General features: G+C 58.9%; 42 protein-coding genes. 21 read left to right on the top strand and 21 right to left on the bottom strand.

Translation table 11 applies throughout. The annotated features are described in order from the left end of the window. Positions 1-179: 179 nt before the first annotated feature. Positions 180-1,379 carry a tyrosine--tRNA ligase gene (gene tyrS, locus H8S56_RS22925; RefSeq protein WP_024687677.1) on the bottom strand — a complete coding sequence of 400 codons (1,200 nt, stop codon included), beginning with the start codon at positions 1,377-1,379 and terminating at the stop codon, positions 180-182. Positions 1,380-1,582: 203 nt separating this feature from the next. Between tyrS and H8S56_RS22920 the strand changes: the two genes are divergently transcribed. Both H8S56_RS22920 and H8S56_RS22915 read left to right on the top strand, forming a co-directional pair. Further along, positions 1,583-3,010 (top strand): peptidoglycan DD-metalloendopeptidase family protein, encoded by a 1,428-nt coding sequence (locus tag H8S56_RS22920; RefSeq protein ID WP_024687678.1) that lies wholly within the window; start codon positions 1,583-1,585, stop codon positions 3,008-3,010. Between the two features lie 3 nt (positions 3,011-3,013). After that, positions 3,014-4,108 carry an anhydro-N-acetylmuramic acid kinase gene (locus H8S56_RS22915; RefSeq protein ID WP_024687679.1) on the top strand — a complete coding sequence of 365 codons (1,095 nt, stop codon included), beginning with the start codon at positions 3,014-3,016 and terminating at the stop codon, positions 4,106-4,108. A 63-nt stretch (positions 4,109-4,171) separates the two neighbouring features. On the opposite strand, the gene erpA is transcribed toward H8S56_RS22915, so the two are convergent. Beyond that, positions 4,172-4,522 carry an iron-sulfur cluster insertion protein ErpA gene (gene erpA, locus H8S56_RS22910; protein WP_004885454.1) on the bottom strand — a complete coding sequence of 117 codons (351 nt, stop codon included), beginning with the start codon at positions 4,520-4,522 and terminating at the stop codon, positions 4,172-4,174. Positions 4,523-4,657: 135 nt separating this feature from the next. Further along, positions 4,658-5,692, bottom strand: a complete 1,035-nt coding sequence (gene argC, locus H8S56_RS22905; RefSeq protein ID WP_187519872.1) for an N-acetyl-gamma-glutamyl-phosphate reductase — start codon at positions 5,690-5,692, stop codon at positions 4,658-4,660. A 133-nt stretch (positions 5,693-5,825) separates the two neighbouring features. Here argC and hemJ point away from each other — a divergent pair, with 133 nt between their 5' ends. From hemJ to coq7, 5 genes are all read left to right on the top strand, one after another. After that, a complete protein-coding gene (gene hemJ / locus H8S56_RS22900; RefSeq protein WP_024687681.1) occupies positions 5,826-6,254 on the top strand; it encodes a protoporphyrinogen oxidase HemJ in 429 nt (142 codons plus the stop codon). Positions 6,255-6,335: 81 nt separating this feature from the next. Continuing rightward, positions 6,336-7,232 carry a DUF805 domain-containing protein gene (locus H8S56_RS22895; RefSeq protein ID WP_187519871.1) on the top strand — a complete coding sequence of 299 codons (897 nt, stop codon included), beginning with the start codon at positions 6,336-6,338 and terminating at the stop codon, positions 7,230-7,232. Between the two features lie 53 nt (positions 7,233-7,285). After that, positions 7,286-8,062: an SDR family NAD(P)-dependent oxidoreductase gene (locus tag H8S56_RS22890; RefSeq protein ID WP_024687683.1), complete on the top strand. Its 777-nt coding sequence runs from the start codon at positions 7,286-7,288 to the stop codon at positions 8,060-8,062. Positions 8,063-8,156: 94 nt separating this feature from the next. Further along, the gene (locus tag H8S56_RS22885; protein ID WP_187519870.1) at positions 8,157-8,495 is read left to right on the top strand and encodes a histidine triad nucleotide-binding protein; all 339 of its coding nucleotides are present in this window, start codon (positions 8,157-8,159) and stop codon (positions 8,493-8,495) included. A 125-nt stretch (positions 8,496-8,620) separates the two neighbouring features. Further along, entirely contained in the window at positions 8,621-9,268 is a 648-nt protein-coding gene (gene coq7 / locus H8S56_RS22880; RefSeq protein ID WP_024687685.1) for a 2-polyprenyl-3-methyl-6-methoxy-1,4-benzoquinone monooxygenase, read from the top strand. 81 nt (positions 9,269-9,349) lie between these two features. Here the strand turns inward: coq7 and speD are convergent, their stop codons facing one another. Together speD and H8S56_RS22870 are read right to left on the bottom strand one after the other, a co-directional pair. Then, entirely contained in the window at positions 9,350-10,144 is a 795-nt protein-coding gene (speD, locus tag H8S56_RS22875) for an adenosylmethionine decarboxylase (protein WP_004885441.1), read from the bottom strand. Between the two features lie 243 nt (positions 10,145-10,387). Next, the gene (locus tag H8S56_RS22870) at positions 10,388-10,810 is read right to left on the bottom strand and encodes an OsmC family protein (protein ID WP_024687686.1); all 423 of its coding nucleotides are present in this window, start codon (positions 10,808-10,810) and stop codon (positions 10,388-10,390) included. A gap of 210 nt (positions 10,811-11,020) precedes the next feature. Here H8S56_RS22870 and crp point away from each other — a divergent pair, with 210 nt between their 5' ends. After that, positions 11,021-11,665: a cAMP-activated global transcriptional regulator CRP gene (gene crp, locus H8S56_RS22865; RefSeq protein WP_187519869.1), complete on the top strand. Its 645-nt coding sequence runs from the start codon at positions 11,021-11,023 to the stop codon at positions 11,663-11,665. Positions 11,666-11,675: 10 nt separating this feature from the next. Here the strand turns inward: crp and H8S56_RS22860 are convergent, their stop codons facing one another. The 4 genes from H8S56_RS22860 to H8S56_RS22845 are packed head-to-tail and all read right to left on the bottom strand — an operon-like array spanning position 11,676 to position 14,910. Then, a complete protein-coding gene (locus tag H8S56_RS22860) occupies positions 11,676-12,371 on the bottom strand; it encodes a lipoate--protein ligase family protein (RefSeq protein WP_024696202.1) in 696 nt (231 codons plus the stop codon). A 35-nt stretch (positions 12,372-12,406) separates the two neighbouring features. After that, complete coding sequence (gene trpC, locus H8S56_RS22855; RefSeq protein WP_187519868.1) at positions 12,407-13,243, bottom strand: indole-3-glycerol phosphate synthase TrpC; 837 nt, start codon at positions 13,241-13,243, stop codon at positions 12,407-12,409. Next, positions 13,240-14,289, bottom strand: a complete 1,050-nt coding sequence (gene trpD, locus H8S56_RS22850; RefSeq protein ID WP_024687690.1) for an anthranilate phosphoribosyltransferase — start codon at positions 14,287-14,289, stop codon at positions 13,240-13,242. The genes trpC and trpD overlap by 4 nt, the downstream gene beginning before the upstream one ends. A gap of 21 nt (positions 14,290-14,310) precedes the next feature. Continuing rightward, positions 14,311-14,910, bottom strand: coding sequence for an aminodeoxychorismate/anthranilate synthase component II (locus H8S56_RS22845; RefSeq protein ID WP_024687691.1), 600 nt, complete (start codon positions 14,908-14,910; stop codon positions 14,311-14,313). Positions 14,911-15,411: 501 nt separating this feature from the next. Here H8S56_RS22845 and estP point away from each other — a divergent pair. Beyond that, positions 15,412-17,343, top strand: coding sequence for an esterase EstP (gene estP / locus H8S56_RS22840; protein ID WP_187519867.1), 1,932 nt, complete (start codon positions 15,412-15,414; stop codon positions 17,341-17,343). 84 nt (positions 17,344-17,427) lie between these two features. Here estP and trpE read toward each other — a convergent pair whose 3' ends face one another. From trpE to H8S56_RS22795, 9 genes are all read right to left on the bottom strand, one after another. Then, positions 17,428-18,909 (bottom strand): anthranilate synthase component I, encoded by a 1,482-nt coding sequence (gene trpE, locus H8S56_RS22835; protein WP_187519866.1) that lies wholly within the window; start codon positions 18,907-18,909, stop codon positions 17,428-17,430. 70 nt (positions 18,910-18,979) lie between these two features. After that, entirely contained in the window at positions 18,980-19,798 is an 819-nt protein-coding gene (locus tag H8S56_RS22830) for a phosphoglycolate phosphatase (protein ID WP_187519865.1), read from the bottom strand. Continuing rightward, positions 19,795-20,469 (bottom strand): ribulose-phosphate 3-epimerase, encoded by a 675-nt coding sequence (gene rpe, locus H8S56_RS22825; protein WP_122696433.1) that lies wholly within the window; start codon positions 20,467-20,469, stop codon positions 19,795-19,797. Before rpe ends, H8S56_RS22830 begins: the two co-directional genes overlap by 4 nt. 406 nt (positions 20,470-20,875) lie before the next feature. Beyond that, positions 20,876-21,700: an ABC transporter permease gene (locus H8S56_RS22820; protein ID WP_187519864.1), complete on the bottom strand. Its 825-nt coding sequence runs from the start codon at positions 21,698-21,700 to the stop codon at positions 20,876-20,878. An 11-nt stretch (positions 21,701-21,711) separates the two neighbouring features. Next, entirely contained in the window at positions 21,712-22,959 is a 1,248-nt protein-coding gene (locus H8S56_RS22815) for an ABC transporter permease (protein WP_024696347.1), read from the bottom strand. Positions 22,960-23,037: 78 nt separating this feature from the next. Then, positions 23,038-24,072 (bottom strand): polyamine ABC transporter substrate-binding protein, encoded by a 1,035-nt coding sequence (locus H8S56_RS22810; RefSeq protein WP_024687698.1) that lies wholly within the window; start codon positions 24,070-24,072, stop codon positions 23,038-23,040. Between the two features lie 82 nt (positions 24,073-24,154). After that, a complete protein-coding gene (locus H8S56_RS22805) occupies positions 24,155-25,279 on the bottom strand; it encodes an ABC transporter ATP-binding protein (RefSeq protein ID WP_024687699.1) in 1,125 nt (374 codons plus the stop codon). Positions 25,280-25,573: 294 nt separating this feature from the next. Next, positions 25,574-26,203 (bottom strand): response regulator, encoded by a 630-nt coding sequence (locus tag H8S56_RS22800; RefSeq protein WP_004885362.1) that lies wholly within the window; start codon positions 26,201-26,203, stop codon positions 25,574-25,576. After that, positions 26,200-28,161 (bottom strand): sensor histidine kinase, encoded by a 1,962-nt coding sequence (locus tag H8S56_RS22795; RefSeq protein ID WP_235986852.1) that lies wholly within the window; start codon positions 28,159-28,161, stop codon positions 26,200-26,202. The genes H8S56_RS22800 and H8S56_RS22795 overlap by 4 nt, the downstream gene beginning before the upstream one ends. A 154-nt stretch (positions 28,162-28,315) precedes the next feature. On the opposite strand from H8S56_RS22795, the gene H8S56_RS22790 reads away from it, so the two are divergent. Then, positions 28,316-29,281, top strand: coding sequence for an alpha/beta hydrolase family protein (locus tag H8S56_RS22790; RefSeq protein WP_187519862.1), 966 nt, complete (start codon positions 28,316-28,318; stop codon positions 29,279-29,281). A gap of 127 nt (positions 29,282-29,408) precedes the next feature. Here H8S56_RS22790 and H8S56_RS22785 read toward each other — a convergent pair whose 3' ends face one another. Genes H8S56_RS22785 through H8S56_RS22775 form a run of 3 tightly spaced genes read right to left on the bottom strand, consistent with a single transcriptional unit; the run spans position 29,409 to position 31,914 of the window. Beyond that, positions 29,409-30,176: a TerB family tellurite resistance protein gene (locus H8S56_RS22785; protein WP_024687702.1), complete on the bottom strand. Its 768-nt coding sequence runs from the start codon at positions 30,174-30,176 to the stop codon at positions 29,409-29,411. Then, on the bottom strand, positions 30,173-30,847 hold the full coding sequence (murU, locus tag H8S56_RS22780; protein ID WP_187519861.1) for an N-acetylmuramate alpha-1-phosphate uridylyltransferase MurU: 675 nt from the start codon (positions 30,845-30,847) through the stop codon (positions 30,173-30,175). The genes H8S56_RS22785 and murU overlap by 4 nt, the downstream gene beginning before the upstream one ends. A 41-nt stretch (positions 30,848-30,888) precedes the next feature. Beyond that, entirely contained in the window at positions 30,889-31,914 is a 1,026-nt protein-coding gene (locus H8S56_RS22775) for an aminoglycoside phosphotransferase family protein (RefSeq protein WP_024687704.1), read from the bottom strand. A gap of 129 nt (positions 31,915-32,043) precedes the next feature. On the opposite strand from H8S56_RS22775, the gene H8S56_RS22770 reads away from it, so the two are divergent. The 11 genes from H8S56_RS22770 to H8S56_RS22720 all read left to right on the top strand — a co-directional run bounded on the left by H8S56_RS22770 (position 32,044) and on the right by H8S56_RS22720 (position 46,135). After that, complete coding sequence (locus H8S56_RS22770; RefSeq protein ID WP_024687705.1) at positions 32,044-34,824, top strand: LPS-assembly protein LptD; 2,781 nt, start codon at positions 32,044-32,046, stop codon at positions 34,822-34,824. Further along, on the top strand, positions 34,805-36,127 hold the full coding sequence (locus tag H8S56_RS22765; protein ID WP_024687706.1) for a peptidylprolyl isomerase: 1,323 nt from the start codon (positions 34,805-34,807) through the stop codon (positions 36,125-36,127). Before H8S56_RS22770 ends, H8S56_RS22765 begins: the two co-directional genes overlap by 20 nt. Continuing rightward, a complete protein-coding gene (pdxA, locus tag H8S56_RS22760) occupies positions 36,124-37,113 on the top strand; it encodes a 4-hydroxythreonine-4-phosphate dehydrogenase PdxA (protein ID WP_187519860.1) in 990 nt (329 codons plus the stop codon). The genes H8S56_RS22765 and pdxA overlap by 4 nt, the downstream gene beginning before the upstream one ends. Continuing rightward, the gene (gene rsmA / locus H8S56_RS22755) at positions 37,110-37,916 is read left to right on the top strand and encodes a 16S rRNA (adenine(1518)-N(6)/adenine(1519)-N(6))-dimethyltransferase RsmA (protein WP_024687708.1); all 807 of its coding nucleotides are present in this window, start codon (positions 37,110-37,112) and stop codon (positions 37,914-37,916) included. Before pdxA ends, rsmA begins: the two co-directional genes overlap by 4 nt. A 117-nt stretch (positions 37,917-38,033) precedes the next feature. Next, complete coding sequence (gene apaG, locus H8S56_RS22750) at positions 38,034-38,414, top strand: Co2+/Mg2+ efflux protein ApaG (protein ID WP_187519859.1); 381 nt, start codon at positions 38,034-38,036, stop codon at positions 38,412-38,414. Beyond that, positions 38,414-39,316 carry a symmetrical bis(5'-nucleosyl)-tetraphosphatase gene (locus tag H8S56_RS22745; RefSeq protein ID WP_024687710.1) on the top strand — a complete coding sequence of 301 codons (903 nt, stop codon included), beginning with the start codon at positions 38,414-38,416 and terminating at the stop codon, positions 39,314-39,316. The genes apaG and H8S56_RS22745 overlap by 1 nt, the downstream gene beginning before the upstream one ends. Beyond that, positions 39,313-39,636, top strand: coding sequence for a thiosulfate sulfurtransferase GlpE (gene glpE / locus H8S56_RS22740; protein WP_024687711.1), 324 nt, complete (start codon positions 39,313-39,315; stop codon positions 39,634-39,636). Before H8S56_RS22745 ends, glpE begins: the two co-directional genes overlap by 4 nt. 284 nt (positions 39,637-39,920) lie before the next feature. After that, on the top strand, positions 39,921-41,843 hold the full coding sequence (locus tag H8S56_RS22735) for a PrkA family serine protein kinase (RefSeq protein ID WP_024685977.1): 1,923 nt from the start codon (positions 39,921-39,923) through the stop codon (positions 41,841-41,843). Positions 41,844-41,979: 136 nt separating this feature from the next. Next, positions 41,980-43,251 carry a YeaH/YhbH family protein gene (locus tag H8S56_RS22730; RefSeq protein ID WP_073166906.1) on the top strand — a complete coding sequence of 424 codons (1,272 nt, stop codon included), beginning with the start codon at positions 41,980-41,982 and terminating at the stop codon, positions 43,249-43,251. Then, a complete protein-coding gene (locus H8S56_RS22725) occupies positions 43,248-44,810 on the top strand; it encodes a SpoVR family protein (protein ID WP_187519858.1) in 1,563 nt (520 codons plus the stop codon). Before H8S56_RS22730 ends, H8S56_RS22725 begins: the two co-directional genes overlap by 4 nt. 95 nt (positions 44,811-44,905) lie before the next feature. Further along, complete coding sequence (locus H8S56_RS22720) at positions 44,906-46,135, top strand: multifunctional CCA addition/repair protein (protein ID WP_187519857.1); 1,230 nt, start codon at positions 44,906-44,908, stop codon at positions 46,133-46,135. Positions 46,136-46,321 lie beyond the last annotated feature (186 nt).

Genomic DNA, 46,321 nt, shown 5'->3' with positions numbered 1-46,321 from the left:
TGTCAAACTCTTTTTTCTCACCGCTGTCGATTCAAACAAACTCGACCTACTTCCTCGCTGACCTCATCCGATAAACCTTTGCAACTCATTGAATCGCAAGGCTTTTTCGTTTCCGTCTGCGCCGGAAGTGGGGCGAATTATAGACACATCACAGAGCGCGTCAACCGTTATTTTGAACTTTATTCAGAAACGAGGGTTACGCGCCCAAAAGCCTTCTTCCCGGCCTGGCAGACATGCGTAGCACCCAACTTGAAGATAAAGCTGCGATCAACGACTTCACCATCTATACGCACACCACCGGAAGCCAACAGATCACGAGCAACCGCAGAGTTCTTTACCAGGCCTGCCTTGTTAAGGACGGCCGAGATTGGCATGTCTTCAGCAGCACCCAAGGAAATCTCCGGCAGATCGTCAGGCAGCTCACCTTCCTTCATACGGTTGCCCGCAGAGCGGTGCGCATTGGCAGCAGCTTCCTCACCATGGAAACGGGCAACCAGCTCTTCTGCCAGTTTGATCTTGATGTCACGCGGATTCGCGCCCGCTTCACAATCAGCCTTGAAGCCTTCGATCTCTTCCATGGAACGGAAGCTCAGCAGCTCGAAGTAGCGCCACATCAGCGAGTCAGGCATCGAGACCAGTTTGTTGTACATGATGCCCGGCGCTTCCTGGATACCGACGTAGTTACCCAGGGACTTGGACATCTTCTTGACGCCGTCCAGACCCTCGAGCAGCGGCATGGTCAGAATGCACTGCGGCTCCTGACCATACGCACGCTGAAGCTCACGCCCCATCAGCAGGTTGAACTTCTGATCCGTGCCACCCAACTCGACGTCGGCGCGCAACGCGACCGAATCGTAGCCCTGCACCAGCGGGTAGAGGAATTCGTGGATAGCGATCGGCTGGCTGCCTTTATAGCGCTTGTCGAAGTCATCACGCTCCAGCATGCGCGCGACGGTGTACTGCGAAGACAGTCGGATGAAGTCTGCAGGGCTGAGCTTGTCCATCCAGGTGGAGTTGAAGGCAACTTCAGTCTTGGCAGGATCAAGGATCTTGAACACCTGAGCCTTGTAGGTTTCTGCGTACTCCAGAACCTGCTCACGAGTCAGTGGCGGGCGAGTGGCACTCTTGCCGCTCGGATCACCGATCATGCCGGTGAAGTCGCCTATCAGGAAGATGACCTGATGGCCCAGCTCCTGGAACTGACGCAGCTTATTAATAAGGACGGTATGACCCAGGTGCAGATCGGGCGCCGTCGGGTCGAATCCGGCCTTGATGCGTAGCGGCTGGCCGCGCTTGATTTTGGCGACCAGTTCGGCCTCGACCAGGAGTTCATCCGCGCCGCGCTTGATCAGCGCCAGCTGCTCTTCAACCGACTTCATATCAGCCCCCAATTTAAAGGGAACCAACCATACAAGATCAGAGCCCAATTACAAGTTTTTGCCCAGCACTCGCCCACGAATAAGGAAGGGATTCGTGGGAAGGGTTGCTTCGGGCAGGTTTTGGTTATATTTTATACAGTTATTTCATCTTCATCATGTCATTCATCTTTTCCTTTTCACCTTTTTCAAAGTCAAAATTACCTATGATAGACACACCGCCTAAAGCGCCCCCGCTTTATCCGAAGAGTCATCTGCTCGCTGCAAGCGGCATCGCCGCCCTGCTGAGCCTGGCTCTTCTGGTTTTCCCTTCCAGCGAAGTCGAAGCCAAACGTACCAATCTGGTTCTTGATCTGGAGATGCCGTCAGATCCGAACGCACAGGATCAAGACGCTCCAGAAGCCGCACAAGCCACACCTGAAAGCGTTGAATCGCCATTTGCCCAGATCGATGATGCTGAAGAGCAGACGTCAGAGACGGCGAGCACTCAACCCGAAGCGAAGAAACCGCTCCCGGACGCGGCTAAAAACCCTAATCATCGGGAAGTCGTCGTCGCCAAGGGCGACACGCTGTCTACTCTCTTTGAAAAGGTAGGCCTTCCAGCCACCACGGTTCATGAAGTCCTCGCCAGCGACAAGCAATCCCGGCAGTTCAGCAAGCTGCAAAACGGTCAGGTCCTCCAGTTCGAGCTCACGCCTGATGGACAGTTGAAACAGCTGCATACCAAACTCAGCGAACTCGAAACCATCAGCCTGTCCAAAACGGCGGCAGGCTTCACTTTCAACCGCGAAGTCAGCAAACCCAACGTCCGTAATGCCTATGTTCATGGCGTGATCAACAGCTCGCTTTCGCAGTCGGCGCAGCGCGCAGGCCTGACCCACAGCATGACTATGGATATGGCCAACATCTTTGGTTACGACATCGACTTCGCACAGGACATCCGCAAGGGCGATGAATTCGACGTCGTCTACGAGCAGAAAGTGGTCAACGGCAAGAGCGTCGGCACCGGCAACATTCTGTCGGCGCGCTTCACCAACCGCGGCAAGACCTATACAGCGGTTCGCTACACCAACAAGCAGGGCAACACCAATTACTACACCGCCGATGGCAACAGCATGCGCAAGGCGTTCATCCGTACTCCGGTGGACTTCGCCCGCATCAGCTCGATGTTCTCCATGGGCCGCAAACACCCGATTCTCAACAAGATCCGCGCCCACAAAGGTGTCGATTACGCAGCGCCACGTGGCACGCCAATCAAGGCAACCGGCGATGGCAAGGTGATTCTTGCTGGTCGTCGCGGCGGCTACGGCAACACCGTGATCATTCAACACGGCGATACCTACCGTACGCTCTATGGCCATATGCAAGGCTTCGCCAAAGGCGTACAAACCGGTGGATCGGTCAAACAAGGTCAAGTGATCGGCTATATTGGAACAACCGGCTTGTCGACAGGCCCGCACCTGCATTATGAATTCCAGGTCAACGGCGTACACGTCGACCCGTTGGGTCAGAAACTTCCGATGGCGGATCCGATCGCCAAGTCCGAAAAACAGCGGTTCATGCAGCAAAGCCAACCGTTGATGGCGCGTATGGACCAGGAAAAGGCCACCACGCTGGCCTCGAATAAAAGGTAATCCATGGCCTTCTTCTATATAGGTGTGATGTCCGGCAGCAGCCTCGATGGGATTGATATCGCCCTATTGGAGCAGGATGACCGACCAAGACTTCTGGCGACCCACTACATTCCCATGCCGGAAGACCTGCATGCGGAACTGCTCGGCCTCTGCTCAAGTGGCACAGATGAACTCACGCGAGCCGCACTTGCCGAGCAGAAGTGGTGTCGTCTGGTCGCCCAGGGTGTGTTGACCCTGCTTGAGGAGCAGAACATGGTGGCCGGTCAGATCCGTGCCATCGGCAGTCATGGCCAGACCATCCGCCACGAGCCTGCACGCGGTTTCAGTATCCAGATCGGCAACCCTGCGCTGCTCGCCGAGCTGACCGAGATCACTGTGGTCAGCGACTTCCGCCGTCGCGACATCGCGGCAGGTGGTCAGGGCGCACCGTTGGTGCCCGCTTTCCACGAAGCCCTGTTCGATGACAACAAGGAGCATCGCGCGGTGCTCAATATCGGGGGGTTCAGCAACCTGAGTCTGATCGAGTCCGATCGCCCGGTTTCGGGTTTCGATTGTGGCCCTGGCAACGTATTGCTTGATGCCTGGATCCAGTCGCAGCACAATCGGCCCTATGACGAGGATGGCGCATGGGCTGCCAGCGGGAAGGTTGACGCAGCGCTGCTGAAAACGCTGCTGAGCGACCCATTCTTCCTGACCAAGGGGCCGAAAAGCACCGGCCGTGAGGTGTTCAACCTTGGCTGGCTGCATCATCATCTGTTCCAGCTGCCAACCCTGGCGCCTGAGAACGTGCAGGCCACGCTGCTCGAGCTGACTGCGCTTACCATTACCGAATCCTTACAGTCCGCCCAGTCCAGCACCATGGAACTACTGGTCTGCGGTGGTGGCGCTCACAACATTGCGCTGATGAACCGACTGGCCGAACTGCTGCCCAACACCCGCGTCAGCAGCACAGCCAAGTTCGGGGTGGATCCTGACTGGGTTGAAGCCATGGCGTTTGCCTGGCTGGCGCACTGCTGCCTGGAGAGCGTACCGGCCAATCGGCCGACGGTCACCGGTGCCAAGGGCCTTCGCGTGCTGGGGGCTATCTACCCCGCCTGACGCCAGACGCCAGAATGAAAAACGCCGCTCAATGAGCGGCGTTTTCATGACTGCGATGCGTTGTCAGATCGAGAACGACGACCCACAACCGCAGGTCGTGGAAGCATTCGGGTTCTTGATCACGAAACGCGAACCTTCCAGCCCTTCCTGATAATCCACCTCGGCACCTGCCAAGTACTGGAAGCTCATTGGATCGACCACCAGGCTAACGCCTTCGCGCTCGACAATGGTGTCATCGTCTGCAACGTCTTCATCGAACGTGAAGCCGTACTGGAAGCCGGAGCAACCGCCACCGGTCACGAAGACACGCAGTTTAAGGCGATCATTGCCCTCTTCATCGACCAGAGACTTCACCTTGTGCGCTGCACCTGGGGTGAATTCCAAAGCCGTCGGAGTGAAGGATTCGACACTCATGTCAGATATCTCCCGGCGTTAAGCCGTCGTAATGCGTAATAACGGGCATTATCCGCTTGTCCCAGAAAATCGGTCAACTATTTGCAGAGCAGCGGCAAACGAAGGTTATGGTCCGCTTGCCGCCCGATTCAGAACTTACGGCATCATCCCGGCGTGTGACAGGCCCAGACGCTCGTCCAGACCGAACATGATGTTCATGTTCTGAACCGCCTGACCTGAAGCGCCCTTGACCAGATTGTCGATAACCGACAGCACGACGACCAGATCGCCACCCTGCGGGCGATGCACCGCGATGCGACAGACGTTGGCGCCGCGAACGCTGCGTGTCTCGGGATGGCTGCCGGCAGGCATCACATCCACGAAAGGCTCATCGGCGTAACGTTTCTCGAACAAGGCCTGTAGATCCACCGAGGTATCAGTGACCGTAGCGTACAGGGTCGAATGGATACCACGAATCATGGGCACCAGATGCGGAACGAACGTCAGTCCCACATCGCCACCGGCTGCGCGGCGCAGGCCCTGGGTGATTTCAGGCAGGTGACGGTGACCTTTGACGGCGTACGCCTTGAAGCTTTCGTTGGCTTCCGAGTACAGCGAGCCGATGCTAAGCCCGCGCCCGGCACCGCTCACACCCGACTTGCAGTCGGCAATCAGCCGCCCGTTATCAGCAATGCCCGCTTCAAGCAGCGGCAGGAAACCCAACTGAGTGGCGGTCGGGTAGCAACCGGGCACCGCAATCAGGCGTGCCGTCTTGATCTGCTCACGATTGACTTCAGGCAGGCCGTAGACCGCATCTTTCAAGAGTTCTGGAGCACCATGGGGCTGGCCATACCATTTGGCCCACTCATCCGAGTCCTGCAGACGGAAGTCGGCAGACAGGTCGATCACCCTGGTGCCTGCGGCCAACAATTCACCGGCCAGCGCGTGAGCGACGCCATGCGGTGTGGCGAAAAACACGACATCACACGCGCCCAGTGTCTGAACGTCCGGAACGCTGAATGCCAGACCGTCGTAATGGCCTCGCAGGTTCGGGTACATGTCGGCGACAGGAAGACCGGCCTCCGAGCGAGAAGTAATCACCACCACTTCAGCTTGCGGATGCTGTGCCAACAGACGCAGCAGTTCGACCCCGGTGTAACCCGTGCCACCGACGATACCGACCTTGACCATAACCTGCCCTCAACGAAACAACTGGAAAGCGGTCGATAATATGGGCCTATGGCGTCTGCGACAACCGACAACGTGACGTATGGACACCCAAGCCTCTACTATTCGGCCACCGTGAACCTGGGAATAACTGAAAATGCTCTATTTATGGATCAAAGCACTGCACATCATTTCAATGGTCTGCTGGTTTGCAGGTCTCTTTTACCTGCCACGGCTGTTTGTTTATCACTCGATGAGCGAAGACAGCATCAGCCGCGACCGCTTCTGCATCATGGAGCGCAAGCTGTACCGAGGCATCATGGGACCTGCGATGATCGCGACCCTGATCTTCGGCGGCTGGCTGATCAGCTTCAACCCAAGCGGCTATTTCAGCCAGGGCTGGATGCACGCCAAGCTTACGCTGGTGGTATTGCTGATCGGTTACCACCACGTTTGCGGCGCGCAGGTCAAACGCTTCGCCCGCGGCGAGAATGGTCGTAGCCATGTGTTCTACCGCTGGTTCAATGAAGTTCCGGTTCTGATCCTGATTGCCATCGTCATTCTGGTCATCGTCAGACCTTTCTGAGCGTGGTGACACAGGCTGTATAACAGGTGCCCCACGCGGCGGCGCCTGGTTCGCTCTCACTTCAAGACAAGGAAGCCCTGTATGGCCGATACCCACTTCAAGATCGTCTTTGAAGGTCAGGTGCGCCCTGGCGTTGAACTCGAGGTGGCGAAAGCCAATCTCGCCAGGCTGTTCAGCAGCGAAACCGCGGCTGTGGAAAAACTGTTCAGCGGACACCCTGTCGCCCTCAAGCGGGGTCTGCCCCATGAAGAAGCCGAACGCTACATGAACGCGCTCAATGAAGCAGGCGTCGAAGCGCGTATCGAACCGGATCCAGCCATCAGCCTGAGCATTGATAAAAAAGAAGTTCAACCACCCGCCTCGCCTTATGCCCCGCCCAAATCGCAGGTCGGAACGGAGTTTGCGGAGTCGTCCACGCTCAAGGTGTTCGGTATTCAGGGACGTATCGGCCGTCTGCGCTATCTGGCGTGGATTCTGGTCCTCAGCGTGACCTTATTACCGCTATCGCTCATCACAGTCAGTTTCATGACCCAGTCATTGGTGGCCGGCGGGCTGCTGTTTGCGGTTCTGCTGATGGCGTACGCACTCCTCGCCGCTCAAATGGGTATCAGGAGACTCCACGATATCGGCTGGTCGGGCTGGCTTTTACTCCTGAACCTTGTGCCCTTCGTAGGAAGCTTTTTTCCGATCCTGATGACGGCCATACCCGGCACCAAAGGCCCGAACAAGTACGGAGCCCCCCAGCCGCCCAACACACGTGCTGTCAAGATATTGGCCGGACTCTGGGTCTTGTTGATTCCTCTGATTATTGTGGGCAGCCTTTCCGGCGGCATGGATACGCTCAAGAACGAACTGGACGTTCAGACAGACGAATACGAACAGTCCCTGCCCTATGACGATGAAGCAGAGCGAGACGGCGTTCAAACGAACGCTGACGATGTGGAAAAATCGCCCGAACAAGACACCGATAAGCAATAAAGGGCTCGCAGCCCGGTAAACTGCCGACCGCATTATGCTCAATGGAGAACTGCATGACCCGTTACGCCCTGATCACTGGCGCCTCCAGCGGCATCGGCCTGGCCATGGCCGAGGCACTAGCGCGCCGTGGCCGCAGCCTTATTCTGGTCGCTCGCCAGCGGGATCAGCTGGAAACCATCGCACTGGAGCTGACGCAGCGCTTTGGCGTGGAGGTGCTGTTTCGCGCATGTGATCTGGGCGAGCCGTTACGGCTTTCAGGGTTCCTGCTTGAGCTGGAAGACGGCGCGCATCAGATCGACCTGTTGGTCAACGCAGCGGGCATCGGCACGTGTGGCCCGTTTCTGGCTCAGGACTGGGGCGCAGAACAGGACCTGATCGACCTGAACATTCTGGCGCTTACACGTCTGTGTCATACCGTCGGTAACCTGATGGCGATTCAAGGCGGCGGGCAGATTCTCAATGTCGCGTCCGTAGCGGCGTTTCAGCCAGGTCCGTGGATGAGCACGTATTACGCGAGCAAGGCTTACGTCCTGCATTTCTCCGAAGGCCTGCGCGAAGAAGTTAAGAAAACCGGGGTCAAGGTGTCGGTACTGTGCCCTGGCCCGACCCGCACCGCGTTCTTCCGCACAGCGCAACTTAAGGTCAACACTGAAAACATGATCAGTGCCGAAGAAGTTGCGCTTTACACCGTACGGGCCCTGGCAAAGAATCGCGCCGTGATCATACCCGGCTGGCGCAACAGACTCTGGACGTTCAGCCCACGCCTCGTCTCGCGCTGGCTGGCACGGCAAATCAGCGGCTACATCAACAAGTCATGCTGCCCGCGCTGATGGACAAAGGGCTGGGCGAGGTCTCCCTCGCTCAGTACACTCGGTCGCATCGATAACCTGCAGATAATCATCAACCGACAAGGAGCACACGGCTGTGGATACTTTGTTCACCAAGATCATCAATCGGGAAATTCCGGCAAAGATCATCTATGAAGACGATCAGGTGCTGGCCTTCCACGACATCGCCCCTCAGGCTCCCGTGCACTTTCTGGTTATCCCCAAAAAGCCCATCCGTACACTGAATGATCTGACCGAGGACGACAAAGGTCTGGCCGGTCATATCCTGTTCACGGCGCAGCGTCTGGCCAAGGAGCAGGGCTGTGAAGACGGTTTTCGTGTGGTCATGAACTGCAACGAGCTGGGTGGACAGACCGTTTATCACATTCACATGCACGTGCTGGGTCAGCGTCAGATGAACTGGCCGCCGGGCTGAGTCCGCTTTTACGCAGAGTTCGCCTTGCCCGCTTGCGCCATGGAAGCTGGCAGGGCGGCACATCCCCAAACCCTCTCCTGCCGATTCGGGTAAACTGCCTCCCATGGACCTAACCGGAGGTGCCCATGGCTACCGAACGTCACTACTCCCCCATTGACCGCCTTTTAATGCAAGCCGATAGCGCGATGCGTACGCTGCTGCCGTCGAGCGCGCACTCACAGCGGCCGTCGCCTGCCATCGTGCAGCCTGATCGCACCCTGAGCGATGTCGAAACGCGCCATGTCGCGGGCATGATGCGCATTAACCATACAGGCGAAGTCTGTGCCCAGGCGCTGTATCAGGGGCAGGCGTTGACCGCCAAACTGCCCAAGGTACGCAAAGCCATGGAGCACGCTGCCGAAGAAGAAATCGACCATCTGGTCTGGTGCGAGCAGCGCATTCATCAGCTTGGCAGCCACACCAGCGTGTTGAATCCATTGTTCTACGGCCTGTCTTTCGGTATCGGTGCAGCGGCTGGCATGATCAGCGACCGGGTAAGCCTGGGGTTCGTTGCCGCGACGGAAGATCAGGTCAGCAAGCATCTGAGTGAACACCTTGAACAGCTGCCGGCCGAGGATGAGAAGTCTCGAGCGATCCTCGAACAGATGCTCAGCGATGAACAGCATCATGCCGAATCTGCGCTGGAGGCAGGCGGTTTTCGCTTTCCGGCACCGATCAAGTTCGGCATGAGCATCCTGGCCAAGGTCATGACCAAGAGCACCTATCGCATCTGACCGGATCACACGCACAAAAAAGGCGCCCTTAACAGGCGCCTTTTTCGTTGCGGCAGTGCGTGCCGGTCAATGCAGTTGCATTCAGACCGCTACGTTACGGCCGTAGAAGATCTCGAGCATCTCGTGCTTGACCTTCGCGGTGACCTGTTCACGCTGTTCAGTCGACAGGTTGCTGGTCGCATCGCCGAACAGGTAGTTGTCCAGTTCGAACTCTTTGAGCAGCATCTTGGTGTGGAACAGGTTTTCCTGGTACACGTTCACGTCGGTCATCTGGTAACCGTTGCGCGTGTCTTCGGACAGGTAGTTCTGGATCGAGTTGATCTCGTGATCGATGAAGTGCTTCTTGCCTTCCACGTCACGGGTAAAACCACGCACGCGATAATCGACGGTCACGATATCGGACTCGAACTTGTGAATCAGGTAGTTCAACGCCTTGAGCGGTGAAATAACGCCACAGGTCGACACATCGATATCCACGCGGAATGTGGCAATGCCATCCACCGGGTGAATTTCGGGGTAGGTGTGAACCGTGATGTGGCTCTTGTCCAGGTGAGCCAGAATGGTTTCCGGCAGTGGACCTGGCGACTCTTCGATCTGGCTTTCGGTAGGCGTTACCGGCTGCTCGGAGATCAGAATGGTCACACTGGCACCCTGAGGATCGTAATCCTGACGTGCGATGTTCAGGATATTGGCACCAATGATATCGACAACATCGGTCAGAATCCGCGTCAGGCGTTCTGCGTCATACACACTGTTGATGTATTCGACGTACGCCTGCTGGTCCTGCGGGGTTTCCGCATAGCAGATGTCATAAATGTTGAAGCTCAAGGTCTTTGTCAGGTTATTGAACCCGTGGAGCTTGAGTTTGCTTTTCACCGTTAAAAACTCTCTATATGTGTGCGGCGCCAGCCGCGTGATCAAGCATGCCCGTCAGATGAGTCCGGCTCAGCTGCGTAGGACGGTTAACACCTCTTCGCGTTGGCGATTTTGGTTGTCTGCTCGGGCACAACAGCAGAAAACCCATGCATGCTGCGCCCTGAAAAAGTGGCGCATTATGCAGACGTCCGAAGCCGTCTGCCAGAGTGTGCGCCGTTTTTATGATCGTTGGATGTCTGGACGTCAGCCCAGTTCGACGATTTCATAATCGTGAGTGATCTTCACGCCCGCATTACCAAGCATGATCGAGGCCGAGCAATACTTTTCTGCAGACAGCTCGATTGCCCGTTTGACCTGGGCTTCTTTCAGCCCTCGACCTTTAACGACAAAGTGCAAATGAATGCGGGTGAAGACTTTCGGGTCTTCGTCAGCGCGCTCGGCCTCAAGAAACGCCTCGCAACTTTCGACCGGCTGACGAGACTTTTTGAGGATGCTCACCACGTCGAAGTTGCTGCAACCGCCCAGACCGATCAGGACCATTTCCATGGGTCGAACGCCCAGGTTGCGACCGCCGCTTTCAGGCGGGCCGTCCATGACCACAACATGCCCGCTGCCGGACTCGCCGAGGAACATGGCTTCGCCAGCCCATTGGATGCGTGCCTTCATCGCCAAGACTCCACTGCTAAAAAAGGGTCGCCAGCTTAGCATAGGGCTGCTCTAGCGCCCGGCTGCGTAAAGAAAAATGGGATGTGTAGCTAATGTGTAGGAAGTTTCGTAAATTGAGCCCGCCATTCGTCGAAAAGCTGGCGATATTGCAGGTGCAGCCGATACCTACAGGTATGCCATTTGGCGAAGGTCTTTTTTCGGAAGTTACGCATGGTCGCGATCACACTTACATCAAAAACAAAGAGTCTGGACAAGCTTCTTCCCCACGCACAACGTCGTCGCTGCGCAGCCAAAAGCAACATCATCAATGCCGGTGACAGTTCTGAGTCGTTGTTCTTGATTATCAAAGGATCAGTCACGGTTCTGATCGAGGATGATGAAGGCCGGGAGATGATTATCGCCTACCTCAACAGCGGAGATTTCTTCGGCGAACTGGGTCTTTTCGAACAGCCCGGCCATGAATCGGTACGCAGTGCCTGGGTGCGCGCCAAGACCGAGTGCGAAGTGGCTGAAATCACTTATATGAAGTTTCGTGAGCTGACTCAGCAGGAGCCGGAAATCCTTTACGCCCTTGGCAGCCAGATGGCGGATCGCCTGCGCAACACCACACGCAAGGTGGGCGACCTGGCATTTCTGGATGTCACCGGCCGCGTAGCGCGGACGCTTCTTGACCTGTGCAGGGAACCGGATGCCATGACCCATCCTGATGGCATGCAGATCAAGATCACCCGGCAGGAGATCGGACGCATCGTGGGCTGTTCGCGGGAGATGGTAGGACGCGTGCTCAAGGCGCTGGAAGAGCAGAGCCTGATCAACGTCAAGGGCAAGACCATGGTGGTGTTCGGCACGCGTTGATCGCAGCCCGTCACAACTGCGCGAGCAGTTGCCGGTAGGATCGGATCAAGCGCTCAAGGACATCCTCTTGGGCAAACACTTCCTGCAGGGCTATGTGGCTTTCAGCGCGAACTCTGGCATCGAGTTCACACAGTTCATTGAAGCGGTTGACCGCAGCCACCATGGGCACACGCTCGTTCTCCAGCAGTAACGCGGCATGAGCCAGCACGACGGGCCGTGATCCACCCTGACTTTGGCGCCAGCGCTGGGCCGTGCCGACCATCTTGCGACCATTGAGGTTAACGTTGAAGCGGCCGTCACAGAACGCACCTTCGACCTCACCCAGCGAAGCCTGTCCTCCCAGCTCAACCAGCAGATCAAGAATCGGCTGACAAAGACGTCGATAGGCCGTCTCGATCCGGTCGCGATCCACGTCAGTTGATGGCTGCGCGTAGACCAATGCAATGTTCACCGTCGCCGATGACTGTGGCACCGGCTCACCACCGGTTTCTCGCAACAGAATCGGCCAACCGTTATCGGACAGGGTTTCACTGGCTTCGACAAAGCCCGGCAAGCGGCTCATGCGTCGCGGCATGACCAGTGCCCGATCATTGGGCCGCCAGAACAGCAACCCGTGATCGGACTCACCCGCCCCCACCGAGGCCAGGAGATCCTGCTCAATCTGCAGGCCTTTTTCCACACAGATATCGATGATCGAGTCCGACATGCTGGGCCTCTGGGTGATGGTCAGTCTGAGCGCTGTCAGTCGAGCGTCGAGCCGCTTACCGGGCCGCCACGCTCAGGAAAGAACAGACGCTGCAATTCGGTTCCCGGATGTTCGGCGCGCATGAACGCCTCGCCCACCAGAAACGCGTAGACGTCACTGATTTCCATCAGTTCGACATCAGCACGATTGAGGATGCCACTTTCGGTGATCACGATCCGGTCACGAGGAATGCGTGGCAGCAGGTCCAGCGTGGTTTCCAGACTGACGTCGAAGGTGTGCAGGTTGCGGTTGTTGATACCGACCAGCCGGGTGTCGAGGGTCTTGAGCGCGCGATCAAGCTCGTCACCGTCGTGCACTTCGACCAGCACATCCAGCCCGACGCCCTTGGCGACAGCGGCCAGCTCGGCCATCTGCCCATCGTCCAGCGCCGACACGATCAACAGGATGCAGTCGGCACCCAAGGCACGCGCCTCGACGACCTGATAAGGGTCAATCATGAAGTCCTTGCGGATCACGGGCAGGTTGCAAGCTGCACGCGCTTCGCGCAAGTACGCATCAGCACCCTGAAAGAAATCGACGTCGGTCAGAACTGACAGGCAGGTTGCGCCACCCGTTTGATAACTTCTGGCGATGTCTGCCGGCAGGAAGTTCTCGCGGATCACGCCCTTGCTCGGCGAAGCCTTCTTGATCTCGGCAATGACCGCAGGCTGTTTCTTTTTGACCTGCGTGATCATGGCCTCGGCAAAACCTCGTGGCGCGTCGGCCGCAGCGGCCTGCTGTTCCAGTTCAGCCAGGCTGACGATGGCGCGACGGGCCGCGATTTCCTCGGCCTTTCGGGCGAGAATCTTTTCCAGTACGGTTGGTACGCTCATCCTTCATTCTCCTGTTTGAACACTGCCGTGAAGGCGCCCAACTCTTCCAGTTTTTCCCGTGCAAGGCCGGTGTGCAACGCATCATGCGCCAGTGCCACGCCTTCTTTCAGGCTGGTGGCATGGTCAGCGGCATAAAGCGCAGCGCCGGCATTGAGCACAATCATTTCAGCCGCTTTCTGGCCGTTCTCGGTCTTGCGACGCCCCAGAGCATCACGAATCAGCTCAAGCGAGGCCGCCGGACCTTCGACCGCCAACCCATACAGGCTCTGGCTCTTGATGCCCAGGTCTTCAGGCTGCACCCAGTATTCGGTCACTTCGCCGTTCTTGAGTTCCGCGACAAAGGTCGGAGCAGCCAGGCTGAACTCATCCAGACCATCCTGCGAATGCACCACCAGCACATGCTTGCTACCCAGTCGCAGCAGCACCTCGGCCAGAGGACGGCACAGCGCCTGATTGAATACGCCCACGACCTGGTGGCGAACGCCAGCCGGATTCGTCAGCGGGCCAAGCATGTTGAACAGGGTGCGCAAGCCCAAGTCACGGCGAGGGCCGGCGGCATGCTTCATGGCGCGATGGTGAGACTGGGCAAACATGAAGCCGATGCCGACGCTGTCAATGCAGCGTGCAACCTGGACCGGCGTCAGGTTCAGGTAAACGCCCGCGGCTTCCAGCAGATCGGCACTGCCGCTCTTGCCCGAAACCGCGCGGTTGCCGTGCTTGGCCACGGTGCAGCCCGCTGCTGCGATCACAAAGGCGGAAGCCGTCGAGACGTTGAAGATATTGGCGCCGTCGCCGCCAGTACCGACGATATCGACAACACCGTCCAGGGTTTGCAGCTCGACCTGATCGGCCAGCTCACGCATCACCGACACCGCGCCGACGATCTCGTCGATGGTCTCGCTTTTCATGCGCATGCCCATCAGAAACGCACCGATCTGCGATTCAGTGCACTGCCCGGTCATGATCTCGCGCATGACGTCACGCATCTCGTCAGTGGTCAGGTCCAGCTGGTTGACCACGCGGTTCAGCGCGCTTTTGATATTCATGGGGGTATTCATAAAAAGTCCTTAACCCTGACGACTGCCGCCGCGCTGCTTGAGGAAATTGGCGAACAGCTCGTGGCCCTGCTCGGTCAGGATCGACTCGGGGTGAAACTGCACCCCTTCGACGTTCAGTGTCTTGTGACGCAGGCCCATGATTTCATCGACCGAACCGTCGTCATGTGCCGTCCATGCAGTCACTTCCAGACACTCTGGCAGCGTATCCAGCTTGACCACAAGCGAGTGGTAGCGCGTGACGACCAGAGGATGGTTCAGACCTTCGAACACGCCCTGGTCTTCGTGGATAACCGGGCTGGTCTTGCCATGCATGACCTGACGCGCACGCACCACGTCGCCGCCAAACGCCTGACCAATGGACTGATGCCCCAGGCACACACCCAGAATCGGCAATTTGCCCGCGAAGTGAGTGATCACCTCCAGCGAGACACCGGCTTCATTGGGTGTACAAGGACCGGGCGAGACCACGATACGCTCAGGGTTCAAGGCTTCGATCTGGGCGATGGTCAGCTCGTCATTGCGGATGACCTTAACGTCGGCACCCAGCTCACCGAGGTACTGCACAACGTTATAGGTAAAGGAATCATAGTTATCGATCATCAGCAGCATTTTGCTATTAGCCTTTTGAATTTACTGACTTTGTTCAGGCCTTCAGATCGCCATTCGCTCAAGCATCCGCCTGTTCAGCCACATCGAATGACGTGACAGTGGCGGGAGAACATGACGAATTGAAGACATACAGGTGCGGATCCGGCAGGGCCGGCAAGGAAATAGTCAGGCGCGCCAACGCCAGCGGGCGTGAGCCTTGATAACGCGCATCAAGAGTTTGCTGACAATCGTCACGGAAGGGGTCTCATCGGTACGTTTCGGGACATTAGCGTACCCGGCTGCGCGGTGCAATATGATTGTAAGGTAGCCAAAGGCTATTCATTGATGTCAAAAGTACCGAGCGCGCGCGCGTGCTTTTCCATGAATGCACGCACTGGGCAGCATAATTTACCTCAGTGATAGGCCAACCACTGGGCGGTAACTTTCGATAGCACTGGCGGTCATGAAGAGGCTTGCTACGTTTCCTAGACAGAATAAAAACACAGGAAAGGATCTTTTATCATGATCACGACATCAAGGCGCTGGCCCTTTGCGGCCTGTCTGCTTTCGCTGGCCTGCAGCACGGCCGTTGCCGCGCCCTACTCGACCATGGTGGTGTTCGGCGACAGTCTGGCCGACGCAGGGCAGTTCCCCGACACCGGCGGGCCTGCCGGTTCCACGCTGCGCTTCACCAACCGCGTCGGTCCGACGTACCAGGATGGCAGCGGCGAGGTCTATAACCTCAACTCGTCAACACTCATCGGCAGGATGCTCAATGTACCCGCTGGCGATCTGGCAGCCTCGACCTCGCCGGTCAATGCCGCGCTGGGCCTGCCGGATGGCAACAACTGGGCGGTGGGCGGCTATCGGACCGACCAGATTCTGGATTCGATCACGACGCGATCCGACGCGGTGACGCCCATCTCCAATGGCTCGCAGACCGTCCTGCGCAGTCGCACCGGCTATCTTCCGGCCAACGGACTGCGCGCTGACCCTAACGCGCTGTATTACCTGACCGGGGGCGGCAACGATTTCCTGCAAGGTCGTGTGTTGAGTGCCGGCAGCGCAGCACAAGCTGCCAATCAGCTGGCTGACAGCGCGCAAGCCCTGCAACAGGCCGGTGCGCGCTACATCATGGTCTGGTTGCTGCCGGATATCGGTAAAACGCCAGCCTTGAGTGGTTCGCCACTGGCTTCGGCAACTTCGGCACTCAGCGCGGGTTTCAATCAGCAACTGGTCAGCCGACTGGCACAGATCAATGCCCAGATCATCCCGCTGAATGTTCCGTTGCTGATCAATGAAATCCTCGCTGAACCGGCACGCTTCGGGTTCGACCCCAACGAAAACCTGGTCAGTACCTGTTTTAGCGGCGACAGCTGCCGGGAAAGCACTACCAACGGCAGGTCCAGTGCGACACCGAATCCGAGCCGGTTGTTCTTCAATGATAGCGTCCACCCGACCGAGGCCGGCCAGCGATTGCTGGCTGACTATGCGTATTCATTATTGTCGGCGCCCTGGGAAATCTCCCTGCTGCCGGAAATGGCCAACAGCACCTTGCGTGCTCATCAGGACGAGCTGCATGCCCAGTGGCTCAGCGACTTCGGTCACTGGCAGGCGGTGGGTCAGTGGCAAGGCATTCTCTCGGCGGGCGGTCAGAAGCTCGACATTGATGCACAGGACACCTCGGCCGATGCTGACGGCAAGGGCTACAACCTGACCATCGGCACCAGTTACCGCTTCGCGGAGCATTGGCGCACAGGCGTGGTTGCCGGTGCCTATCGCCAGAACCTTGAGGCAGGCCCAAGAGATTCGGACTACAAACTCAACAGCTACATCGCCACTGCGTTTCTGCAGTATCAGGCCAATCACTGGTGGGGCGATCTGGCAGCGTCCGGCGGCAAGCTGGATTACGAGAACGCAGAGCGCAAGTTTGCGCTGGGCGTGAGCGAGGGTCAGGAGAAAGGCGACACCAAGGGTGAACTGTGGGCAGTGAGCGCGCGCGTCGGTTTTGACATTGCGGGCATGGCCAGCCGCTGGCACCTGTCGCCCTTCATCAGCGCGGATTATGCGCACATCGATGTGGACGGCTACTCCGAGGAAGGTGCTCGCTCGACGGCCCTGACCTTTGGCGATCAGACACGCAAGTCAAAACGCGCAGGCGTCGGTTTGCAGGGCAAGTTCGACGTCACGCCATCGACCCAGCTCTGGGGAGAAGTGGCGCGTGAACGGGAGTTCGAAACCGATCAGCAGAACGTGACGATGTCGCTTAAAAGTCTGCCCTCCATCGACTTCACGCTGGACGGCTACACCCCGCAACGCAACCTCAATCGAGCCACGCTGGGCGTCAGTCAGAAACTCACTCAGGACCTGACGCTGCGCGCCAACTACAACTGGCGCAAAAACGATGACGTGACTCAGCAAGGCGCGAACGTGGCGTTGAGCCTGAACTTCTGATCGGATGTCAGTTGCTGATCGTTCCCGCGCGCGACGCAGGAACGATCAGTAGCGTTCGGTCTCAGGCAAAGCGAGCTGAAGCGCTCACTCCGCCGCCGTCTGCTCCGCCAGTGCCACGGCACGGAACATTGCACGACGCTTGTTGAGCGTTTCTTCCCACTCCAGCGCAGGCACCGAGTCAGCCACAATCCCGCCGCCGGCCTGCACATGCAGCTCGCCGTTCTTGATCACAGCAGTGCGAATCGCGATGGCGGTGTCCATATTGCCGTTCCAGGCAAAGTAGCCCACTGCCCCGCCATACACGCCGCGCTTGACCGGCTCCAGCTCGTCGATGATTTCCATGGCGCGAATCTTCGGTGCGCCCGACAGCGTGCCCGCTGGCAGAATCGCCCGCAGCGCATCCATTGCCGTCAGGCCTTCTTTCAACTGGCCGGTGACATTGGAAACAATGTGCATCACATTGGAATAACGCTCGATGACCATCTTCTCGGTCAGTTTGACCGTGCCGATCTCCGAGACCCGACCGGTGTCGTTACGACCCAGGTCGATGAGCATCAGGTGCTCGGCGATTTCCTTGTCATCGGACAGCAGGTCTTTTTCCAGCGCCAGGTCAGCTTCTTCGTTGGCGCCACGTGGGCGTGTGCCAGCAATCGGGCGTACCGTGATCAGATTGTCCTCGACCCGCACCAGCACTTCCGGCGAACTGCCGACGACATGGAAGTCGCCGAAGTTGAAGAAGTACATGTAAGGCGTCGGGTTGAAGCAGCGCAGCGCCCGGTACAGATCGATAGGCGCGGCCTTGAAGTCGATGGACATGCGTTGCGACGGCACGACCTGCATCACGTCGCCCGCCAGGATGTACTGCTTGATGGTATCGACCGCGGCTTCGTAATCGTCCTGCGTGAAGCTTGAGCGAAACACCGGATCAGGCGCAGGCGGTCGATCCAGGTCCAGCCCACGACGCGGCGTGATGGGCTGGCGCAGTTTATCCATCAGTTCATCGAGCTGCTTGCGGCCGTGCTCGTAGGCATCCTGCTGCGCCGGGTCGACCAGCACGATGGCGTGCATCTTGCCCGCCAGGTTGTCGAACACCACAACCGCATCGGAGACCATCAGCAGGATATCGGGCACGCCCAGCGGATCCGGGTTCGGACAGTTCGCCAGACGCTTCTCGACGTAGCGCACGCAGTCATAACCGAAGTAGCCCACCAGCCCGCCATTGAAACGCGGCAGACCGGCAATGGTCGGCACGTTGTAGCGCGCCTTGAAGGCTTCCACGAACGCCAGCGGATCGTCGGCTTCATGGCTCTCGATCTCGACGCCGTCGTGGGTAATGCTGACGCGATGACCGTGCACGCGCATCACGGTGCGGCAGGGCAGACCGATGATCGAGTAACGCCCCCATTTCTCGCCGCCCTGCACCGACTCCAGCAGATAGGAGTTGGGCTGGTCAGCCAGCTTCAGGTAGATGGACAGCGGCGTGTCAAAGTCGGCCAGGGTTTCGCGGGCAAGCGGAATGCGGTTGTAGCCGTCAGCGGCCAAACGCAGGAATTCTTCACGGTTCATGAGCAACCTCGTGGTTTGAGGAACAATCGGTCAAATAGGCAAACGTACCGGCGAGCCGGCCAGGATCAAGTCAGGCGCGCCAACGCCAGCGGGCCAGGGCCTTCATGACTTTCATCCAGAGTTTGCGAGTGACCACCACGATGGAATCTCTAAGGGAGGGACGTTCGATGTCGGGCAACAGTATCTCAGCGTCCTGATCCAGGCAACCGGGAATCAGCTTGCGCAGATCATCGATCACCATGGCCGGAGATTCCTCGGCAATCGGGCGACCGTGGTTGTAGCCATAACTCAACGCAACACAGGCCACACCAGCGGCCTTGGCCGCCTGCACATCGCTGCGCGAGTCGCCGACAAACAGCGACTGTGAAGCGGGCACACCGGCCATTTTCATGACAAAGAACAGCGCAGCAGGGTCGGGCTTCTTTTGCGGCATGGTGTCGCCACCCACGATCCAGCGAAAGAATCGCCCCAGCTTCATCTCATCGAGCAGCGGCGCAACGAAGCGCTCCGGCTTGTTGGTGATGAGTGCCATCTCCACGCCCATCTTCTGCAACCACTTCAGGGTTTCACGCACGCCGGGGTAGACCACGGTGAACTCGTGCTTTTGCGCGTAGGCTTCCATGAACAGCTCAAGCCCGCGTTCGGTCAGTGCGTCATCAACGCCACTGTGCTCGATGTCATTGGCCAGCGCCCTGCGCACCAATACCGGAGCGCCGTTGCCGACCCAGGCACGAACCGACTCAAGCCCCGCCGCCGGACGATCGAGTTGCAGCAGCATCTTGTCCACGGCCACGGCCAGATCCGGCACGGAGTCCACAAGGGTTCCGTCCAGATCGAACATGATCAGCCTGGGCAGTTGACCTGCAAACAGCTGCTCGAAGCCGCTCATGCGCGGGCAGACGCCAGTTCGGCATGCATTTTCTCGATCACTTCACGGTAATCGGGCGCGTTGAAGATGGCCGAGCCGGCCACAAATGTGTCAGCGCCAGCCGCTGCGATTTCACGGATGTTGTTGACGTTGACCCCGCCATCGATCTCCAGACGGATGTCGCGGCCCGATGCATCGATCAACGCACGGGCCTCGCGCAGCTTGTTGAGCGTGCCAGGAATGAACTTCTGACCACCGAAGCCCGGGTTAACGCTCATGAGCAGGATCATGTCGACCTTGTCCATGACGTACTCCAGCAGGTTCAGCGGCGTGGCCGGGTTGAACACCAGACCCGACTTGCAGCCGCCTTCGCGGATCAGCTGCAGCGAGCGGTCGATGTGCTGGGTGGCTTCGGGGTGGAAGGTAATGTAGGTCGCACCGGCCTCGATGAAGTCGCCGATGATGCGATCCACAGGGCTGACCATCAAGTGCACATCAATAGGTGCTGTTACGCCGTATTTACGCAGCGCGCTGCACACCATCGGACCAATGGTCAGGTTCGGTACGTAGTGGTTGTCCATGACATCGAAATGCACGAAGTCCGCGCCAGCGGCCAGAACATTGTCGACTTCCTCACCCAGACGGGCGAAGTCAGCGGAAAGAATCGATGGGGCAATAACGAAGGGCTGCATGGCGCACCTGTTTGAGCAGAATCACGGTGGCGCGCATTGTACTCCAACGTTTCTCAATATGTCGCAGGTGCACTTTTCAGGTGTCTCTCTCGCGACCAACACATTAGCTTGCTCGCGAGAGGACAGTCCGTTCGCTGCTGATGTGGCGACTGGACTACAGCTTTCGCGAGCAAGCTCGCTCCCACAAGAAATGCATCGGCCGAAAACTGCCTGCCAGATTGAATGGGCTTCGGCGCGGCGCTGTCTCGCGGCCAATACATTAACCGTGGGAGCGAGCTTGCTCGCGAAGAGGGCAGTCCGTCAGTTGCTGATGTGACGACTGGACTACAGCTTTCGCGAGCAAGCTCGCTCCCACAAGAAATGCATCGGCCGAAAACTGCCTGCCAGATTGAATCGCGCAACGGCATCAAGCCGCTTGCGTCCTCAACTTCTCGCTGCGCCCACGCAGCCATTCGAGCACCAGCAGCAACACCACCGAAAAGCCGATCAGCAAGGTCGCCGCTGCAGCGATGGTCGGGCTGAGGTTTTCGCGAATACCGCTGAACATCTGGCGCGGCAACGTGGCCTGCTCCGGACCGGCGAGGAACAACGTCACCACCACCTCATCGAACGACGTTGCGAAGGCAAACAGCGCGCCGGAAATCACCCCTGGCGCGATCAAGGGCAATGTCACCCGGCGAAACGCTGTCAGCGGCGACGCACCCAGGCTGGCCGCCGCACGCACCAGATTGTGGTTGAAACCCTGCAGGGTCGCCGACACCGTGATAATCACAAACGGCACACCCAGCACCGCATGCACCAGAATCAGCGAGGCGTAGCTGTTGCCCAGTCCAAGCGGCGCGAAAAACAGGTAGCTGGCCACACCGACAATGACCACCGGCACCACCATCGGCGAAATCACGAGCGCCATGACCAGCGCCTTGCCGGGAAAGTTGCCCCGCGTCAGCCCTATCGCCGCCAGTGTGCCGAACACCATGGCCAACAGGGTCGCAGCCGGGGCGACGATCATGCTGTTCTTCAGCGCCCGCATCCACTCGGCAGAGTTGAAGAAGTCCTGATACCACTGCAGCGAAAAGCCCTGCAGCGGATAGACCAGAAAGCTGCCGGAGTTGAACGACAACGGCACGATAACCAGCACCGGCAGCACGAGAAACAGCAGCACCAGCGCACACAGGATGCGCAGGGCGTAGTACCAGATGCGCTCGATCGGCGATGTGTAGGAATTCAACATGGTGACGCTCCTCAGCTCAGACGCAGGCGGCTGGCGCCGACCAGCCAGCTATAAATCAGATACAGCACGATGGTCGCCAACAGCAGCAGGCCGCCCAGCGCCGTGGCCATGCCCCAGTTGATGCTGGTGTTGGTGTAGAACGCCACGAAGTAACTGACCATTTGATCGTTTGGGCTGCCCAGCAAGGCCGGGGTGATGTAGTAGCCGATCGACAGAATGAACACCAGCAGGCACCCCGCGCCGATACCGGCATAGGTCTGCGGGAAGTACACGCGCCAGAAGCTGGTGAACGGGTGGCAGCCAAGAGAAATCGCAGCGCGCATGTAAGTCGGTGAGATGTTCTTCATCACGCTGTAGATCGGCAGGATCATGAACGGCAGCATGATGTGAACCATAGAGATGTACACGCCGACCCGGTTGAAGACCAGCTCCAGCGGCTTGTCGATGATGCCCATCGCCAGCAGCGCGCTATTGATCAGACCACTCGATTGCAACAGCACGATCCACGCAGCAACGCGCACCAGAATCGAGGTCCAGAACGGCAGCAGCACCAGAATCATCAGCAGGTTGCTTTGGCGGGACGGCAGGCTGGCAAGCAGATAGGCCAACGGATACGCCAGCACCAGACAGATGACGGTAATGACCAGCCCCATCCAGAAGGTGCGGGCGAAGATGTCCAGGTAGATCGCTTGATCGGGGGTCGCGGGGGCCACTTCACCGAGGTCATCGATGCGATGATCCAGGGCGGCCAACACGTAAAAAGGCGTGATGCTGCTGGTGTTGCGACGCACAGCCTGCCAGTAGGCGGGGTCGCCCCAACGTTCATCCAACGCTTCAAGCGCTTCTTTATAAGAGGCGGGCTCAGTCTTGAACGGCAAGGCACGAGCCGTCTTGCTCAACAGGCTGCGATAGCCGGCAAGCTCAGTGTTCAGGCGTCGGGACAGATCGCCCAAGGTCGAATTCTTGCGGGTTTCAGCCAGGTCCAGGCTCATTGCCTTGTAGACCGACTCGGGCGGCAGCCCTTTTCCATCCCATTTCTGGACTTCAATCACGGTGCTCGGCAAGGCGGTAACGACTTCCGGGTTACCCACGCTCTTGTAGAGCAGCGCGGCGATGGGCACCAGAAACACCAGCAGCAGAAAGATCACCAGCGGAGCGATCAGTGCTTGGGCCTTCCAGCGATTGACTCGCTCTGCACGCGCGAGACGTTGCTTCAAGTTGGGGCTGGCGCCTTCAGTCAGGGGCACGGCGGTGGCCATAGCGAACTCCGGAATCTTTCAACGAAGAGGGTGTTCCCTGGGTCAGGGAACACCCGGATCTAACACAACGTAACGCGATTACTTGGCGGCCCAGGCAGTGAAACGCTGCTCCAGGGATTCACCGTTATCTGTCCAGAAGTCGACGTTCATCTGCACCTGATCCTTGATGTTTTCAGGCGTGGTCGGCATGTTCTGCAGGGTTTCCTTGTCCAGCAGCGCAACCGCCTGGGTGTTGGCCGGGCCGTACGCAATGTTCTGCGAGTAGACCTTTTGCTGTTCAGGGCTCAGGCTGTAGGCGATGAACTTCTTCGCCGCTTCAGCGTTTTTCGAACCCTTCGGAATGGCCCATGCGTCGAAGTCGTAGACGCCACCGGTCCACACCACTTTCAGGTTGCTTTCTTTCTGCACAGCGGCAATACGGCCGTTGTAGGCCGAGCTCATCACCACGTCACCGGAGGCCAGGTATTGCGGCGGCTGTGCACCGGCTTCCCACCATTGAATATTCGGCTTGAGCTCATCGAGCTTCTTGAAGGCGCGGTTCTGACCGTCCTTGCTGGCGAGCACTTTGTAGACGTCTTTCGGCGCAACGCCGTCGGCCATCAGAGCAAATTCCAGGGTGTACTTGGCACCCTTGCGCAGGCCACGTTTGCCCGGAAACTTCTTGGTGTCCCAGAAATCCGCCCAGCCGGTCGGTGCGCTGGCTACCTTGTCAGCGTTGTAAGCCAGCACCGTGGACCAGACGAAGAAACCCGCGCCGCACGCTGTGATAGCGCCCGGTACATAGTCTGCGGCGTTACCCAGGATCGAGGGTTCAAGTGTTTCGAACATGTCTTCGCTGCAACCGCGCGCCAGCTCCGGCGACTCGACTTCTACCAGGTCCCAAGACACGCTCTTGGTATCGACCATGGTTTTGATCTTGGCCATTTCACCGTTGTACTCACCGGCAATGATCTTGCCATTACCCGCCTTTTCCCACGGCGCGTAAAAAGCTTTTTCCTGAGCGGCCTTGTTGGCACCGCCGAAGGAAATGACCGTCAGGTCTGTGGCTGCCATGGTCTGCGCTGCACACATCATGCCTAGGGTGATGGCGGTGAACTTCAATGATTTCAGCATTTATTCTTTTCTCCACGAGCAGTGTTGGTAAGCGATTGGGGTGGGCGATGACTTCGCCTCTGTTATTGCTTTTATCGATGGATCAATGCACTTGCTGCAAGGGGTCGAGCGCGCGAACGTGCTCAACTTGACAGCCGATAGGTACCACGTCGCCAACGCTCAGCGCAGGGTCCAGCTCGGCAATCGGCTGTTTGACGAAGAAGTCGGTCTTGCCTGCCACTTCCAGACGCACACGCACGTGGTCGCCCAGGTAGATGAACTCGGCCACACGGCCGGAGAAACGGTTGGCACAGCTTTCGCTGCGGCCATTGAGGTGGATGCGTTCCGGGCGGATGGACAGCGTGACCGGCCCACCTGGCTGACCCACATTGATCGCCAGGGCGTGGACTTTTTCACCGCGCTCAAGCTCGACCACGCAACGGTCGCCGTCCTGGCTGACCAGACGTCCGTTGAGGCGATTGTTTTCGCCAATGAAGTTGGCCACGAAGGTATTTTTCGGCTCTTCGTACAGGTTGCGCGGTGGGGCGATCTGCTGGATTTCGCCCTGGTGGAACACCGCAACACGGTCAGACATGGTCAGCGCTTCGCCCTGATCGTGGGTCACGTAAACCACGGTCACTCCGAGGCGCTGGTGCAGGTGTTTGATTTCCATCTGCATGTGTTCGCGCAGCTGTTTGTCGAGCGCGCCCAGAGGTTCGTCCATCAACACCAGTTGCGGTTCGAAGACCAGCGCACGCGCCAGGGCGACGCGCTGTTGCTGACCGCCGGACAACTGCGCCGGGTAGCGATGAGCAAAACTGTGCAACTGAACCATTTCCAGCGCACGCTTCACTTTCTCGCCGACGTCGGTCTTGCTCATGCCCCGTACCGACAGCGGGAACGCCAGGTTCTCGGCAACCGTCATGTGCGGGAACAGCGCGTAGTTCTGGAACACCATACCGATGTCGCGCTTGTGCGGCGGCACGTTGTTGATGGCGCGGCCGCCGAGCAGGATCTCACCGGCAGTGGGGGTTTCGAAACCGGCCAGCATCATCAGGCTGGTGGTCTTGCCTGAGCCGGACGGCCCAAGCAGGGTCAGGAACTCGCCTTTGCGAATGTCCAGGTTAAGGTCTTTGACGATCAGTGCTTCGCCGTCGTAGCTCTTCTGCACACCACGAAAGCTGACCAGAACATCACTTGCTCCAGCGCTTGTATCGACGTCGCTCATTACCCACACCTTTGTTTTGTCTGCGTGGCTTCAAGACTAGAACAGCCCGAAGCCCGCGCAAATCGGGGGTAATGAGAGATTAGCCTAGGCAGGCTGGAAGGCTGGGGGTAGGGATTGCCCTACAGGGATGGCGGGGATGGGTATGTCTTCGACATTGCGCAGCATCAGGTCGGAGCAGACCTGTCCGAGCAAGAGCGCCAACCCTGCGCATCTGCGTCGCCTGACCCATTTTTCGCGGACAAGTCCGCTCCCACGGGGCGGTGTCCAGAACGCTGATGCATGTCGTTTTCAGACTCAGAGCAGCTTGTGCTCCATCGCGTATTTCACGAGATCGGCCAACGAGTTGAGCTTCATTTTCTGCATCAGCCGCGCTTTGTGGGTGCTGATGGTCTTGCTGCTAAGCGCCAGTTGCTGGGCAATGTCATTGACGTTCGCGCCTTGGGCCAAACGTTCGAATACCGAAAATTCGCGCTCCGACAGCAATGAGTGCAACGGACGATTGTCAGTAAGGCCCACTTCGAACACCATCCGGTCGGCCAGTTCCGGGTCGATGTACCGTCCGCCCGCCGCCACCCGGCGAATCGCCGTCAGCAGCAATGCAGGATCGCTGTCCTTGGTCGCGTAGCCGGCTGCACCGACCTTCAATGCACGCGCCGCCATCTGTGCCTCATCGTGCATCGACAGCACCAGAATGGCCGGCGGATTGTTCAGCGCACGAATTCTGGGGATCGCTTCCAGACCGTTGACGCCCGGCATTGAAATGTCCAGCAGCACCACTTCACAGGCCACATGGCGCAGCGTTTCGAGCAACTGCTCGCCATTGCTGGCCTCGCCCACCACTTGCAGGTCCTTGGCCAGGCCGATCAATTGCTTGATCCCCTCACGCACGATGGTGTGGTCTTCGGCTACCAGTACACGGATCACTTTGCTCGCTCCTGTCCAGCGGGGTCCAACGGAATGTAAGCGCGCAAGGTTGTGCCCTCACCCTGCTCGCTGTCCAGCTCCAATCGGCCGCCCAGCATCAATACACGTTCGCGCATCCCGACGACACCAAACGACACCGGCCTGCCCGGCTCGATGACGAAGCCCTGCCCGTCATCGGCGATAGTCATGCACATCACGCCCCCTTCCAGCGTCAGGCTGATCTCGACGGTGTGCGCCTGGGCGTGACGCATCACGTTGGTCAGCGCCTCCTGAAGAATCCTGAACATGCCCGTTGCCCGTGCATCACTGAGCGGCGGCAGGTTATCCGGCACTTGCACCAGGCAGGGTATCTGCGTGCGCGCTTCGAAACGTCGCGCCTGCCACTCGATGGCCGAGGCAATGCCCGCGTCGAGAATCGGCGGCCGCAACGCCGTGGCCACATCGCGCACCAGCTGGAATAGCTGCGCGATCAGCTTCTTCATGCTCCCCAGCCGATCGCTCAAGCCGGGGTCCAGATCAGCGTAGGCCAGCTCACACATCGACGTTTCGAGCTTGAGCACCGTGAGCATTTGTCCCAGTTCGTCGTGGACCTCGCGGGCGATCCTGGCCTTCTCCTCTTCGCGCACACTTTCCAGGTGGGCCGACAGTTCACGCAATTGATCGTGGGCGCGACGGCGCTCGCTGACGTCGCTGAGAAAGACCACCAGATACTCCGCCTCGCGAAAGCGTAAAAAGCTCAATGACACATCGACCGGCAGCACGCTGCCGTCGGCGCACACGCAATTGGTCTCGAACAACTGCGGGCTGTCTTCGGCCGAGCGCGCGTTTTTCCACAGGTTGAGCCAGCGGTCCATATGCAGGCCAGGATCAAAATCGATCAGGGGGCGCTCGACCACCTTCCCCGGTGCATAACCGAGCATGGTCTCCGCGGCCTGATTGGCGTAGCGCACGCGGCTGTCCCAATTGACCCACAAAATGCCGACAGTGCTCTGATCGATGGAAAACTGCGCCAGCCGCAATGATTCCTCCCCTTGCACTCGCCGGGCAATGTCATCGCGGGCCGCCAACAGTTCCTGCTCAAGTGCGAGTTGCTGGCGACGTTGCCAGATCACGATGGCAAAACAGGCCAGCATCATCACCAGTAACAAGATGCAGAGGTTTTGCCAGAGCCCTGGCGACTCGCTGAAATGCGCAGGCGTCATGGGCATCCAGCGGGTGTGCAGTTGCTCCAGCTCCTTGGCCGGGATGGTGCGCAACGCCTCACTGACGATGTCCGCCAGTAGCGGCTCATCTCGACGCGACGCGACCCTCAGCAACAACGGCAGACCGATATCGCCCACCACCGCCAACCCGGCAAACTCAGGCTCGCGCAACAGCCGACTGAGTTGAGCTTCATCGGCCACGGCATAGCGCGCTTGCTGACTGAGCAGCAATTGCAGGGCCTGGCGCTCGAGCGGTACGCCTTGCAGGTTCAGGTGCGGGTAGTTACTGCGCAGGTAGTCCGCTGTCGTACTGGGCATGCGCACCGCGACCCGCGAAAGGCTGTCGAGCTTGTCCAGATCCACAACAGCGCTGCCCTCGCGCTCACCGATCAGAAGCTGCGAAACACGTAGATACGGATCAGAAAACAGCCAATGCCGCAGCCCTGCCGGCGTCTGCATAAGACCGGGCGCGACGTCCACTTCGCCATCGGCAAGCGCCTTTTCCAGCGCTGCCTGATCAGAGAAGTTTCGCCACAGCAGCTCGACCGGCAGCGTGGCCGCCAGCGCATTCATGAGGTCAACGTTAGCGCCCGACAGCTGTTGCAGGCGTTGATCGAACTGCGCATAGGGCGCGCGCAACACAAGGCCCACGCGCAGCGGGCCATGTCGGGTCAGCCAGTCGCGCTGCGCCTGGCTCAATTGAGCACGTGCCGCCAGTCCAGGCTCATCGAACTGTGCATTCGCCGCTTGCGCCATCAAGAGCACAGCCAGGCAGCCGATAAAACCGATGCGCCAAAGACGAGTTAGCAACGTGTCGTTCTCATATAAAAGTGTTGCGCAAAGGCGCGTGCCTGACAAAAGCCGATCAACCCATTAGGCTGCCGGGATAGTTTCTGGCTTGGAATATCCGATGTCCTACACCATTCGCGCAATGTTTCCTGCATTGTTTCTGTCATTGATCGTCCCTTGCGCCCTACCTGCAATGGCCGCCGATGCGCCAAAGGATGCTGCCAAAGAGGCACCTGAAGAGCGCGCACCCTTGCTCAGTCGTGCGCAGGAAGATGCTCTGGCGCTTGAGCGTCAGTTGCCCAAGCAAGACCAACAACAGTTGCAGGCGGGAGACGAAAGCTTTCTGGCGCTGTGGAAGCCGGCCAATACACCAGAGCCGCAAGGCACGATCATTATCCTGCCCGGCGCCGGCGAGTCTCCGGACTGGCCTGACGTGGTCGGGCCGCTGCGCCGCAAGTTTCCCGATGTGGGTTGGGCCAGCCTGAGCGTCACCCTGCCCGACGCCCAGGACACTGCGTTGATGCCGCGTGAACCTGACGCCGCGACTGGCGACGCCGGTGCAGAAAAAGCCAAGGCAGTGCCAAAGGACGCGCCTGCGAAAGATGCGACCGCAGAGGCAGAAGCCCAGGCCAGCGCCGACACGGCCAAGGCAGCGGCCGATGAAGAACGCAACAAGGCGCAGGCCGAACGGGTGTTTGCCCGCATTGATAGCGCAATTGCTTTTGCACAACAGAACAAGTCACACAGCATCGTGTTACTCGGCCACAGCAGCGGCGCTTATTGGGCGGCGCGCTACATGAGCGAGCGGCCATCGCCTCTGGTACAGAAACTGGTGATGGTTGCCGCACGCGAACCGCTCAACCTTGCGCCCTCACTGCGCGACATGGTGCCTGAGCTGAAGGTCAAGACCGGAGATTTCATTTACAAAACCCCGGACCAACAGGCCGCAACGGACCGCCTGCAAGCCAGCAAACGCGCCAAAGGGCCGGGCTTCACGCAAATCGGGCTGCTCAATATTGCGGGCAATCAGGAAGCCGAACAGGAACAAATCTTCCGCCGGGTTCGCGGCTGGGTCGAGGCTAAATAGCGGTTGGCACGCCTCAACAGAAATGCGCGTCCTCAAGACAGCTTTCGTGGGCAAGTCCACTCCTACAGATTGATGAACACGTAGGAGCGGACTTGTCCGCGAAGGGGTCCCTCAGATCAATGCCCACTCACTGGAACCCACGACGCGCCTTGACCACCCGATAAGCATTGTGCAACTCGCTGGTTTTTTCGGTGGCCACCCGGACCTGCAGCGAGCTGGCGCCCGAACCTGCGATCTTGTCCGGGTGATGCCTGCTGAGCAATCGCCGGTAGGCGCGTTTAATACTCACAGGGTCGGTGTCGGCCTGCACGCCCAGCAACAGCATCGCACCCTTGTAGACATCAGTGCTGCTGATCGACGGGCGTTTCATCGGGTCATGTTCGGCAGACAGCGCTTCGATCTGCGGCTCGGTCCAGCCCAACCACATCCCCCAGACACCTATCAGCTCGCGCTCGGCCCGTGACGCCTTGCCGTCGGCCCACGCCATCCGCCAGCAGGCGCGCAACAATCCCTCAGTGCTGTCCGGTTGGCCACGCAGGCGACGCAGGTAACTGCGCAGCCCGTCAGTGCCATCCTTGCCGCGTTTGAACGCATTGATTGCGCGCAGTTGATCGGCCTTGCTCAGGCCCAGGCGCTGCATTTCCGCACGCGCCTGATGGATGTGGCTGGCGACGACGCGCCCGTCACATTTGGCCAGACGCCCCAGTAACACGAACAGCAACTCATCGTCGTGAATGGCCGCACGACCACCCAGACGCTCGCGCAAATGCGCCCAGCTGTACAGCTTCAGCCGCCGATCCAACGCCTGCCCCAGCAATGCGCCCAGCAGCGCGCCGGGAATGTCGGCGATGGCATAGCCGATCCCGGCACCTGCCAGCGTGCCCGGCCAGATCATTCAGCGCGTCCCGACAACAGCTGTTCCACTTCAGCCAGACGTTCGTGGGTGCCGACATCCACCCAACGTCCTTTGAAATGCTCTCCGGTCACTTTTCCTTCACGCATTGCATCGCGCAACAGCGGCGCCAGCTTGAACGCGCCCGCCTCGCATCCCGCAAACAGACGCGGGTGCAGGATGGCGATACCGCTATACGTGAGGCGCGCTCCGACCGAGTCGTCATCGCGCACCTGACCATCGACCAGCGAGAAGTCGCCGCTCGGGTGATGCGCCGGGTTGTCGATCAGCACCAGATGCGCAAGCCCTGCCAGCGGTGTGCGTAATGCGGCAAAGTCGTAATCGGTCCATATGTCGCCATTGACCACCACAAACGGCTCATCACCCAACAACGGCAAGGCGCGAAAGATGCCGCCACCGGTCTCCAGCGGCTCGCCTTCAGGCGAGTAACGGATATCAAGGCCCAGACGCTGCCCGTCACCCAGATAGTCCTCGATCTGCTGGCCCAGCCACGCGTGGTTGATGACCAGGTCGTGAAACCCGGCCTCACGCAAGGCATTGAGGTGATACTCGATCAGGGGAACACCGCCCGCACGCACCAGAGGTTTTGGCGTGTGCAGGGTCAGCGGGCGCATGCGCTCGCCTTTCCCGGCGGCGAGAATCATCGCTTTCATGCAGTCCTCTTCAACACAATCGATACCTTTTCAAAAATGACTCAAACGGCCGTCTCGACCGGCTGCTGCAGGCTGGTCAGCAACTGACCCAGTTGCGCCAGCTCCGGGCGTCGCGAAAGAACGGCTTCTATATAGGCGAAAAAGCGCGGCACGTCGCCCAGGTAACGAGGTTTGCCGTCGCGATGACAAATGCGCGCGAAGATCCCGATGACCTTCAAGTGACGCTGCACACCCATCAGGTCGCTGGCTCGCTCGAACGCGGCAAAGTCGTCATGAACCGGTATGCCCAGCGCGCGTGCCTGTTCCCAGTAGCCTTTCAACCACCCCGTGACACGTTCCTGCGGCCAGCTCAGGAAGGCGTCCTTGAACAGGCAGGTAATGTCGTAGGTCACGGGCCCGTAAACAGCATCCTGAAAATCCAGCACACCGGGGTTGGGCTCGCTGATCATCAGGTTACGGGGCATATAGTCCCGATGCACCAGCACTTTGGGCTGTATCAGCGCGCTTTCGATCAACAGCTCGCTGGCCTGACGCCAGTCAGCCAACTGCGCCTCGTCCATGTCGACGCCCAGATGACGTTTCACGTACCACTCGGGAAACAACTCAAGCTCGCGGCGCAACAATGCCACGTCGTAGCTGGGCAACGGTGCATCCATCGGCAACTGTTGATACGCCAATAGTGCGTCGATGGCATCGGCGAACAATGCATCGGCGTTATCGGCATCGATCACGTCCAGATAAGTCTGACGACCCAGATCGTTGAGCAATAAAAAGCCTTGCGCGAGGTCTTCGGCGTAAATTTTCGGAACATTGATGCCCGACTTTTCCAGCAAATGAGCGATATCAACGAACGGTTTGCAGTTTTCCTGGGGCGGCGGTGCGTCCATGACAATAAAAGTTCGACCCTCGCCTTCCCAGCGAAAATATCGACGAAAACTGGCATCACTACTGGCCGCAGTCAACGTAGCCGGGGGTACGGCGCCCCAATTGTGCGCAGCAAACAGCGCTGGCAACTGCTCGTCGAGCCAAACTTTCAGGGATTGCAGGCGTATATCTTGATCTGGCATTACAAGGGTCTCCGACGGCGCTAGCCGTCAAGCGGGTCATGCTTTATTATCCGGGATCTTTTTCAGCCCATCGAGAGGCGTGCGGCCCCCCCGCGGGCAGATGGCGCGCAGGAAGCCCGGACTAATAAGATGGCATTGAAATCCCCCGCGTTTCGTAAAAAATTTCCGTTGCTCGTAACCGGCAGTCTGCTGGCGATGCAACCTCTGGCCACTCAGTTCGTGGTCGCCGCGGAACAGTATGACTGCTCAGTCTCTGCTTCGGGTGCCTGGAACTGTGCGCCGAAATCCTCTACCGCTGCCGTAGAGCTGCCTCCACGTCCCGTGCACAGCACAACGTCGGTCAGCTCCAACGGCACCGTGACGTCGGACAGTACCGTCGACGGTCAACCGGCAGCCACCACGCAACTGGTGACCGAAGCCAAGGGTAAAGGCCTGAAGTCGCGTAGTGCTGACTACAGCCACCTCGATTGGGTTCCTCGCGAAAAGCTCACCGCAGCGCAACTGGCCGAAACCGGTCCGTATTGCTCGGGTGCCTACGTAGAGCCGATTCGCCCGGGCATGGACGACAAGACGCCTATGAGTGAGGCACCGATGTTCGTCGGCGCCAAAGCCTCGCGTTACGAGCAGGAAGCACAGGTTGCGACCCTTGCGGGTGACGTCGTGCTGCGTCAGGGCAGCATGCAGGTACAGGCCCAGGAGGCCGCCCTGCATCAAGCCGAAAACCGTGGCGAGCTGAACGGCGATGTCCGTCTGCGCGACAACGGCGCACTGATCGTCGGCGACAAGGCCGAGCTGCAGCTCGATACCGGCGAAGCCCGTGTCGACAACGCCGAGTACGTTCTGCACAAGTCGAACATTCGCGGTAACGCCCTGTACGCCAAGCGTGCAGAGAACGCGATCATTCGTCTCAAGGACGGTACTTACACCTCCTGCGAACCGGGCAGCAACGCCTGGACGCTGAAAGGCAACAACATCACGCTGAACCCGGCGACCGGTTTCGGCACCGCAACCAACGTGACGCTGCGGGTCAAGGACGTACCGGTCCTCTACACCCCGTACATCTACTTCCCGATCGATGATCGTCGCCAGTCAGGTTTCCTGCCGCCGACCATCTCGGCAGGTGGCGATAACGGCTTCACGCTGGTGACTCCGTACTACTTCAACCTGGCGCCAAACTACGACGCCACGTTGTATCCACGCTACATGGCCGATCGCGGCCTGTTGATGGAAGGCGAGTTCCGTTACCTCACCAAAGGCAGCGAAGGCCAGTTCGGCGGCGCGTACCTGAACGACGAGAACGACGAACGCAAGCAGCAGTCCGACTACGACAAGACACGCTGGATGATCAACTGGCAGCACGTGGGCGGTCTCGACACCCGCTGGCTGACCAAGGTCGACTACACCGACATCAGCGATCCGTATTACTTCCAGGACCTGGAAACCGATCAGATCGGCGTCAGCAGAACCGACTACATCAACCAGCAGGGCTCCCTGACTTATCGCGGCGACAACTATTCGGCAGTCTTCAACGCTCAGGCGTACAAGCTGGCCACCGTTGCGAACATCACGCCTTACAACCGTCTGCCACAGATCACCTTCAACGGCACCCTGCCTTACAACCCGGGCGGCCTGAAGTTCGACTACCAGACAGAAGCGGTCCGCTTCGAACGCGACCTGCGTAACGGCAACTTCATCGACGAAAACGGCAACTCGACACCTCGCCTGGACAGAAACGTTGCAGGTCTGGCTCGCTCCAACGGCGACCGCCTGAACCTGGCACCGTCGGTGAGCCTGCCGATGAACTGGACCTACGGCTTCCTGACGCCAAAGCTCAAGTATGTCTACACCCAGTACGATCTGGATCTGGACAGCCAGGGCAAGAGCACACTGCTGGCTGACGAAGAGTACAGCAGCAGCCAGAGCCGCTCCGTGCCGATCTTCAGCGTCGACAGCGGCCTGTACTTCGACCGTAATACGCAGTGGTTCGGCAAGGACTATCGCCAGACGCTGGAACCGCGCCTGTTCTATCTCTATGTTCCCGAGAAAGACCAGACCGACATTCCGGTATTCGACTCCAGCGAAAGCACCTTCAACTACGCCTCGCTGTTCCGTGACAACCGCTTCACCGGCTCCGACCGCATCGGCGACGAAAACAAACTGTCGCTGGGCGTGACCAACCGCTGGATCGAAGAGAACGGTTTCGAGCGTCAGCGCTTCAGCATTGGTCAGGCACTGTACTTCGAAGACCGCAAGGTGCAATTGCCTGGCGTGGTATTCGCAGACCGCGACGACGCCAAGGCCAACGTGTCGCCTTACGCACTGGAATACGAATACCGCTTCAACCGCGACTGGCGCTTCAACTCCGATTTCAACTGGGATCCGGACAGCAAGAGCACCCGTTCGGGCAGCGCGATGTTCCATTACCAGCCTGAAGACAACCCGAACAAGGTCGTCAACGTCGGCTATCGCTATCGCAACGACCAGATCCGGTTCGACCAGACCACTGGCCGCTGGACCGTCGGCGGTGGTGACTACGGCACCCCGGGCGATGCGAACTACGTGAAGGACTACTACAAGATCCAGCAGCACGACTTCTCGGTCATCTGGCCAATCGTGCCGCAGTGGAGCCTGATCAGCCGCTGGCAATACGACTACAACCGCGACCGTACCATCGAGGCCTTTGGTGGTTTCGAATACGACAACTGCTGCTGGAAACTGCGCCTGATCAACCGTTACTGGGTTGATTACGACGAATTCAGCCAGGAAGCGCCTCAGAACGAAAAAGGCGACCGCGGTATATTCCTACAAATCGTGTTGAAGGGACTCGGCGGCGTGACCGGCGCCAAAGTAGAGAGCTTCCTCGACAAAGGCATCCAAGGTTATCGTGAACGTGAAGACCAAGCTTTCTGATTGTCTGCGCCCGCTGATGCTGGGCGCGTTACTCCTGAGCGGCGCCGTGCATGCAGCGGTTCAGCCTCTGGACAGTGTCGTGGCCATCGTCGATAACGACGTGATCATGAAAAGCCAGATGGACCAGCGTGTTCGCGAAGTTCAGCAAACCATCGCCAAGCGCGGGTCGGGCGTACCGCCCGCCGAAGCGCTGCAGCAGCAGGTTCTGGATCGTCTGATTCTGGAAAACCTGCAGTTGCAGATGGGCGAGCGTTCCGGCATCCGCGTCACTGACGAAGAGCTGAACCAGGCCATCGGCACCATTGCCCAGCGTAACAACATGAGCGTGGAGCAGTTCCGCGCTGCCCTCGCCCACGATGGCCTCTCGTACAACGATGCACGCGAGCAGGTTCGTCGGGAAATGATCATCAGCCGTGTACGCCAGCGCCGCGTGGCCGAGCGTATCCAGGTGTCCGAGCAGGAAGTGAAGAACTTCCTGGCCTCTGATCTGGGCAAGGCTCAGTTGTCCGAAGAGTTTCACCTGGCCAACATCCTGATCGCAACGCCCGACAGCGCATCGTCCGACGCCATTCAGGCCGCCGCGCGCAAGGCCAAGGATGTCTACGACCAGTTGAAGAAAGGTGCAGACTTCGCGCAGATGGCGATTGCCAAATCGTCGAGCGAAAGCGCACTGGAAGGCGGTGACATGGGCTGGCGCAAAGCCGCTCAACTGCCTCCACCTTTCGGCGACATGCTCAGCTCCATGCCGATCGGTGACGTGACGCCTCCGGCGCGTACGCCAGGTGGCTTCATTATTCTCAAGCTGCTGGAAAAACGCGGCGGACAAGGTCAGGCCCAGATGCGTGATGAAGTTCATGTGCGCCATATCCTGATCAAGCCGAGCGAAATCCGCAGCGAAGATGAAACCCGTCGTCTGGCGACCAAGATCTACGAGCGCATTGAAAACGGCGAAGATTTCGGCGAACTGGCCAAGAGCTTCTCGGAAGATCCGGGCTCGGCGCTTAATGGTGGCGACCTGAACTGGGTCGACCCCAACTCGCTGGTACCGGAGTTCCGTGAAGTCATGAATGAAACGCCTCAGGGTGTTTTGTCCAAGCCGTTCAAGACCGCTTACGGCTGGCACGTTCTGGAAGTACTTGGCCGTCGTGCCACGGACGCCACCAGCCAGGCCCGTGATCAGCAAGCCCTTAGCGTGCTGCGTAACCGCAAGTACGACGAAGAGCTGCAAACCTGGCTGCGTCAGATCCGTGACGAAGCCTACGTTGAAATCAAGCTCCCTGGCGCAGCCCAGGCTGCACAGTGACGCCAAAGCGCTTCGCACTGACACCCGGCGAGCCGGCCGGCATAGGTCCTGACCTTTGCCTGCTGCTCGCCACGCAGCCTCAGCCACACCCCCTGATTGCCATAACCAGCCGTGACCTGCTCCTTGAGCGGGCCGCGCAACTGGGTGTGGTCGTCAACCTGATCGACGTTGCCCCCGATGCCTTCCCGGACGCGCCAGCGCCGGCTGGCAGTCTGTATGTCTGGGACACGCCGTTGGCGCAGCAGGTGGTCACAGGCGAACTGAACAAGGCCAACGCCGGGTTCGTGCTGCAAACCCTGACACGCGCCGGGCAAGGCTGCCTTGACGGCCTGTTCAGCGGGATGATCACCGCGCCGGTCCATAAAGGCGTGATCAACGAAGGCGGATTCGCCTTCTCAGGGCACACCGAATTCCTTGCCGAACTGACCCACACCGAACAGGTTGTGATGATGCTGGCCACCGGTGACCTGCGGGTTGCTCTGGTGACCACGCATTTGCCGCTGCGCGATGTGGCGGACGCCATCACGCCAGAGCGCCTGGAGCGTGTTACGCGCATCCTGCACGCCGATCTGGTGAACAAGTTCGGCATTGCCCACCCGCGCATCCTGGTGTGCGGCCTCAACCCTCATGCCGGTGAAAGCGGGCATCTGGGGCGCGAGGAAATAGACATCATCGAACCGACTCTGGAGCGTCTGCGCAGCGATGGGCTGGACTTACGCGGCCCGCTGCCTGCCGACACTCTGTTTACCCCCAAATATCTGGAGCACTGCGATGCGGTGCTGGCGATGTACCACGATCAGGGCCTGCCGGTGCTGAAATACAAAGGTTTCGGCGCAGCGGTCAATGTGACGCTGGGCCTGCCGATCATTCGCACCTCTGTCGACCACGGCACCGCGCTGGACCTGGCGGGCAGTGGCAAGATCGACACCGGCAGCCTGCACGTAGCGCTGCAAACCGCCTACCAGATGGCCGAGACCCCTTCATGACCGAGCAATACCAACACCGGGCGCGCAAGCGTTTCGGGCAGAACTTCCTGCACGACGCAGGCGTTATCGACAAGATCCTGCGTGCCATTCGGGCAAAGCCTGAAGACCGCCTGCTGGAAATCGGGCCGGGCCAGGGCGCACTGACCGAAGGCCTGCTCAACAGCGGCGCTCATCTGGATGTCGTGGAACTGGACAAGGACCTGATCCCGATTCTCAACAGCCAGTTCGCCGGCAAACCCAACTTCAACCTGCATCAGGGCGATGCGCTGAAGTTCGACTTCAACAGTCTGGGGGCGCAACCCAACAGCCTGCGCGTTGTCGGCAACCTGCCCTACAACATCTCCACACCGTTGATCTTCCATCTGCTGCAGAACGCCAGCCTGATTCGCGACATGCACTTCATGTTGCAGAAAGAAGTGGTCGAGCGCCTCGCAGCGGGACCGGGCGGCGGTGACTGGGGTCGCCTGTCGATCATGGTCCAGTACCATTGCCGCGTGGAGCACCTGTTCAACGTCGGGCCAGGCGCGTTCAATCCGCCGCCCAAAGTGGACTCGGCCATTGTGCGCCTGGTGCCGCACGAGACCCTACCCCACCCTGCCAAGGATCATCGCCTGCTGGAGCGCGTCGTACGCGAAGCCTTCAACCAGCGCCGCAAGACCTTGCGCAACACGCTCAAGCTGCTGTTGAGCAGCGACGAAATCACCGCCGCCGGTGTGGACGGCAGCCTGCGTCCGGAACAACTGGATCTGGCTGCTTTTGTACGCCTGGCCGACAAGCTCAGCGAGCAGACCGTAGCACCGTAACCTGTCGAGACAAGTGAACGGCGAACGGCCATTCGTCATTTTCCGCGCACTTGTCCTAGACTGATGCTTCTACTCAGTGCTCCCGTTTTTTTCGCTATGGATTTCAAGGCCTACTGAATGTCCGATTCCCGTTATCAGGTCGACGTCAGCGTCGTCACGCGTTTCCTCGCAGAACAGTCTCAACCCGAGCAGAATCGCTTCGCGTTCGCCTACACCATCACCGTCCAGAACAACGGACAGTTGCCTGCAAAGCTGCTGTCCAGGCACTGGGTCATCACCGATGGCGACGGCCACGTCGAGGAAGTCCGGGGTGAGGGCGTGGTGGGTCAGCAGCCGGTGATCAAGGTTGGGCAGAGCCACACGTACAGCAGCGGCACGGTCATGACGACCAAGGTCGGCAACATGCAGGGCTCCTATCAGATGCTCGCTGAAGACGGTAAACGCTTCGACGCCGTCATCGCTCCCTTTCGTCTTGCCGTACCCGGTGCCCTTCACTGATGGCGGTGTACGCCGTTGGCGACCTGCAAGGTTGCCTGGACCCGCTGAAGTGCCTGCTCGACGATGTGGGTTTCGACCCTGAAAAGGATCGCCTGTGGCTGGTGGGTGATCTGGTCAACCGCGGTCCCCAGTCGCTGGCAACATTGCGTTTTCTGTACAGCATTCGTCAGTCGCTGGTGTGCGTGCTGGGCAACCACGACCTGCACCTGCTCGCCGCCTCGCGCAACATCGAGCGCCTCAAGAAGAGCGACACCTTGCGCGAAATTCTGGAAGCGCCGGATCGCGACGATTTGCTGGGCTGGGTACGCCAGCAAAAACTGATGCACTACGACGAAACGCGCAACGTGGCCATGGTTCATGCCGGTATCGCACCGCAGTGGTCGCTGAAGAAAGCGCTCAAGCACGCCGCCGAAGTCGAACAGGCCCTGCAGGACGATAATCTGTACGAACCCTTTCTGGATGGCATGTACGGCAACGAGCCGGTCAAATGGGACAACGCCCTGCATGGGGTCCCTCGATTGAGGGTGATCACCAATTACTTCACCCGCATGCGGTTCTGCACCAGCGATGGCAAGCTGGACCTCAAGGGCAAGGAAGGCATAGAGACCGCCAAGCCTGGCTACGCGCCCTGGTTCAGCCATCAGACACGCAAGACCCACTCGGTTAAAATCATCTTCGGTCACTGGGCGGCACTCGAAGGCCGCTGTGACGAACCTGGTGTCTTTGCCCTGGACAGCGGCTGCGTATGGGGCGGCGCCATGACGCTGCTCAACGTCGACACCCTTGAACGCCATCAATGCAATTGCGATGCTACCGGCCATGTCGCGACACCGGCCATCACCCGAATACCGAGCCACGTCGCACCGCATCAGCCCCCAGAGGCACAGGAGCCCAAACCATGAGCGAGTTCAAACGTATTCCCCCAGAGCAGGCTCAGGCGCTGCGCGAGCAAGGCGCGGTCGTAGTCGATGTTCGCGACGCGCAGACGTTCGAGAGCAATCACATTCCCGAATCGCTGCACCTGGATAACCACTCCATCGCCGACTTTATCGCCAAGGCTGATCTGGACAAACCCCTGGTCGTGATCTGCTATCACGGCAACTCCAGCCAGAACGCTGCCGCGTATCTGGTGGGTCAGGGCTTCTCGGATGTCTATAGCGTGGACGGCGGGTTTGAACTCTGGCGCTCGACTTTTCCGGCGCAAACCGTGCAAGGCCGCTGAAAAATATTTTTATGACAGCCGATCCCGCGTTCTACGCGGGCTCGCGCCCCAACTGACGAACGGTCAGCCCGTCTTCTCGCTCATCCCTTCTTTATCTTTCCGAATCCGAACTATCCTTAGCCTCAGGCCATCCGAAATCAGGGGAGAGCCGGTACACCGGCGCGTGGGTCATCGGTAGCTACTTTTACGGTGTTCTGGGGGGTAAACGGCATCTGGATACTCAGCTGCTGCCAGCATCGACTGACGATCCGCCGCCGGCTCAACGTATCGAGCGAGGTGACGTCATGAGTATTTTTAGCCACTTCCAACAACGCTTTGAAACGACACGCCAGGAAGAGCTCTCGCTGCAGGAGTATCTTGAGCTCTGCAAACAGGATCGCAGCGCCTATGCCTCAGCCGCCGAACGTCTGCTGCTGGCCATCGGCGAGCCTGAACTGGTGGATACCTCCGCCAACTCGCGGTTATCGCGAATTTTCTCCAACAAGGTGATACGGCGTTATCCGGCGTTTGCTGACTTCCATGGGATGGAAGAATGCATCGACCAGATCGTTTCCTACTTCCGCCACGCCGCTCAAGGCCTGGAAGAAAAGAAGCAGATTCTCTATCTGCTCGGCCCGGTTGGCGGTGGTAAATCGTCTCTGGCTGAAAAACTCAAACAACTGATTGAAAAGGTCCCGTTCTACGCCATCAAGGGCTCGCCGGTGTTCGAGTCGCCATTGGGCCTGTTCAATGCCAATGAAGACGGTGCCATTCTCGAAGAAGACTTTGGCATCCCGCGTCGCTACCTGAGCACCATCATGTCGCCCTGGGCGACCAAACGTCTGGCTGAGTTCGGGGGCGACATTAGCCAGTTCAAGGTCGTGAAACTCTATCCGTCGGTGCTCAACCAGATCGCCGTGGCGAAAACCGAGCCGGGTGACGAGAACAACCAGGACATCTCGGCGCTGGTCGGTAAAGTCGACATTCGCAAGCTCGAAGAATTTCCGCAGAACGACGCCGATGCCTACAGTTACTCGGGCGCACTCTGCCGGGCCAACCAGGGCCTGATGGAATTCGTCGAGATGTTCAAAGCCCCGATCAAGGTTCTTCACCCGCTGCTGACAGCGACTCAGGAAGGCAACTACAACAGCACCGAAGGGCTGGGCGCGATTCCGTTCACCGGTATTCTGCTCGCGCACTCCAACGAATCGGAATGGCACAGCTTCCGCAACAACAAGAACAACGAAGCCTTCATCGACCGTATCTACATCGTGAAGGTGCCCTACTGCCTGCGCGTCAGCGACGAAGTCAAGATCTACGACAAACTGCTGTTCAACAGCTCCCTGTCCAAGGCGCATTGCGCACCGGACACACTGAAGATGCTTGCGCAGTTCACGACCCTGTCGCGCCTCAAGGAGCCGGACAACTCCAACATCTACTCCAAGATGCGCGTATACGACGGCGAAAACCTCAAGGACACCGACCCGAAAGCCAAGTCGATTCAGGAGTACCGCGACAGCGCGGGTGTCGACGAGGGCATGAACGGTCTGTCGACCCGTTTCGCGTTCAAGATCCTGTCCAAGGTGTTCAACTTCGATCCGCATGAAATCGCGGCCAACCCGGTACACCTGCTCTATGTGCTGGAACAGCAGATCGAACAGGAGCAATTCCCGGCCGAGACGCGCGAGCGTTACCTGCGCTTCATCAAGGAATACCTGGCCCCGCGCTACATCGAGTTCATCGGCAAGGAAATCCAGACGGCTTATCTGGAATCCTACAGCGAGTACGGTCAGAACATCTTCGACCGCTACGTGCTCTACGCAGACTTCTGGATTCAGGATCAGGAATACCGCGACCCCGAAACCGGCGAGATTCTCAACCGGGTGGCCTTGAACGAGGAACTGGAAAAGATCGAGAAACCGGCTGGCATCAGCAACCCGAAAGATTTCCGCAACGAGATCGTCAATTTCGTGCTGCGCGCCCGCGCCAACAACAATGGCAAGAACCCGACCTGGCTCAGCTACGAGAAGCTGCGCGTGGTGATCGAGAAGAAAATGTTCTCCAACACCGAGGACCTTCTGCCGGTCATCAGCTTCAACGCCAAGGCCAGCAAGGAAGACCAACAGAAACACAACGACTTCGTCACTCGAATGGTTGAACGGGGCTACACCGATAAACAGGTACGTCTTCTCTCCGAATGGTATCTGCGCGTACGCAAATCGCAGTAATGGCAGCGGCAAGCGGCAGGCTGTAAGCCTCGGGCCGGCATCAGGCTCGCCCGAGGTGCTGTTTTGTGCCAGCGCTTGCTTTTAAGCTTCAGGTTCAGCGCCTGAAGCTTGCAACTTGAAGCTGCCCGGAGGGCCTATGAGCTATGTGATTGACCGACGTCTCAACGGCAAGAACAAGAGCACGGTAAACCGGCAACGGTTTCTGCGGCGTTATCGCGACCATATCAAGAAGGCTGTGGAGGAAGCGGTCAGCCGCCGCTCCATCACCGACATGGAGCATGGCGAACAGATCAGTATTCCCGGCCGGGACATCGACGAACCGGTGCTGCACCACGGGCGTGGTGGCAAACAGACTGTCGTTCACCCCGGCAACAAGGAGTTCACCACCGGCGAGCACATCGCCCGGCCGCAAGGCGGTGGCGGCGGTAAAGGGCCTGGCAAGGCGGGCAATTCCGGCGAAGGCATGGATGAGTTCGTGTTCCAGATCACCCAGGAAGAGTTTCTCGAGTTCATGTTCGAGGACCTTGAGCTGCCCAATCTGGTCAAACGCAACCTGACCGGCACGGACACCTTCAAAACAGTGCGTGCCGGGATCAGCAACGAAGGCAACCCTTCACGCATCAATATCATTCGTACCCTGCGCTCAGCACACGCACGGCGCATCGCCCTGTCCGGCAGCAGCCGCGCAAAACTCAAGGAAGCCACTAGCGAACTTGAGCGCATGAAGCGCGAAGAACCTGACAACTTCGGCGACATTCAAGAACTTGAGGTGGAAATCGAACGTCTCAAGGCGCGTATCCGTCGCGTGCCGTATCTGGACACCTTCGACCTCAAATACAACCTGCTGGTCAAACAGCCCAACCCCAGTTCCAAAGCTGTAATGTTCTGCCTGATGGACGTTTCCGGCTCCATGACACAGGCCACCAAAGACATCGCCAAGCGCTTTTTCATCCTGCTGTATCTGTTTCTCAAGCGTAACTACGACAAGATCGAAGTCGTGTTCATTCGCCACCACACCAGTGCCCGCGAAGTGGACGAAGAAGAGTTTTTCTATTCACGGGAAACCGGCGGCACCATCGTTTCCAGCGCCTTGAAACTGATGCAGGAGATCATGGCCGAGCGCTACCCGAGCAACGAGTGGAACATCTACGCGGCCCAGGCCTCCGACGGAGACAACTGGAACGATGACTCGCCGATCTGCCGTGACATCCTCACCAAACAGATCATGCCGTTCGTGCAGTACTACACCTATGTGGAAATCACGCCGCGCGAACATCAGGCACTTTGGTACGAATATGAGCGCATCGGCGAGGAATATGCCGACACGTTCGCCCAGCAGCAGCTTGTCTCTGCCGGTGATATCTATCCGGTATTCCGCGAACTCTTCCAGCGAAGGTTAGTGTCATGACCGCCAGAGAGCAGAAACGCCAACCCATTTCCACGGGGTCAGAGTGGACGTTCGAACTGATCCAGACCTACGATCGGGAAATCAGCCGTATCGCTGATCGCTACGCGCTGGACACGTACCCCAACCAGATCGAAGTGATCACCGCCGAACAGATGATGGACGCCTATGCGTCGGTCGGCATGCCGCTGGGCTATCACCACTGGTCCTACGGCAAGCACTTCCTCAGCACCGAAAAATCCTACTCGCGGGGCCAGATGGGTCTGGCCTACGAGATCGTGATCAACTCGGACCCGTGCATCGCTTACCTGATGGAAGAAAACACCATCTGCATGCAGGCACTGGTCGTCGCTCACGCCTGCTATGGACACAACAGCTTCTTCAAGGGTAACTACCTGTTCCGCACCTGGACCGATGCCAGCTCGATCATCGATTACCTGGTGTTCGCCAAGCAGTACATCATGCAATGCGAGGAACGCCACGGCATCGATGCGGTGGAAGACCTGCTCGACTCCTGCCACGCCCTGATGAACTACGGCGTGGATCGCTACAAGCGCCCTTACCCGATCTCCGCTGAGGAAGAGCGACGCCGGCAGAAGGACCGCGAAGAACACCTGCAGCGCCAGATCAACGACCTGTGGCGCACCATCCCGAAAAGTGCGAAAGAAGGTGGCAAGGAAGACAACGCGCGCTTCCCGGCTGAACCCCAGGAAAACATCCTGTACTTCATCGAGAAACACGCGCCGCTGCTCGAACCCTGGCAGCGCGAAGTGGTGCGCATCGTGCGCAAGATTGCGCAGTACTTCTACCCGCAACGCCAGACTCAGGTGATGAACGAAGGCTGGGCGACGTTCTGGCATTACACGCTGATGAATGACCTGTACGACGAGGGCCTGGTCACTGACGGCTTCATGATGGAGTTTCTGCAGTCGCACACCAGCGTCATCTACCAGCCCGGCTTCGACAGTCCTTACTACAGCGGCATCAACCCGTACACGCTGGGTTTTGCCATGTATCAGGACATTCGGCGGATTTGCGAACACCCCACCGACGAAGATCGCCAGTGGTTCCCGGAAATTGCCGGTACGGACTGGCTCACGGCGATCAAGTTCGCCATGAGCAGTTTCAAGGATGAAAGCTTCATCCTTCAATACCTGTCACCCAAGGTGATTCGCGACCTCAAGCTGTTCAGCATCATGGATGACGACCAGAAGGACGACCTGCTGGTACCCGCCATCCACGACGAGAACGGCTACCGGACCATTCGCGAAATCCTTGCCGCGCAGTACAACCTGGGCAACCGTGAGCCCAACATCCAGATCTACAGCATTGATCGTCGCGGAGACCGCTCGCTGACCCTGCGCCACCAGCAGCACAACCGCAAGCCGCTGGGCGACTCCACAGACGAGGTACTCAAGCACCTGCATCGGCTGTGGGGCTTCGACATCCATCTGGAAACCCTGCAGGGTGATCAGATCGTAAAAACCCATCATGTGCCACCGAGAGGCGAGCACGCCGACAGTGAGTATCCCCGGCTTGATATGGCGGTCGTTCACCTCTAGGCGCTAGAAGCCTGCACTCTTGAGCGGGTAATCGTTCGGTTTTAGCCTCCGCAGGCACGACAAGGTTTATCCTGTCGCGCTTACGGAGGTTTTTTATGCAGATTTATAAAGTGGGCGGCGCCGTGCGCGATCGCCTTCTGGGTCAGCCAGTCACCGACATTGACTGGGTGGTGGTCGGTGCGTCGACCGAGGAAATGCTGATCAAGGGCTACCGCCCGGTCGGCACCGACTTCCCGGTGTTTCTTCATCCGCTGACGGGCGAGGAATATGCCCTGGCGCGTACCGAGCGCAAAAGCGGCGTGGGGTATGGCGGCTTCGTATTTCATGCAAGCCCTGACGTCACGCTGGAACAGGACCTGATCCGTCGCGATCTGACGATCAACGCAATGGCCGAAGACAAGGACGGTAACCTGACCGATCCTTACCACGGCCAGCAGGATCTTGAAGCACGCATTTTACGCCACGTTTCCCCGGCATTTGCCGAAGATCCGCTCCGAGTGCTGCGTGTCGCCCGTTTCGCGGCGCGTTATGCACCCCACGGATTCAGCATCGCTCCCGAGACGCTGGACCTGATGCGTCAGCTCAGTGAATCGGGCGAACTCCGGGCGTTGACGCCCGAGCGCAGCTGGAAGGAAATTTCCCGCGCACTCATGGAAAAGCAGCCGCAAGTGTTCATCAAGGTGCTGCATGAGTGCGGCGCGCTCAAGGAACTGATGCCTGAGGTCGAAGCCCTGTTCGGCGTTCCCCAACCCGAAGCGCATCACCCGGAAATCGATACCGGGGTGCATGTACTGAGCGTGCTGGAACAGGCCGCCCTTCATGAACATCCGTTGAGCGTGCGCTGGGCCTGCCTGCTGCATGACCTGGGCAAAGGGCTGACGCCGGAATCGGAGTGGCCCAGGCACATTGCCCATGAACACACCGGCCTGCGCCTGATCAAGATCGTCAACGAGCGCTTTCGCGTGCCGAGGGAGTGCCAGGAACTGGCGCTGCTGGTCGGCCAGTACCACACCCATGGACACCGGGCACTGGAGCTGAAACCCTCGACCGTGCTGGAGCTGTTGCAAAGCTTCGACGTGTACCGCAGGCCACAACGTTTCGAGGAATTCATCGCGGCGTGCGAAATGGATGCGCGGGGCCGTCAGGGCTTCGAGCAACGCAATTATCCACAGGCGGACTATCTGCGTGGCGCTGCGCAGGCGGCGCGATCGGTGTCAGTACAGCCGCTGCTTGAAAAGGGCTTACAAGGCAAGGATCTGGGCGACGCGCTGAAAAACGAGCGGCTGGATGCGCTGAAGATCTACAAGGCGGAGTATGGCGGATAAGTGATTTGATCCTTCCCTACGCTGCGCGCAGGAGCATCACGGGCTGTATGCACACCCAAGCCTGGAAGACACGCAAAACGAGGTCAAGCCAAAAATTTCTGACTGAATGCATACCCTTGGGAGGCGGCTTGCCGGCGATGGCGTCCGCCCAGCCACCGATATGTCTCTTCAGAAAAAGCATCGCCG

It is taken from the genome of Pseudomonas triticifolii, assembly GCF_014358015.1.
Lineage (GTDB): Bacteria > Pseudomonadota > Gammaproteobacteria > Pseudomonadales > Pseudomonadaceae > Aquipseudomonas > Aquipseudomonas triticifolii.
Note: the sequence above shows the minus strand (reverse complement) of the source record. Positions and strands in the feature narration are given on the sequence as shown.

What these genes read in the sequence shown, in the direction of transcription:
- tyrS (WP_024687677.1), bottom strand. Translation starts at nt 1,379, where the DNA reads ATGAAGTCGGTTGAAGAGCAGCTGGCGCTGATCAAGCGCGGCGCGGAT.
- H8S56_RS22920 (WP_024687678.1), top strand. Translation starts at nt 1,583, where the DNA reads ATGATAGACACACCGCCTAAAGCGCCCCCGCTTTATCCGAAGAGTCAT.
- H8S56_RS22915 (WP_024687679.1), top strand. Translation starts at nt 3,014, where the DNA reads ATGGCCTTCTTCTATATAGGTGTGATGTCCGGCAGCAGCCTCGATGGG.
- erpA (WP_004885454.1), bottom strand. Translation starts at nt 4,522, where the DNA reads ATGAGTGTCGAATCCTTCACTCCGACGGCTTTGGAATTCACCCCAGGT.
- argC (WP_187519872.1), bottom strand. Translation starts at nt 5,692, where the DNA reads ATGGTCAAGGTCGGTATCGTCGGTGGCACGGGTTACACCGGGGTCGAA.
- hemJ (WP_024687681.1), top strand. Translation starts at nt 5,826, where the DNA reads ATGCTCTATTTATGGATCAAAGCACTGCACATCATTTCAATGGTCTGC.
- H8S56_RS22895 (WP_187519871.1), top strand. Translation starts at nt 6,336, where the DNA reads ATGGCCGATACCCACTTCAAGATCGTCTTTGAAGGTCAGGTGCGCCCT.
- H8S56_RS22890 (WP_024687683.1), top strand. Translation starts at nt 7,286, where the DNA reads ATGACCCGTTACGCCCTGATCACTGGCGCCTCCAGCGGCATCGGCCTG.
- coq7 (WP_024687685.1), top strand. Translation starts at nt 8,621, where the DNA reads ATGGCTACCGAACGTCACTACTCCCCCATTGACCGCCTTTTAATGCAA.
- H8S56_RS22870 (WP_024687686.1), bottom strand. Translation starts at nt 10,810, where the DNA reads ATGAAGGCACGCATCCAATGGGCTGGCGAAGCCATGTTCCTCGGCGAG.
- crp (WP_187519869.1), top strand. Translation starts at nt 11,021, where the DNA reads ATGGTCGCGATCACACTTACATCAAAAACAAAGAGTCTGGACAAGCTT.
- H8S56_RS22860 (WP_024696202.1), bottom strand. Translation starts at nt 12,371, where the DNA reads ATGTCGGACTCGATCATCGATATCTGTGTGGAAAAAGGCCTGCAGATT.
- trpC (WP_187519868.1), bottom strand. Translation starts at nt 13,243, where the DNA reads ATGAGCGTACCAACCGTACTGGAAAAGATTCTCGCCCGAAAGGCCGAG.
- trpD (WP_024687690.1), bottom strand. Translation starts at nt 14,289, where the DNA reads ATGAATATCAAAAGCGCGCTGAACCGCGTGGTCAACCAGCTGGACCTG.
- H8S56_RS22845 (WP_024687691.1), bottom strand. Translation starts at nt 14,910, where the DNA reads ATGCTGCTGATGATCGATAACTATGATTCCTTTACCTATAACGTTGTG.
- estP (WP_187519867.1), top strand. Translation starts at nt 15,412, where the DNA reads ATGATCACGACATCAAGGCGCTGGCCCTTTGCGGCCTGTCTGCTTTCG.
- trpE (WP_187519866.1), bottom strand. Translation starts at nt 18,909, where the DNA reads ATGAACCGTGAAGAATTCCTGCGTTTGGCCGCTGACGGCTACAACCGC.
- H8S56_RS22830 (WP_187519865.1), bottom strand. Translation starts at nt 19,798, where the DNA reads ATGAGCGGCTTCGAGCAGCTGTTTGCAGGTCAACTGCCCAGGCTGATC.
- rpe (WP_122696433.1), bottom strand. Translation starts at nt 20,469, where the DNA reads ATGCAGCCCTTCGTTATTGCCCCATCGATTCTTTCCGCTGACTTCGCC.
- H8S56_RS22820 (WP_187519864.1), bottom strand. Translation starts at nt 21,700, where the DNA reads ATGTTGAATTCCTACACATCGCCGATCGAGCGCATCTGGTACTACGCC.
- H8S56_RS22815 (WP_024696347.1), bottom strand. Translation starts at nt 22,959, where the DNA reads ATGGCCACCGCCGTGCCCCTGACTGAAGGCGCCAGCCCCAACTTGAAG.
- H8S56_RS22810 (WP_024687698.1), bottom strand. Translation starts at nt 24,072, where the DNA reads ATGCTGAAATCATTGAAGTTCACCGCCATCACCCTAGGCATGATGTGT.
- H8S56_RS22805 (WP_024687699.1), bottom strand. Translation starts at nt 25,279, where the DNA reads ATGAGCGACGTCGATACAAGCGCTGGAGCAAGTGATGTTCTGGTCAGC.
- H8S56_RS22795 (WP_235986852.1), bottom strand. Translation starts at nt 28,161, where the DNA reads ATGGCGCAAGCGGCGAATGCACAGTTCGATGAGCCTGGACTGGCGGCA.
- H8S56_RS22790 (WP_187519862.1), top strand. Translation starts at nt 28,316, where the DNA reads ATGTCCTACACCATTCGCGCAATGTTTCCTGCATTGTTTCTGTCATTG.
- H8S56_RS22785 (WP_024687702.1), bottom strand. Translation starts at nt 30,176, where the DNA reads ATGATCTGGCCGGGCACGCTGGCAGGTGCCGGGATCGGCTATGCCATC.
- murU (WP_187519861.1), bottom strand. Translation starts at nt 30,847, where the DNA reads ATGAAAGCGATGATTCTCGCCGCCGGGAAAGGCGAGCGCATGCGCCCG.
- H8S56_RS22775 (WP_024687704.1), bottom strand. Translation starts at nt 31,914, where the DNA reads ATGCCAGATCAAGATATACGCCTGCAATCCCTGAAAGTTTGGCTCGAC.
- H8S56_RS22770 (WP_024687705.1), top strand. Translation starts at nt 32,044, where the DNA reads ATGGCATTGAAATCCCCCGCGTTTCGTAAAAAATTTCCGTTGCTCGTA.
- rsmA (WP_024687708.1), top strand. Translation starts at nt 37,110, where the DNA reads ATGACCGAGCAATACCAACACCGGGCGCGCAAGCGTTTCGGGCAGAAC.
- apaG (WP_187519859.1), top strand. Translation starts at nt 38,034, where the DNA reads ATGTCCGATTCCCGTTATCAGGTCGACGTCAGCGTCGTCACGCGTTTC.
- H8S56_RS22745 (WP_024687710.1), top strand. Translation starts at nt 38,414, where the DNA reads ATGGCGGTGTACGCCGTTGGCGACCTGCAAGGTTGCCTGGACCCGCTG.
- glpE (WP_024687711.1), top strand. Translation starts at nt 39,313, where the DNA reads ATGAGCGAGTTCAAACGTATTCCCCCAGAGCAGGCTCAGGCGCTGCGC.
- H8S56_RS22735 (WP_024685977.1), top strand. Translation starts at nt 39,921, where the DNA reads ATGAGTATTTTTAGCCACTTCCAACAACGCTTTGAAACGACACGCCAG.
- H8S56_RS22730 (WP_073166906.1), top strand. Translation starts at nt 41,980, where the DNA reads ATGAGCTATGTGATTGACCGACGTCTCAACGGCAAGAACAAGAGCACG.
- H8S56_RS22725 (WP_187519858.1), top strand. Translation starts at nt 43,248, where the DNA reads ATGACCGCCAGAGAGCAGAAACGCCAACCCATTTCCACGGGGTCAGAG.
- H8S56_RS22720 (WP_187519857.1), top strand. Translation starts at nt 44,906, where the DNA reads ATGCAGATTTATAAAGTGGGCGGCGCCGTGCGCGATCGCCTTCTGGGT.